The 57,671-nt window shown below is 40.6% G+C and carries 48 protein-coding genes and 2 tRNA genes (2 of these 50 running past the window's edge); 21 read left to right on the top strand and 29 right to left on the bottom strand.

The window, feature by feature from the left end; genetic code table 11:
• The 3 genes in view from ACSSVW_RS04115 to ACSSVW_RS04105 are tightly spaced (at most 58 nt apart) and all read left to right on the top strand, a layout consistent with a single transcriptional unit that may run on beyond the window.
• Positions 1-1,987, top strand: partial view of a glycoside hydrolase family 3 N-terminal domain-containing protein gene (locus tag ACSSVW_RS04115; RefSeq protein WP_454178901.1) — the 3' portion only. The gene continues 545 nt to the left of window position 1, outside the view; only the last 1,987 of its 2,532 coding nucleotides appear in the window; its start codon lies off the left edge, out of view; it ends in the stop codon at positions 1,985-1,987.
• A 58-nt stretch (positions 1,988-2,045) separates the two neighbouring features.
• Positions 2,046-3,101, top strand: a complete 1,056-nt coding sequence (locus tag ACSSVW_RS04110; RefSeq protein WP_227006816.1) for a sensor histidine kinase — start codon at positions 2,046-2,048, stop codon at positions 3,099-3,101.
• Complete coding sequence (locus tag ACSSVW_RS04105; protein ID WP_454178900.1) at positions 3,098-3,889, top strand: LytR/AlgR family response regulator transcription factor; 792 nt, start codon at positions 3,098-3,100, stop codon at positions 3,887-3,889. Before ACSSVW_RS04110 ends, ACSSVW_RS04105 begins: the two co-directional genes overlap by 4 nt.
• An 81-nt stretch (positions 3,890-3,970) precedes the next feature.
• On the opposite strand, the gene ACSSVW_RS04100 is transcribed toward ACSSVW_RS04105, so the two are convergent.
• The 15 genes from ACSSVW_RS04100 to ACSSVW_RS04030 all read right to left on the bottom strand — a co-directional run bounded on the left by ACSSVW_RS04100 (position 3,971) and on the right by ACSSVW_RS04030 (position 21,063).
• On the bottom strand, positions 3,971-4,615 hold the full coding sequence (locus tag ACSSVW_RS04100) for a LysE family translocator (RefSeq protein ID WP_454178899.1): 645 nt from the start codon (positions 4,613-4,615) through the stop codon (positions 3,971-3,973).
• Between the two features lie 32 nt (positions 4,616-4,647).
• Complete coding sequence (locus ACSSVW_RS04095; RefSeq protein ID WP_074989380.1) at positions 4,648-5,418, bottom strand: class I SAM-dependent methyltransferase; 771 nt, start codon at positions 5,416-5,418, stop codon at positions 4,648-4,650.
• A 191-nt stretch (positions 5,419-5,609) separates the two neighbouring features.
• The gene (locus tag ACSSVW_RS04090) at positions 5,610-5,951 is read right to left on the bottom strand and encodes a hypothetical protein (protein WP_454178898.1); all 342 of its coding nucleotides are present in this window, start codon (positions 5,949-5,951) and stop codon (positions 5,610-5,612) included.
• A 166-nt stretch (positions 5,952-6,117) separates the two neighbouring features.
• Positions 6,118-6,813, bottom strand: a complete 696-nt coding sequence (locus ACSSVW_RS04085) for a DUF4336 domain-containing protein (RefSeq protein WP_075593515.1) — start codon at positions 6,811-6,813, stop codon at positions 6,118-6,120.
• A 152-nt stretch (positions 6,814-6,965) separates the two neighbouring features.
• Positions 6,966-7,370, bottom strand: a complete 405-nt coding sequence (locus ACSSVW_RS04080) for a MerR family transcriptional regulator (protein ID WP_454178897.1) — start codon at positions 7,368-7,370, stop codon at positions 6,966-6,968.
• A gap of 110 nt (positions 7,371-7,480) precedes the next feature.
• On the bottom strand, positions 7,481-8,482 hold the full coding sequence (locus ACSSVW_RS04075; RefSeq protein ID WP_304635183.1) for a LacI family DNA-binding transcriptional regulator: 1,002 nt from the start codon (positions 8,480-8,482) through the stop codon (positions 7,481-7,483).
• Between the two features lie 34 nt (positions 8,483-8,516).
• The gene (locus ACSSVW_RS04070; protein WP_454178896.1) at positions 8,517-10,049 is read right to left on the bottom strand and encodes an MFS transporter; all 1,533 of its coding nucleotides are present in this window, start codon (positions 10,047-10,049) and stop codon (positions 8,517-8,519) included.
• 17 nt (positions 10,050-10,066) lie between these two features.
• On the bottom strand, positions 10,067-11,395 hold the full coding sequence (locus ACSSVW_RS04065) for a GH1 family beta-glucosidase (protein WP_421418336.1): 1,329 nt from the start codon (positions 11,393-11,395) through the stop codon (positions 10,067-10,069).
• Positions 11,396-11,751: 356 nt separating this feature from the next.
• Entirely contained in the window at positions 11,752-13,239 is a 1,488-nt protein-coding gene (locus tag ACSSVW_RS04060; protein WP_454178895.1) for a tryptophan halogenase family protein, read from the bottom strand.
• A 9-nt stretch (positions 13,240-13,248) separates the two neighbouring features.
• Positions 13,249-14,775, bottom strand: coding sequence for a tryptophan halogenase family protein (locus tag ACSSVW_RS04055; RefSeq protein ID WP_454178894.1), 1,527 nt, complete (start codon positions 14,773-14,775; stop codon positions 13,249-13,251).
• Positions 14,776-14,976: 201 nt separating this feature from the next.
• Positions 14,977-17,949 (bottom strand): TonB-dependent receptor, encoded by a 2,973-nt coding sequence (locus tag ACSSVW_RS04050; protein ID WP_075593519.1) that lies wholly within the window; start codon positions 17,947-17,949, stop codon positions 14,977-14,979.
• A gap of 468 nt (positions 17,950-18,417) precedes the next feature.
• Positions 18,418-18,494: transfer RNA gene (locus tag ACSSVW_RS04045), tRNA-Val, on the bottom strand.
• A 26-nt stretch (positions 18,495-18,520) separates the two neighbouring features.
• Positions 18,521-18,597 (bottom strand) — tRNA-Val (locus ACSSVW_RS04040).
• Between the two features lie 113 nt (positions 18,598-18,710).
• Positions 18,711-19,679, bottom strand: a complete 969-nt coding sequence (locus ACSSVW_RS04035; RefSeq protein ID WP_454178893.1) for a DUF3080 family protein — start codon at positions 19,677-19,679, stop codon at positions 18,711-18,713.
• Positions 19,680-19,707: 28 nt separating this feature from the next.
• Positions 19,708-21,063 (bottom strand): MATE family efflux transporter, encoded by a 1,356-nt coding sequence (locus ACSSVW_RS04030; RefSeq protein ID WP_065978464.1) that lies wholly within the window; start codon positions 21,061-21,063, stop codon positions 19,708-19,710.
• Positions 21,064-21,160: 97 nt separating this feature from the next.
• Between ACSSVW_RS04030 and ACSSVW_RS04025 the strand changes: the two genes are divergently transcribed.
• A complete protein-coding gene (locus tag ACSSVW_RS04025; RefSeq protein WP_180310864.1) occupies positions 21,161-21,790 on the top strand; it encodes a riboflavin synthase subunit alpha in 630 nt (209 codons plus the stop codon).
• Here ACSSVW_RS04025 and ACSSVW_RS04020 read toward each other — a convergent pair.
• Positions 21,787-21,990 (bottom strand): CPXCG motif-containing cysteine-rich protein, encoded by a 204-nt coding sequence (locus ACSSVW_RS04020; RefSeq protein WP_036968072.1) that lies wholly within the window; start codon positions 21,988-21,990, stop codon positions 21,787-21,789. The genes ACSSVW_RS04025 and ACSSVW_RS04020 overlap by 4 nt on opposite strands.
• Positions 21,991-22,202: 212 nt before the next feature.
• Entirely contained in the window at positions 22,203-23,063 is an 861-nt protein-coding gene (locus tag ACSSVW_RS04015; RefSeq protein WP_065978462.1) for a fructosamine kinase family protein, read from the bottom strand.
• Positions 23,064-23,174: 111 nt separating this feature from the next.
• Between ACSSVW_RS04015 and ACSSVW_RS04010 the strand changes: the two genes are divergently transcribed.
• A complete protein-coding gene (locus ACSSVW_RS04010; protein WP_036968078.1) occupies positions 23,175-23,870 on the top strand; it encodes a hypothetical protein in 696 nt (231 codons plus the stop codon).
• A gap of 47 nt (positions 23,871-23,917) precedes the next feature.
• On the opposite strand, the gene ACSSVW_RS04005 is transcribed toward ACSSVW_RS04010, so the two are convergent.
• Positions 23,918-24,280 (bottom strand): DUF3718 domain-containing protein, encoded by a 363-nt coding sequence (locus ACSSVW_RS04005; RefSeq protein WP_036968081.1) that lies wholly within the window; start codon positions 24,278-24,280, stop codon positions 23,918-23,920.
• 364 nt (positions 24,281-24,644) lie between these two features.
• Here ACSSVW_RS04005 and ACSSVW_RS04000 point away from each other — a divergent pair, with 364 nt between their 5' ends.
• The 3 genes from ACSSVW_RS04000 (at position 24,645) to ACSSVW_RS03990 (ending at position 28,165) form a co-directional block, all read left to right on the top strand.
• Entirely contained in the window at positions 24,645-25,430 is a 786-nt protein-coding gene (locus ACSSVW_RS04000) for a hypothetical protein (RefSeq protein WP_421418329.1), read from the top strand.
• A 114-nt stretch (positions 25,431-25,544) separates the two neighbouring features.
• Positions 25,545-26,927, top strand: a complete 1,383-nt coding sequence (locus tag ACSSVW_RS03995; RefSeq protein ID WP_036968087.1) for an amidohydrolase — start codon at positions 25,545-25,547, stop codon at positions 26,925-26,927.
• An 11-nt stretch (positions 26,928-26,938) separates the two neighbouring features.
• Positions 26,939-28,165: an amidohydrolase family protein gene (locus ACSSVW_RS03990; protein WP_454178892.1), complete on the top strand. Its 1,227-nt coding sequence runs from the start codon at positions 26,939-26,941 to the stop codon at positions 28,163-28,165.
• Between the two features lie 301 nt (positions 28,166-28,466).
• Here ACSSVW_RS03990 and ACSSVW_RS03985 read toward each other — a convergent pair whose 3' ends face one another.
• Both ACSSVW_RS03985 and cspD read right to left on the bottom strand, forming a co-directional pair.
• Positions 28,467-30,689 (bottom strand): NADP-dependent isocitrate dehydrogenase, encoded by a 2,223-nt coding sequence (locus ACSSVW_RS03985; protein WP_273008696.1) that lies wholly within the window; start codon positions 30,687-30,689, stop codon positions 28,467-28,469.
• Positions 30,690-31,249: 560 nt separating this feature from the next.
• Positions 31,250-31,465 (bottom strand): cold shock domain-containing protein CspD, encoded by a 216-nt coding sequence (cspD, locus tag ACSSVW_RS03980; RefSeq protein ID WP_036968098.1) that lies wholly within the window; start codon positions 31,463-31,465, stop codon positions 31,250-31,252.
• Between the two features lie 209 nt (positions 31,466-31,674).
• Between cspD and clpS the strand changes: the two genes are divergently transcribed.
• Both clpS and clpA read left to right on the top strand, forming a co-directional pair.
• Positions 31,675-31,983 carry an ATP-dependent Clp protease adapter ClpS gene (gene clpS, locus ACSSVW_RS03975; RefSeq protein WP_174403847.1) on the top strand — a complete coding sequence of 103 codons (309 nt, stop codon included), beginning with the start codon at positions 31,675-31,677 and terminating at the stop codon, positions 31,981-31,983.
• A gap of 70 nt (positions 31,984-32,053) precedes the next feature.
• Entirely contained in the window at positions 32,054-34,318 is a 2,265-nt protein-coding gene (gene clpA, locus ACSSVW_RS03970) for an ATP-dependent Clp protease ATP-binding subunit ClpA (RefSeq protein ID WP_036968105.1), read from the top strand.
• Positions 34,319-34,492: 174 nt separating this feature from the next.
• On the opposite strand, the gene infA is transcribed toward clpA, so the two are convergent.
• The 4 genes from infA to trxB form a co-directional block, all read right to left on the bottom strand.
• Positions 34,493-34,711 carry a translation initiation factor IF-1 gene (gene infA, locus ACSSVW_RS03965; protein ID WP_002962494.1) on the bottom strand — a complete coding sequence of 73 codons (219 nt, stop codon included), beginning with the start codon at positions 34,709-34,711 and terminating at the stop codon, positions 34,493-34,495.
• Between the two features lie 90 nt (positions 34,712-34,801).
• Positions 34,802-35,506 (bottom strand): arginyltransferase, encoded by a 705-nt coding sequence (locus tag ACSSVW_RS03960; protein WP_036968108.1) that lies wholly within the window; start codon positions 35,504-35,506, stop codon positions 34,802-34,804.
• Entirely contained in the window at positions 35,499-36,215 is a 717-nt protein-coding gene (aat, locus tag ACSSVW_RS03955; RefSeq protein WP_454178891.1) for a leucyl/phenylalanyl-tRNA--protein transferase, read from the bottom strand. The genes ACSSVW_RS03960 and aat overlap by 8 nt, the downstream gene beginning before the upstream one ends.
• Positions 36,216-36,320: 105 nt before the next feature.
• Complete coding sequence (gene trxB / locus ACSSVW_RS03950) at positions 36,321-37,271, bottom strand: thioredoxin-disulfide reductase (RefSeq protein WP_036968114.1); 951 nt, start codon at positions 37,269-37,271, stop codon at positions 36,321-36,323.
• Positions 37,272-37,559: 288 nt separating this feature from the next.
• Between trxB and pssA the strand changes: the two genes are divergently transcribed.
• A complete protein-coding gene (gene pssA / locus ACSSVW_RS03945) occupies positions 37,560-38,885 on the top strand; it encodes a CDP-diacylglycerol--serine O-phosphatidyltransferase (RefSeq protein WP_036968117.1) in 1,326 nt (441 codons plus the stop codon).
• Positions 38,886-38,970: 85 nt separating this feature from the next.
• On the opposite strand, the gene ald is transcribed toward pssA, so the two are convergent.
• The gene (gene ald, locus ACSSVW_RS03940) at positions 38,971-40,092 is read right to left on the bottom strand and encodes an alanine dehydrogenase (RefSeq protein ID WP_454178890.1); all 1,122 of its coding nucleotides are present in this window, start codon (positions 40,090-40,092) and stop codon (positions 38,971-38,973) included.
• A gap of 142 nt (positions 40,093-40,234) precedes the next feature.
• Here ald and lrp point away from each other — a divergent pair, with 142 nt between their 5' ends.
• From lrp to serS, 6 genes are all read left to right on the top strand, one after another.
• Positions 40,235-40,714, top strand: a complete 480-nt coding sequence (gene lrp / locus ACSSVW_RS03935) for a leucine-responsive transcriptional regulator Lrp (protein WP_036968123.1) — start codon at positions 40,235-40,237, stop codon at positions 40,712-40,714.
• A 141-nt stretch (positions 40,715-40,855) separates the two neighbouring features.
• Positions 40,856-43,348, top strand: coding sequence for a DNA translocase FtsK (locus ACSSVW_RS03930; RefSeq protein ID WP_036968127.1), 2,493 nt, complete (start codon positions 40,856-40,858; stop codon positions 43,346-43,348).
• On the top strand, positions 43,348-43,974 hold the full coding sequence (lolA, locus tag ACSSVW_RS03925; protein WP_454178889.1) for an outer membrane lipoprotein chaperone LolA: 627 nt from the start codon (positions 43,348-43,350) through the stop codon (positions 43,972-43,974). Before ACSSVW_RS03930 ends, lolA begins: the two co-directional genes overlap by 1 nt.
• A 3-nt stretch (positions 43,975-43,977) precedes the next feature.
• A complete protein-coding gene (locus ACSSVW_RS03920; protein WP_036968135.1) occupies positions 43,978-45,315 on the top strand; it encodes a replication-associated recombination protein A in 1,338 nt (445 codons plus the stop codon).
• Positions 45,308-45,694 carry a fluoride efflux transporter CrcB gene (crcB, locus tag ACSSVW_RS03915; RefSeq protein ID WP_074989576.1) on the top strand — a complete coding sequence of 129 codons (387 nt, stop codon included), beginning with the start codon at positions 45,308-45,310 and terminating at the stop codon, positions 45,692-45,694. Before ACSSVW_RS03920 ends, crcB begins: the two co-directional genes overlap by 8 nt.
• An 8-nt stretch (positions 45,695-45,702) precedes the next feature.
• A complete protein-coding gene (serS, locus tag ACSSVW_RS03910) occupies positions 45,703-47,007 on the top strand; it encodes a serine--tRNA ligase (RefSeq protein WP_036968138.1) in 1,305 nt (434 codons plus the stop codon).
• Positions 47,008-47,138: 131 nt separating this feature from the next.
• On the opposite strand, the gene ACSSVW_RS03905 is transcribed toward serS, so the two are convergent.
• Entirely contained in the window at positions 47,139-48,338 is a 1,200-nt protein-coding gene (locus ACSSVW_RS03905; RefSeq protein WP_421418323.1) for an Nramp family divalent metal transporter, read from the bottom strand.
• 1,123 nt (positions 48,339-49,461) lie between these two features.
• Here ACSSVW_RS03905 and ACSSVW_RS03900 point away from each other — a divergent pair.
• Positions 49,462-49,878 (top strand): MAPEG family protein, encoded by a 417-nt coding sequence (locus ACSSVW_RS03900; RefSeq protein ID WP_036968147.1) that lies wholly within the window; start codon positions 49,462-49,464, stop codon positions 49,876-49,878.
• Positions 49,879-49,993: 115 nt separating this feature from the next.
• Here ACSSVW_RS03900 and ACSSVW_RS03895 read toward each other — a convergent pair whose 3' ends face one another.
• Positions 49,994-51,841 carry an ABC transporter ATP-binding protein gene (locus ACSSVW_RS03895; protein ID WP_065979997.1) on the bottom strand — a complete coding sequence of 616 codons (1,848 nt, stop codon included), beginning with the start codon at positions 51,839-51,841 and terminating at the stop codon, positions 49,994-49,996.
• Positions 51,842-51,999: 158 nt separating this feature from the next.
• Between ACSSVW_RS03895 and ACSSVW_RS03890 the strand changes: the two genes are divergently transcribed.
• From ACSSVW_RS03890 to ACSSVW_RS03880, 3 genes are all read left to right on the top strand, one after another.
• The gene (locus ACSSVW_RS03890) at positions 52,000-52,827 is read left to right on the top strand and encodes an alpha/beta hydrolase (protein ID WP_180310860.1); all 828 of its coding nucleotides are present in this window, start codon (positions 52,000-52,002) and stop codon (positions 52,825-52,827) included.
• A 4-nt stretch (positions 52,828-52,831) separates the two neighbouring features.
• Positions 52,832-53,227 carry a VanZ family protein gene (locus ACSSVW_RS03885; protein WP_065979974.1) on the top strand — a complete coding sequence of 132 codons (396 nt, stop codon included), beginning with the start codon at positions 52,832-52,834 and terminating at the stop codon, positions 53,225-53,227.
• Between the two features lie 68 nt (positions 53,228-53,295).
• On the top strand, positions 53,296-54,204 hold the full coding sequence (locus ACSSVW_RS03880; RefSeq protein WP_421418318.1) for a diguanylate cyclase domain-containing protein: 909 nt from the start codon (positions 53,296-53,298) through the stop codon (positions 54,202-54,204).
• A 23-nt stretch (positions 54,205-54,227) separates the two neighbouring features.
• On the opposite strand, the gene ACSSVW_RS03875 is transcribed toward ACSSVW_RS03880, so the two are convergent.
• Both ACSSVW_RS03875 and ACSSVW_RS03870 read right to left on the bottom strand, forming a co-directional pair.
• A complete protein-coding gene (locus tag ACSSVW_RS03875; RefSeq protein ID WP_454178888.1) occupies positions 54,228-55,328 on the bottom strand; it encodes a tyrosine-protein phosphatase in 1,101 nt (366 codons plus the stop codon).
• Between the two features lie 66 nt (positions 55,329-55,394).
• A protein-coding gene (locus ACSSVW_RS03870) for a TonB-dependent receptor (protein ID WP_454178887.1) crosses the window boundary here: on the bottom strand, positions 55,395-57,671 show its 3' portion. It continues 213 nt past the right edge of the window; the window shows 2,277 of its 2,490 coding nt (coding positions 214-2,490); its start codon lies beyond the right edge, outside the window — the gene reads right to left on this strand; it ends in the stop codon at positions 55,395-55,397.

The following is a 57,671-nucleotide window of genomic DNA, read 5'->3' as shown; positions in this document are numbered from 1 at the left end:
ATGGAGCTTTGCACCAACCGTTGCTGTAGTAAGGGATGACCGTTGGGGGAGAACGTATGAAAGTTATTCTGAAAACCCAGATTTAGTAAAAGAATATGCTGCAGAGATGGTGATTGGTATCCAAGGAGAAATCGGCAACGACTTTTTGAAAAATACCAAGCGAATTGCAACAGCCAAACACTTTGTTGGTGACGGTGGTACAGAGCGCGGTATAGACCGTGGCAACACCATTATCGACGAGCAAGGATTAAAAGTGATTCATAGTCCGGGCTATTTTTCAGCCATTAATGAGGGTGTGCAATCGGTCATGGCCTCTTTTAATAGTTGGAATGGTCAACGCGTCCACGGTGATAAGTATTTATTAACAGAGGTACTGAAAAACCAAATGGGCTTTGATGGTTTCGTTGTTAGCGACTGGAATGCGCATAAATTTGTTGAAGGGTGCGATATTGAGCAATGTGCTGCTGCCATAAATGCGGGTGTTGATGTCATAATGGTGCCTGAACACTTTGAAGCTTTTTATCATAATACGGTTAAGCAAGTGAAAGAAGGTGTGATACCAGAGGCTAGAATAAATGATGCGGTTAGACGTTTTCTGAGAGCTAAAATTAGATGGGGAGTGTTTGCAAAAGGTAAACCTTCATTACGACCTGAGTCGCAACACCCTGAATGGTTAGGTGCTCAACCACATCGAGAGTTAGCTAGAGAGGCAGTGCGAAAATCTCTTGTACTACTTAAAAATAACAATAATGTACTGCCAATTAATGCTAAAAGTCGCGTTCTCGTTGCCGGAAACGGTGCTGACAATATTGCTAAGCAAGCTGGTGGATGGAGTGTCTCATGGCAGGGAACGGACAACACCAATGATGACTTCCCCAATGCAACCTCTATCTTTGCGGGTCTAAAATCACAAATTGAAAAGGCGGGTGGTGACGTTGAGTTTGCTGAATTTGGCGATTATTCTGTTAAGCCTGATGTCGCGATTGTCGTAATCGGTGAAGAACCTTATGCCGAATGGTTTGGTGACATTGAGTACCTAGAATATCAATATGAAACCAAAAAAGATTTAGCATTATTGAAGACGCTTAAGGCAAAAGGTATTCCAGTTGTTACTGTATTTTTAACGGGTCGTCCACTTTGGGTAAATAAAGAGCTGAATGCATCAGATGCTTTTGTGGCTGCGTGGTTACCGGGGTCAGAAGGTGAAGGTATTGCTGATATTTTATTAACCAATGAAAAAGGCGCTATTCAGTATGATTTCACAGGGAAATTGAGTTTTTCTTGGCCAAAATATGATGACCAATATTCGTTAAATATTGGCGACGAAAATTACCAACCATTATTTGAGTATGGTTATGGTTTAACATACGATGATACGGTTAACTTACCTGTGTTAACCGAAAAAACGACACCGAGGAAAGTGGCAAGTACAGATTCGAAAGCGTTGTTTGTAAGAAGTTTATCTGACAACTTAGTGTGGACTCTTCAAGCTGGCCAAACTGATAAAGTCATTACCAAAAATTCATCGGCTACAAGTACTGATGGTATGAGTTTGTTGATGCAATCGGTGAATTTATCTTATCAAGAAGATGCGCGACAATTTATTTGGCGTTCTGGAACAGATAAAGCGACATTTGCTTTAGCGTATCAAAAACCAGAAAAAATGAGTGAGATGTATCAGTCAGGTTATTTAACACTGAAGATGCGAATTAATAAGTCACCCGGTGAACATACTGATTTACAAGTTATGTGTTCTCAGAAACAGTGTTTACGGAAGGTTAGTTTTTCTTCATTTGATGCGATACTGAGTGATAAAAAATGGCATACCTTAGCAATACCGTTAAGCTGTAACGATAAGGGTACTGAGTCGAAAGCGATAACTGAGGTTTTGAAAGTTGAAGCAAACGAAGCGAGTATCGCCTTCGCAGACATTGGTTTAACGATTAAACCTAACAGTGATGCTGTAGTGGTAAAATGCAGTAATTAAATTTGGAGCAAAGCAGTGGGGTTGATAGCCCGACTGCTTTGCTTTTTGGATAAATGATTTGAATACATCGAACCCTCGTAGCCAGTTATTTTGGTTATTTCAAATTTGCGGTTGGCTAGTTTACGCGATTCTGACCGAACTCATGATCAAAGTTCCCAGTAATGAACCATGGGCTATTCACATCCCTCACCTGATAATTGATACGTGCTTTGGCTTTTTAATTACTCTTTTTCTAAGAAAGGTTTTCACCTATCTCAGTTTACTCGAATTTAAGTTAAAAGTAGCATTGCATATCGTGGTCGTTATCTCTGCAACCTTAATTTGGACCCAAATAAAGTGGGTCACTTTACAATGGTTCTATGGTAACTTTTGGCTGCCAATGAGCTGGTTTGATTTTGGTACTTGGACATCCGCCTCATTGACAATGTTGTCGACATGGACTGCCTTTTATTATGGTATTAAGATTTATTTAGATAACTTAGAACAAACACAAAAAGCGGCTGAGGCAACACATTTAGCAAAAGAGTCCCAGCTAAAAATGCTTCGTTACCAGCTTAATCCTCATTTTATGTTTAATAGTATCAATGCGATTTGTACATTAATCCTAAAAAAGGAAAGCTTAGAAGCCGTTAAAATGCTTGAAAAGTTATGTGATTTATTGCGACACAGTTTGTATACCGACCCGCTTGAAAAAGTCACAATTAAAGAAGAAATCGCTATTCTTCGTACTTATTTAGACATTGAGAAGTGTCGTTTTGCAGATAAACTATCTGTTAATATCTCAGTTGAAGAAGGGTGTAGTGAGCTACTTATTCCCTCTATGCTAATTCAGCCATTAGTTGAAAATGCACTCAAGCACGGTATGGCAGCTGATAAAACAATGGCTATAACAATCGTAATTGAAAAGAGTAAAAACACCCTAATAATAAAGGTTTCAGACACCGGCAAAGGCTTCACACATAATGAGAGTACTAAACGTGGAATAGGCTTGGCAAACTGCGAGCAACGTTTGAAATTAATTTATGGTAAAGCTCAGCGGATAGAAAAAGGCAATCATTCATCTGGTGGAGCTTGGGTATGTATGACATTGCCAATTAATGGTCTTATTAAATGATTCAGTTAAAAACGTTATTAGTTGACGACGAGTATAGTGCAATTGAAGGCCTACGTATTAGGTTAGAAGAATTTGCTGAGATTAACGTCATAGGCAGTGCAAGCAGTGTGGATGACGCAATTCAGTTTCTGAATGAACATGAAGTAGATTTAATTTTCTTAGATATTGAAATGCCATCAAAGTCTGGCTTTGAATTAATAAAACATTTTCAACCTGAAACCTGTCCTGCTGTTATTTTTGTCACTGCATTTCATCAACATGCAGTGCGGGCTTTTGAAGTCAGGGCAATTGATTACTTATTAAAACCAGTCAAACTCACTAGGCTAGCAGAGGCCATAGACAGAGTGGTTAATAATGTAAAGCTATACCAAAAAAGTGAATTAATAGAAGTACAACAAGAAATAGACAAAGCAGAAGAATCAACATTTGAAAAATCAGCGCAGTCAATTTATAAGTTTGACGATGAAAACTTGGTTATTAGAGATGCAAAAAGCCCAATTCAAATAATACCTTTTGCAGATATTCTATGGATTGATGCGGCGGGTGACTACATGTGTGTCCACACAGAAACGGAAACCTATGTAATGCGAGCCAGACTAAAAGAGCTTGAAAGCAATACCTTACCAGAGGCATTTTTGCGAATTCATAAATCGACGATCATCAATCTAGAGTATGTAAAACAGCTTGATCCCTTGCGTAACTCTGAGTACATGGCAACACTACACAACGGAAAAACACTAAAAGTAAGCCGTACTTATAGTAAACATCTAAAGGGCTTATTTAAATAATGACGTGATAATAGTTGCTGACACTGCGTATATTGCGAGTGGCAGCAACGATGATTAATACTTATCACATTACTGTTTTGACTATACTGATTTTACAATATTAAAACCAATCACACCGAGAACAGCACCTGTAACTTTATCTATAAAATAAGACGCTTTAACAAATTTTTCCCTGACTCTTTGTTTGGATAGCATGTAAATAATGGCAACATCCCATATAAAAACAATCAGGGTCATCCACACACCTAAAATCACCTTAAAGGTAATGCTAACCTCAGGAGTGAGCGCGACCGTAAACAAGCTCAGATAAAATAAGAGATTTTTTGGATTAAGAATACCTGAGAGGAATCCAGTCGCAAACTCTTTACAAAAGCAGGTGAACGAAAACGCAACCGAGCTGTGAGCTGCGATAACAACATTATTGTAAGCGCTCTTTGGTGCTTTCAACGCGTGAAAAGCGATATACATTAAAAACAGCCCTCCAATCACTTTAAGTGCGATCATTAAGCCAACAGACGTTGATAAAATTGCCCCCACACCAATCAAACATAACCCTATATAAACTGCATTTGCTATCGCAATTCCGAGGGCGACGCCAATAGCGTTCTTTTGGTTTCCTTTTAGAGCACTTTTCACTACCAGTACGAAATCGGGTCCTGGGCTGAGTAAAGCAAGGAAATGGGCTAGTGCCACAGAAATAAAAATACTCAGTAAACTTATATCCATATATACCTCTGTTAAAAATTATCTAGATTTAATTAGCGCTTACGGGCTTTGATTGAAAAAACCAATGGAACCTGTTGCCCGTTATGTAATAGTTGATAACCAGCGTGGGGAATATATTCTAGGCCATCAAAGCAATCATAAGGGCTGAAAGGGTATTCATCGTATGCTTCTATACTTAATCCCGCTTTTAGTAATGAGCTGATTACTTCACTTATTGAATGACTCCAACTGACTGTTTTGGATTTCGTGCCATCGCAGTTTTCGGTGTATGTTCCTTCCTCTTCAATATCAGGTGTTGATTTAGGAAAGTAACTGTAGCCATCAAAAAGTCCTTGAAAAGGATGAAATTCAATTAAGTAGAATTCACCACCAGCCTTCAAAGCATCGGCAATAACCTGTGCCCAGTTATCTAAATTTGGCAGCCAGCTAAGTACCCCATAAGACGTGAATACAATATCGTATTGTGTATCATTGAACTGACCGAACTGGTAAATATCACTTTCAATGAAATGCGCATTTAAAGCAAGAGAGTCTTTGAGTTTATTTGCCTGTTCGATAGCCGTTGATGATAAGTCAACGCCAGTTACATTAGCCCCCAACCTTGCCCAAGACAAAGTATCTTGGCCAAAGTGACATTGTAAATGCAGAAGTGACTTCCCTTTAACATCACCCAAAAGTGAAAGTTCTATGGGGTTTAGTGACGTTTGGCCTTCTATAAATGCGGGGAGATTGTAAAATTTTGATGCGATGTGCAATGGGGTCTTGTTGTTCCATGCCTCTTTATTAATTTTAATATAATCCATCATTATTCCGTTTAAATATATGCGAATATTTAGCGGGGCTCCCTCATAAGAGCAACGCTAAGCATAGAGTATAATAGCCTGTACTTTTTAATATAAGCCTTTAGTCACAGTGTGAACCCCGTTTTATAAAATCATTAAGCCAGTGTTGTTTTTGGGCATCGTCACATAATATGACTGAGCGTATTCTGCAGCTAGCTCTGCGGGTGTGTCCATTGTAAGAATGACTCTTGCAGTTTTCCCTTTGAGGAGTTGAGTCGCGAGTAAGTTGCTATTTTAAAATTTAAAAGTTGAGCCCGGTAAAAATGCGCGATCAAATAAGCCCAATGAAGAGATTTGCTAAATTTCTTTAAACATGGCGCAAGCGGTTGGTCATCATCATAACCACACATTAAATTTGGATCAAAATCCATTTCGGGTAGATTAACAATACGAATGTTCGCGGACTTGCGTGCTGCCTGTGCATATTTATCAGTAATACTCGATGAAAAGCTGTTCTTTTTAGGATTGCCATTTACTAATATAATATTTTTCACAATTACCTCTCATGGATAGAAAATAATTGTTATTTTAAAGTCTCCCCTGTGGTGGAGAGTCAATAGGCTTTCATTATAAAGAGTGTTTATTAGCAAATATTTATAATGTGAAATATTAATGTACTTGTATGGGGTCTTGGTAAAATTACATTACGGGTAGCTGCGGTTATTTATTTTTTACCAACCAGTTAAAAGATTGTCGCAAAAAGTCTGTTGCGTCTTTCTTAATTATTTCACCATGCGCCATAATTAGCATATCTGCCTCCCAGGCAAATATCTTTCTAATATGTTTACTCGCTTGTGTTTTATTAAACATAAAGCTTAAGCGCCAGTCTATCGGCGTTTTTCCCTTTGGCGCTAAAATACCTGCGCCTTTAGCCAGCCATTTTTGCCAAAAGTTAAAATCGTTACCCGAAAAGTTTTCAACCAAATCGGTGACTATTAGGGTGTTAGATTGCTTATGAAAGAAGACACATTCCTCCATTAATGCTGAACCGGTGAATAATATCTGTGCAATGTCGTGTGACCAAGGGTATGACGTTTCATTATTTAATGATGCGTTGAATGAAATGTCATTGCGTTTCTTTATAAGCTCTTGCGTGCCATAAACTTTAGCGTCGCTGTATGCATCTATCCATTGTGGTAAAAACAAGTGATGAAGGTGGTTAGGTGCAATTAAAAACGTTACTTTTCCTAAGCTATCTACTTGCTGCTGCAAAGCCTCTGTTAATTCGATAGGGCTGTGTACCCACAACTCATTATTAGAAAGCTTTATTATGGTCATACGCGTAGAAAAGGGTAAGCCTAAAAACGTGACACTTTTGCCATTAAAGATCCAAAGGTTTTTTGCTAAATTTTCCATGTCATTCCTTATAGTTAGAAATCACTTATAAACAACGCAGGCAAGGGCCTGAAAGAGTAGGCTACAAAGCGAATTTATCTATTCAAAAACATACCAATTCAAAAACTAACCGATTAGTAAACGGATAAGCAGTTTGTTTAAAATGATTTGATTTATTTCGTAATCGCGACCTTTTGTCCATCATACACTCTCACGTTAAGGGGAGAGTCAAGAGGTGTTTGCTGATTGATTATACTGATACATGAATCTATTTTGGCAATTTTTGCTGCGGTTGCGTTTATTTGCTCTGTTAGACGTTCTTTTAGTATCACTAAAAACTCACTAATTTCTGACCAGTTAGCCTTTGAATCCTTAAATTTAATTAATCCCTTAAGTTCAGACAATGTGACGCCTAGGGTTTTAGCTTCAGAAATTAGCTTTAATATTTCAACGTGATCGTCTGTGTAGACACGGTACTTTCCTTGTCTTAGAGGTACTGGTATGAGACCTTTTTCTTCATAAAATCGGATTGTTTTGACAGTTAATTGTGTCTTCTTTGATACTTCACCAATAAACACCAACATCTCCTTTATCATATTTAGATATTAGTTGAATGTAACAAGTAGAAACGAAGACGTTGTCAACGCTCTACTTATTTATATTAGATAATACTCTCAAGGGGTTACCGTTAATTTGACCTTGGCGTTGAGTCTCGCATCATAAGATTGGGCGAAAAGATATGTTCTATATCGGCACGATTTTGTTTATAAATATCTCTTAAAACTAAATTAGCGGCCATTTTCCCCATTTGTTCAACGGGATTGTCAATCGTCGTGAGAGTAGGGTACAAATAACTTGTAAAATGAACATTATCGAAGCCAACAATTGCGAGATCTTTAGGAAGTTCAAAATTATGTTCTCGCGCACATTTCATCACGCCCGACGCCATTTCGTCATTAGCACACACGATGGCAGTAAATTGCTTTTTGTTTTCAAAAAAATGCTTTAAACCATTGTATCCGCCCGTTTCCTTAAAATCGCCAACATACAGAGATTGCTCATCAAAATGGATATTGTATTCGTTTAGAGCCTTTTTATGCCCTGTCAGACGGTCCGCTGCATCTGGCTTAAACAAGGGCCCTGCTATGTAAGTTATATCGCGGTGCCCTAAGTCTAGTAGGTGCTTGGTTGCTAAATAGCCTCCCATGACATTATCAAGGCTTATGCAGTTTTCTTTCATTTGCTCAACATATCGGCTGATTAAGAAAATAGGGGTTTTTCCTTTATTTAGCTCAACTAAATAATCATCAGTAACAGCCTCAACATGGGCAATAATGGCGTCACAGTTTCGAGAGATCAAAAATTCTAAACCATTTTTTTCTTTGTCTTCTTCACTGTGCCCCGGCGTGATTATGACATGCTTACCTGCCGCTCTTAGTTGGGCTTCAATGGCAGACATCATTTCTCCAAAGAACGGACCGTCGAGCTCTGAGACTAACACGCCAACACTATTTGAACAGTTTGAAGCAAGAGAACGAGCAATAGAGTTAGGCTGATAGCCTAGCTGTTTCATTGCATCAAGCACTTTTTGTTTTGTTTTTTTACTTACATAGTCGTTTTCATTCAACACGCGAGAGACGGTTGAAAGAGAAACACCCGCAAGCTCAGAGACCTGATAAATAGTTGCCATAATGATAATTTAATAAATACCTTTGTAGATTAATTTACAGACTTGCACGTCTAATTGCCAAGTCTTCTGTAATTTTTTCTGTCATCTCAGTGGTTAATGGATATAAGAGCATGAGTGCGGCCGCTAAAAGTGCAAACGCTGCGGGTAACCAGCTCATAAGCAATTTCATACCTTCTAAAGATTGAGCGATTGTTGTTTCATCCATACCGTTATAGCCGTAGCCCGCGAGTACGACTAAAACAAGCGCACCGGCGAATCCACCGCCTGTCTTTTGCACAAATGTACCTGCAGAATAAATAAGGCCAGTAGCACGGCGGTTATTTTTCCACTCAGAATAATCAGCACTATCACCGAGCATCGAGAAAAACAGGGTAGGCATCATGGCTGCAAAGAATTCGGCACTACAACCAAGAGCAAAGATCAGCGGGATGTTGTCACTTGGTAGCCAGAAAAAGGCAATTGTAAACAGGGCGCTTAGAATTAATGAAAGAATAAATAAAGTGCGTTTTCCAAATATTTCAGCCAGCTTCGCCGTTAGTAAAGCCCCAAAGATAGAGACAACTAACAAGGCAATAAAATATTGTCCGGCCATCAGCTCATTACCCACATAATATTTAAAGTAATAGGCAATCACACCGTACTTTATGCCATTAAACATCATGGTTAAAAAGCCCATGCCTAATAATATAAGCCAAGGTTTATTGGTTAATAAGTCCACTATATCCTGCTGAGAGCCACTGAGTTTACTGTGATCTTGAGACAGCAATTTACGAATGACAATTGTCATTAAGCCCATTGTTACTGCAAAGAAAAGGCCTGAATAAAGTTCACGATAATAAAAAAACAACGTAGTTGCTAATAATGGAAGCACTATAAAAGGTAAGCTCTTACTTAAATCTAATAACTCATATTTTAATGAGGTCTGTTTTTTTAAAGCGGGTTGAACGCGCTCTTTCGTACTGGCAAAGGTGATCAGCATGAGTATTGTGAGTAAAGCAGCGAATAAATACATAGTGTATTGATAACCTTGCGCACTGTTTCCTTGGCCAAAGTAAGCAACTAAATCCGGTAAAAAACCCATCACTAATAGTCCACCAGTGAATGCTCCAGCAAAACGGAATCCAGAGAGTTTTGCCCGCTCTAGGTCATCCCCTGTCATGACTCCCATTAAAGCTGAATAAGGGACATTACTTACTGTGTAAGCTAATGTGAGTCCGATATAAGTAAAGTAGGCGTATATTAGTTTTGCGACTGGGCTAATGTTGGGGGTGGTAAAGCACAGTACCATGAATAACGCTAAAAAAGGCGTCGACCACAAAATCCAAGGACGAAATTTTCCTAGTCGCGTTTGCGTGCGGTCAGCTATCATTCCCATAATGATATCGGTGACACCATCGGATAAACGTACGACTAGAAAAAGGAGGGCAGCGGCAGACGCTGAAATACCAAACGTGTCAGTATAAAAAACGGCTAAGTAGGCTAATGCGCCACGCCACACTAAGTTGGCGCCCGCATCACCCATTGCGTAGCCTATTTTTTCATGTAAGGGCAGAGTGTTTTTTATCATTATTGGTATCTTTATTATTAGCGGTTTTTAATTAAGTGACTGTATGCGTTGCCACTGTCTTTAATAACACGTTGCTGGGTTACATAGTCGACATAAACAATACCGAAACGTTTTGAGTATCCTTCTGCCCATTCAAAATTATCCATTAAGCTCCATGCAAAATACCCCGAGACAGTAACACCTTGCTCCATTGCGTCGTTCACAGCATTTAAGTGGCTATTATAATAATCAATTCTATCTTGATCATGAACCTCTGAATTAATCATCTTGTCATCCATAGCTGCCCCATTTTCAGTAATAAAAACAGGAGGTAGCTGGTATTTTTCATGCAGCGATACTAATAATTCAGTGAGCGCTTTTGGGTATATCTCCCAGCCAATATCGGTCATTGGTGCTTGGTGAGGCATTTCTTCATAATAATCAGTTTCGCTCGCTTGATAGTGTAATCGCGTGTAAAAATTGACACCCAAAAAATCAAGTGGTTGAGCAATTGTTTCCATATCCCCTGGTAATATGTCAGGTTTATGAGCCTCAGGTAACTGCTCTATAATGTCAGGGTATGCTCCGGTCATTACCGGTTTCATGTACCATTGATTTATATAGTCATCAGCAAATGCTGTGGCAGCTAAATCGGCATCACTTTGAGTAACTGGGTAACAAGGGGTGAAGTTAAGTACAATTCCATTGAGCGCGTGTGGGCTATTTTTATTCAGGACCTTCATGGCTAATCCATGGGCAAGTAATAGGTGATGCGCTGCTTTTCGGCCAAATTCACGGCCTTTTATTCCAGGAGCATGAACACCAATTTCATAGCCTAAGTATGAACTACAGAAAGGTTCATTCAATGTCGCATATGAATAAACCTTATCACCAAATGCTTTACTTATTAAATCGACATAGCGTTCAAATTCAAAGGCGGTTTCTCGATTTAACCATCCTCCTTTGTCTTCCAAGTGTTGCGGTAAATCCCAATGGTAAAGCGTCACAAAGGCTTTTATATTGCGACGTGCTAACTCATCTAGTATATCGGTATAAAACTTTACACCATCATGATTTAAAGTGCCGTCTAAGGTTATGACTCGTGGCCAAGAAATTGAGAGGCGATAAGCATCCACTCCCAAAGAGTCAATGAGAGCAATATCTTCACGCCATTTTATGACATGTTCACACGCACGTTCACCATTCGAATTATCGGCGATTTTTCCTGGGGTTGCGCAAAAAGTGTCCCAGATGCAGGGGAGGCGCTTATCCGCAGAACCTTCAATTTGAAATGAAGCCGTAGCGACGCCATAGATAAAGTCTTTGCTAAGCATAGGTGAGTTTTTTGGTAACGTGAGCTGAGTCATTTAAAGAAACCTTTGGTGAACAATTGCAAGTTAAATGGTGACTAATTCTTTTCTACTGAAAGCGCTTCCATATTTAGGTTAGAGACTAATTTGGTTATGGTCAATAGTTTATTTTAATAACGGGTTTAATACGGTGTTTTTTGCATTTTAAAAAACAATAAAGCAAGTGTTACTGCTTGCTTTATAAAAGAAAAAACGATTAATAATTCCACATCTCTGCTGACACTCGCTGTAATAGTATGACCTTATAAAACGCGTATACTTACCAAACATATTTAACGAGGTATGAGTACTGACACAGCATACAGACTCTATGCGATATGAGCCTAAAAAGTGCGTGGCAATCAGTCAATACACTAATTGTTCTGTGAGCAATACTTACTTACAAACTCTTTATGGTTAGGCAATTGCGCAAGGCGATGTGCTATTTGCTGTTTAATACCGTGTAAAAACTGCATTAATTCTTGTTCACTCATTAAGCTGGCTACATGATGATATTGCTGTGGCTTTATTCCTTGACCAAGCATTACCTGCACCCATGAATCAACGCGAAATATGTCACCGTCATCTAAAAAAACGCGCCCTGTTTGTTTAAATAATGCAATTTTATGGCTGAGTGTTTGAGTGATCTCCATTGTTTTGCAATGACGCCAAAATTCACTATCGTCGCGGTCGGTTACCCTGTAGTGCAGCACGATAAAATCACGAATGCTCTCGAGTTCAGATTTTAATTGTTTGTTGTATTCATCAATTGCATGTTGGCTGATATGGGTGAACGGGAATAATCGTATAAAGCGGATTATACCGGTCATAATAAGGTGAATACTGGTTGACTCGAGAGGCTCTAAGAAGCCACTTGCGAGACCCAAAGCGAGGCAGTTTTTATTCCAGCCTTTTAGACGACGCCCCGTTTTAAATTTTATGACTTTTGGGTCTGTTAAAATCTCGCCACTAATATTGTTGAGTAATAGGTGTGTGGCATCCGCATCAGTCAAATAGCGACTGCAATACACTAAGCCATTACCTGTACGGTTTTGTAATGGTATTTGCCACTGCCAGCCCGATTGGTGCGCGATTGACCGTGTATACGGGAGAATTTCATCTGAGCCCGTTGTTTGTAAAGCGACAGCGCTATCACACGGTAATAAGTGTGACCAGTCTTCAAAGCCTGTATGCAAGGCTTGCTCTATAAGTAAGCCTTTAAAGCCAGTGCAATCAATAAAAAAATCCCCCGAAACGGTGGTGCCATTTTTTAACGTGACACTTTCAATGAAGCCATTCGTTGCAGATTTGTTGATGTGCTCTATCTTTCCTTCTATGCGTTTTACGCTGTGTTGTTCAGCAAAATCTCGTAAAAATAAAGCATAGCGATTGGCATCCAAATGAAAGGCATAGTTGATTGGGTTTTGCTTGTTGAAGCCAAATTTTCCGTGTTTTGCAGCCTGCAATTCGTAACAATAGTCGCCAAAATCATCTTTAACACCTTGATTTTGAGCATGTAACCAAAAGTGATGGAATTCGCCAGCCCAGCACTCTTTGCCTGTCATGCCAAACGAGTGAATATAGTCACTGTTTGGTTTGTGCCAATTTTCAAAACTGATCCCGAGTTTAAAAGTCGCCTGTGTTTGTGTCATGAAGCGCTGTTCATCTATACCCAGTAACTTATGAAAGGTGCGAATAGGGGGGATTGTTGCCTCGCCGACACCGACAGTCCCAATTTCATCAGATTCAATTAAAGTGATGGTTATTTCATTGCCTAATAATTTAGCTAACGCAGCTGCGGCCATCCAACCGGCGGTACCGCCCCCAGCAATAACGACATGTTTGGTAAAGTGATTTGTCATTCTTAACCCTTACTTAGCTAATAGTTGTTGGAGTAATAAGCGGTTGCTAGGTAAATTTTTTAAGTAGTGCCCAATCCGCTCTCGATTTAGCTTACACAGTTGCTGCGCAAATTCTTGCTGTTTTGTGCTCATATGAGCGGGTAAACGGGTGTGAAAACCCATGCCATAAAGCACATATTGATAACTAGCCGAAGGGAATACTTCTTCATTTTCAATTAAGTCAAACCGACTTGGCGGTTGATAACACCATAATTCGAGTAATTTCTGTAACGCGGTTGGAATTGTATTCGTTTGGCGGTTATCGAGCCAGTATGGGCTATCATTGCGTTTGCTAAGCACATAATGGAGTTTTAAGAACTCGATGACTTTTTGCCAGCGGTAGTTAAAGCGCTCATTAAAACGTGCGCTTAATAAAGTCATATGTTGGCGGTTTGACGGCATTTGCTCGCTTAGCATACTAATACTTAGCTCCACCATCGCTAAAGCTGACGCTTCCAAGGGCTCAATAAAGCCTTGTGACATACCAACAGCGACACAGTTTTTATGCCAAAACTCTTTTCTGTATCCTGGTGTAAAGCGCAGGGTCCGAGTATCAAGTTGCTCCGCTAGTTTGGAGCCAATAGATTGCTCTGCATAGTGTTTTAAGGTCTTTATTGCCGTTGCTTCGTCACAATATTTATCACTGAATGTGTATCCTATGCCGCGTCGAGTAGGTAATCCAATATCCCATATCCAGCCTGCTTGTTGCGCAGTGGATAACGTTGCTGACGCGATATTATCGTGTGGATCTTGATAGGGAAGGTGGGTCGTGACGGCGCAATTATTGAATAAAATGTGATTCTGATTTAAGTACTCTATTTGGTAGTGCTTTGCAATTAATAAGCCTGCACTACCTGAGCAATCAATAAATAAATCCCCAGAAATAGCTGCGTTACTGAGCGTATTTACGCTTTGAATATAGCCATGACTATCATTATTTGCATTCAGTACATCATCAACAATGTGTTTTACATTAAGCTTGTTAACACAATGATGCGCTAAAAAGTGAGCAAACTTATGTGCATCAAGGTGGTATCCATAATTTGTAACAGCTGCATAATCAGGTGTTTGGGCTTGCTTTGGGGCGAGAGCGGCCTGACAAACAAAGCTTTGCATGTTTACAGTGTCAGCGTATTTATGCGCAGGGGATAGGTATTGCCATGCCGCATGAATATCACATTCGGTATAGCCTTGAGGCACCATAAAAGGGTGATAGTAATTATCGCCTTCTAATTCTGTCTGCCAGTTAATAAATTTAGAACCTTGTTTAAACGAGGCGTCACAATGACGTAAAAAGTCAGTTTCTTTAATACCGATGCGTTGCAGTGTGTTTCGCATCGACGGCCATGTGCCTTCTCCAACCCCAGAGATCCCAATATTAACTGACTCGATTAACGTTATGTTTTTATCAGGGTGTTCGCTTGCCAGTAATCCCTCTGTTAACCAACCTGCGGCGCCACCACCCACGATGACTATGTTATTTATGTGTGTATTCATAGCATTACTTTAAATAATAAAAGCCGCTCCAAACAAGGAACGGCTTGCGGGCATAAAAAGGGTTCAGCTAAATATGCCTCTGACAACAAAGCTAATTCTCATTACCATGAGCAATAATTAACCAGCGGTCCACACTGAAACACGTACGGTGTTTGTGCATCAAGAGACTGGCTAAAAATGCATCACGATAAGAGATAGTATCTAGAAGTTATAGCGCATACCGACATTATAACGCGCGCCATTTTGTTCTAAATTCCATAACTGTGCTTTGTAGCGACCATGCTGGCGGCTATTTTGTTCTGTGATGTTAATCCCTTCTATAAAGAAAGACATTTTTTCACTGTAGTTATATGCCACATTAAAATCGACTTGATAATATTCTTCTGTGAATGCTGGTTCGTTAACATATCGTGCAGCACTGTTTAAGAACTTATCTCGCCAGTTATAGGCAATACGCGCTTGGAATTTATCATTTTCGTACATGGCTATGATATTTGCTGTATCACTTAAACCGACTAATGCAAATTGTGTTGTTGTGGGATCTGCTGCAACGTTAAAATCAATATCGCCATTTACAATGGTGTAGTTGGCTTGAACACCAAACCCAGAGTCACCGAAGAAGTGCTGAATCGCTAATTCATACCCGTCTATTTTGGCGTCTTTATTGTTGGTTGGCACTTGAGCTGTAAATTCCATTAACGGATCGTCACCATTAGGCAATATATCATATGCGGCTTCGAATTCTTCGTAGCTCATTGAGTCAAATTCAACCCCATTTTCCATTGCAGCCACCATTTGGAATAGGTTTGAATCTGTTATTGCAAGTCCTCTGGCTTGTAATTCAGCAATGGCCGCTTGTGCACGAGGGCCAGCTGAGACATCACGTAAGTCATAGTAGTTTTGTGTCATGGGTGTTAAACCAATAAAGTTGTCGACTTTTTTATTGTAATAACCAACAGATACATAACTAACATCACTGTAATACCATTCAACAGACACATCAAAATTGTCAGACTCAAGCGGGACTAACCCCGGGTTACCTGTTGATGCTGGTGCATTCGTTGTTCCCGGAATAAGTTTTGGACCTGTAGGTACGCCGACAGTCGCTGCAGAACTTAAATTATCATAAGTAGGGCGGGCGATCGTGGTGCTGTATGATGCTCTCACTTTTACATCATCAACCACGTTTATATCGAAATCGATACTCGGTAAAAAATGGTTGTAGTCAGAACTGAGAGAGTAATCTTGTTTATCTGTACCATAACGCACATTGAAGTCATTATTGCCTTCCCATGCAACAGCATTAGGTAAATCAATATTAGCAGTTGATGTGACATCTGTGGTTTCGTAACGCGCACCCACTAATAGGTTGAATGGCATATCACCTATTTCACCTTGATGTTTATATTGTACAAAGGCTGCTTTAATTTCTTCTTTTATTGTTCGGTTGGTCGCGAATGCACCGTCAGCAGCAAAGTTAAAACCGTACTGTTGTGCAGCCCAATAACCAATTTCAGATGCACTGCCAGTAAACCCTTGATCAAATGATCCTGAGGTATCGTAGTCATCAAATTCATTTAAAAAATTAGTCGGGTTTAAATAACCATCAGGAAGTTCCCCTGGGTTTTCGATACCCCAGTTACCCATTGTGTTTCGAGTAAGAGATTGTAATGAATGACTTTCCATTGAACGAGACTCAATGCCGAAGTCAATCACGCCCGTTTCTATTTCATATTTACCGAGTAATCGGAATTCATCGACCGTTGATTCTTGACGAGCAAAGTTACTATCAAGAATAGAAGTACCTACATCGCTTTGTTCCAAAGCACCACTGCAGTTTAGGTTAGTGCGCGAGCAATCATCAAAATTGATAACCATCGAAGGAAGATCGCGGCTAAAGTCAACTTGCTGGCCTGCAACTATATTGGCACCTAATCCCGCATTTACCCAGCTGCCGTAGGGGGCATCGGGTTCACTTGTTGCTTTTGAGCTATGTGCGTCAAAAACAAAGCTGAGTTGATCATTAAAAAAGTACTCAAGGTTTAGGCCGATAGAGTCATTTTTATTTACTTGATTTAACTCTTGTAGAGCCAAACCTATATCTCGAGTTGATAAATCACGACGCTCTTCTTGGTAATAAATAGGCGTTTTTACGGCATTATCGTCAAATATTAGGTGGGTTTTATAGTTATCCATCCATATTGACTGCTCTGCGCGTGCTTCATATAAGTCTTGTTGCGAATAGGTATAATCAAGTGTTGCTGTTAATGATTCGACGGGACTATATTGTAAAGTTAATTGAGCGTTCGTACGTGTTCTTTCGCGGTCCGCAATTGTATAGCGAAGATCAGATGGCATTGAATAATACTGGCCCATAGCAGGGGCGTTCTCAACAATAATGTCATCAGCTGCTTGTGGAATTGTTCCATCGTATGCTGTTGTTCGCCATTCGTTGACAAATGCACCCGTTGCAGAGCTATCACGTTTTTGCATACTCGCGGTGAGTGATGCGCCAAATTTGGCATCGGCATCAGTCCAACTAAAAATACCTGATATCTCTGGAGTGATATCATCAGCAACACGATTTGTTGTATCGTGCATTGCTTTTACACCCACGTTTGCAATTAAACCAGGGTTATCTAATGGGCGAGTTGTATTAATGTTGATTGCTGCACCAATTCCACCTGAAGCAATGCTTGCTTTACCTGTTTTATAAACTTCGACTGATTTAACACTTTCAGAGGCTAAGTTTGCAAAGTCATAAGCTCTTGAGTTAGGTGTTCCTCCTCCCGCTGGTAAGGAAGCTGCTGGCATAGTACGGCCATTGAGGGTAACCATATTATAATCAGGACCAAAACCACGCACAGTAACCTTCGAGCCTTCACCATTACTTCTATCAATTGATACACCCGTAATGCGTTGTAATGATTCTGCTAGATTCGTGTCTGGGAATTTACCAATATCTTCAGACGATATTGCATCCACAACACCGGAAGAGTAGCGTTTTAGTTGCGTTGATTCTTTTATACTACCTTTAAAACCAGTAACTTGAATAACTTCAATGTCGCTGTTGTGTTCAGTTTGTTCTGCGAAGGCCGGTAAACAGGTACTTGCACCTAAGAGCAAAGATAAGCTAGTTGCTAACTTTGTTCTTTTAAAGTTATGGCTTGACATTAGGTTTCCCTCGTTCTTTATCATTGTTATTCACGCAGCAAGTGCATGCTATTGTTGTCTAAATATGCCTTTTCATAAATATGGAAGCGCTACCATAAATAACGAAAAAGAAAACGCTTCTGAAAGCGCTTCCAGAAAAGGGTAGTGCTAATTTTCGTTTACGTCAACAGTTGATTTAAAAAATTGATTAAAAAATAACACAAGCCATTTACCGTTATTTATTAATTCGTTTTCATTATTACCGTTTACTTCATGTAGTAATTAAATAATAAATAAGTGCGGTAACTAACAGAGTCATTGCGATTTTTAATTATTCTACGACACGCTTAAAGCTTGCAGTATCTGGCGTGGGCTAGGAGCAGTGAGCGTGATATAACCAACAGTGCTAGGGGAGATATAATTAAGAGTGGGTGTGCTTTAAGCCACTGGGCTAATTATTTTTATGTAAAAATTTTGGAGAGAATTAATTGGTACGACCGAGTGGATTCGAACCACCGACCCCTACCATGTCAAGGTAGTGCTCTAACCAACTGAGCTACGGTCGTACAATAAAGAAATATCCAATAAATCGTGGTACAACCGAGTGGATTCGAACCACCGACCCCTACCATGTCAAGGTAGTGCTCTAACCAACTGAGCTACGGTTGTATTTTGATTTTAGCGGTTGTTTAATTGGCTAAACAACGGTGGCTAATATATAGCGACTGGTTTCTTGAATCAAGCTGCTTTAGCTATTTTTGTGTTAAGTGCTGTTTTTTTATTCATAATGGACTAATTTCACACTGCTTATAAAAGTTTTGCCACCAAGTAACGTGTTGTTTTGCTGAAAATTTAAGCTGTGTAAGAATGTTGCCTTCATGGCTGCTATCAACATAATGACCTAACGTTGGGTCTTGCCATATTTTTTCGTATAAAGGTAGCAGTGACTCGAGTTTACCCGTTAAGAATGATTGATAGGGTTGTAACTGCTCTAAATAAAACTTTTTAAAAATATTACTGAGCTTTTGTGCTTTCTGTTTATTTTTGTTAACAGGGCAGAGTGCGTCTATTTCATATTGCTGCAATAACGTTGTGAGTTGCTCATTATAATGAATTTGTGTTCTTACGGCAGACACTAATAAGGTGTTGTATTTAAACTTATTTAATACTTCTAACGCGTTTATAAGCGACGCTGTATCAATTTCACTAATGTCACCGGTTTTAATTTGTTCGTTTAACATCGCGAACATGCTCATAGCGTGCTCGGTTTCTGTGAAGCCTGCCGTGTGTTCATCTAAGTTAGATGACGTAAGTTGCCAAATAACTTTGAATTCTCTTTCGTTAGTTATCATTGCTTCAAAATACTGCGGGAGCGTTTGTTGTTTTTGCTCAGAAGCTTGGGCAATTTTTGTATACAGCGGATTGTCAGGCGATAGGGTATCTAAGCACTTTTCAGCGGCTTGAATAAATTCAATTTGATAGCTAAGCACACCCGCAGCAGTGGCTGTTTTACCTAATTGATTATTATGCTCTGCAATTAACGTTGCGAGTTCACATTGACGTAACTGCGCAAGTTCTAACATGCCAATGGTGTGAGCGCTGCCTGAAACGATATCAAAATGAACGGGCTCAATGCGCGCGGGTTTAGTGAGTTCAAATTCTTTAAATGCAAGAACATTATTGAGCCTTTCGGCATATGTTTTGTTTATATCACTGGCTGAGGGTGAGCAACCAAATAGTACAAGGCTCACAGCACACACTGTGAGCTTAAATAAAGACTTAGTTTTGCTGAAAAGGTGCATAGTTAAATCGCCTATGAACTGTGTACATCAACATGATGGCCGCAGCACTGAGGCCAACGATAATACCTATCCAAAACCCATGAGGCCCCATCGCTGGCACAATTAAATCTGTACGAGCAAGTACGAATCCAAGTGCAAAACCGATCAACCAATACGACACGAAGGTAATATAACCAATTGGGGCGGTATACTTTAAACCACGTAAAATTCCATTGGCAGAAACTTGTAATGCATCAGGTAATTGGTAAATACAGGCAAGTACCATGATTGATGAGGCAAGCGCTAAAACCTCAGGATTATCTGAGTACAGTTGGCTAATAATATCTCGCGCAAAGAAAGTCACACTCGCCAATAAAAAGGCAATAATAGCGGCTAAAATATAGCTTGTACTCACCGCACTTCTTAATTGTTTGAAATGCTGTTGTCCAAACAAATTACCAATACGAATACTAATAGCTATAGATAAACTCAACGGCATCATGAAAAGTAAAGTGGTTACACTCGCCGCTATTTGATGGCCTGCGACAGCAACAGCACCTAAATGTGCAATAAACAGCGGAATACAAGCAAACAGTGTCACTTCGAAAAATGTGGCCAGTGAAATAGGAATGCCGACTTTAGTGATTGCCCACATAGTGGCAGGCTGTGGTAACGAGAAATTCGCTAATAACGCCTTCGCATTAATTTTTTTATCAAAATGGCAGTATATCATTTGTGTGATAGCCATCGCCGTAAAGACTAACGCGGTTGCAATACCACAGCCTGCACCGCCATACGCATTAAAACCTAAATGACCGTGTATAAACACGTAGTTAGCAGGAATATTAACGGCTAAGCCAATTAAGCTTATGTAAAAAGCAGGTTTGGTCATGCCCATACCCTCAGTGATATTGCGATAAACACTAAAGAGTAAAAAGCCAAAAATGCCCCATTTTACAAAATGTATATACTGTTCAGCGAGCGTTGTAATCGCCGCTGTTGTATTTAAATGAGAGAGAATACTGTCAGCTAAAGTAGCAAGCCCTAAGCCAATGACACTAAGCACCAGCGCTAAATATAGGCCTTGTTGAAAATAATGGCTTATGCCGTGTTTGTCATTTGAGCCCGAAAACTGCGCAATAATTCCCGTCAGTGCAAGCAGGATACCTTGAAGCGCTAACATTAAGGGGTTCCAAATACCTGTTGCGATTGATAAAGCAGCCAGATCTGTTGCACTCACTTGTCCTGCCATTACGGTATCAACAACCGTCATTAATATCAGGGTCACTTGCGCCAAAAATACAGGGATGGCTAAAGAAATTAACCGTTTGGCTTCCCAACTACAAAAAGACATAAAATACACAACTAAAAAAACAGGTTGTCATTGTAATCTATTCAAAGATCAATAAAAATCGCAGATATGTATTTTGCGAATAAAAGAAGACGCCAAGATGTTTACTGGAATTATACAAACTCAAGCCATTGTCGAACACACAAAGCTCGAGGGTGGGGTACTAAGGTTAACCTTAAAAGTCGCTAATGAGTATGCGCAAAAACTGACTATGGGTGCCAGCATTGCAATTAATGGCTGTTGTTTGACTGTTGTCGAATTTAAAGCACTTCAGGACAGTGATTTTACACTTATTTATTTTGATGTGATTGATGAGACATTAAAGTTGACTAACCTTGGTCAATTGCAAAACGGACATTGGGCCAACTTTGAGCGCTCCGTAACGGTAGGCACTGAGCTTGGGGGGCATATTGTATCGGGCCATATTCACTGTATGGCAAACATAACGTCTATTATACATGAACAAAATAACTGCAAAATGCATCTTGCAATCGATCCAAAGTGGCAAAAATATGTATTGTACAAAGGGTTTGTCAGCGTAAATGGTGCAAGTTTAACTGTGGGTGAGGTTGATGAGCGTGGTTTTTGGTTACACCTCATACCTGAAACTCTCGCGATTACTAATTTAGATAAACAACGCGAAGGCAATCTACTCAATATTGAGGTTGACCAACAAACTTACACAATTATAAACACGGTTGAAAACTATTTGGCACGACAAGCAAATTAAAAAATTTGCTCGTCGTCACTGTCAACATGTAATTCTAATTTGTTGTGTGCGTAGTCAATGTGCATGTTTAAATGAATAGGGTTACAGCATGCGCTACATTCTTCGTAATAATCTTGGTCGCCTTCGCTGGCATCTAATGCCACGAATATATGATGTCCACAATGAGGGCAGGATATACGTTGAGAAAAGTTATCTTTCATCAGCTTTTACCTTAATCAGGCATGCCTGAATTCGTTAAATTGCAATCTTATAAAATCGTAATTGAATAGTGATGAACGCAAATTTAATAAGATTGATATAACTTACACACTAACCGCTAAACAAGCGGCTAGCACCTGTATATAAACGTGTTCTATCTACACTATAGTCCTGTTCTTGCGTTTATGACATTCGTTTTACAGCAATTTAAAGTTTATTTAAGCAGCAAATCAATTTGTTGTTTAGCTTCAGTCAGATAGTGTCCGGCAAAAATATTAGCGTGATTTAAAATAGGGTATAGCTGATAGATCAATTTACGCTGTTCATAGCCATTTTGCAGGGGGTATTGTTGATTGTATGCAGTATAAAAAGCATCAGGAAGCGGTGCAAAAAGTTCGCTCATAGCGATATCGCATTCCCGGTCACCATAATAGCAAGCAGGGTCATACAGACTAGGAACCGCTTGTATAAAGCCCATATTTCGTCGCCAAAAGTCACCATGCAGTAATGACGGTTCGACATTATGGCCGTGCAAGGTGTCTTTAATAAAAGCGATAAACATATCTTGATCAACGAGTTCAATGCCTTTTTCTTGCAAGAGTTGAAGTTGCCAACCAATCCGTTCTTCTGCAAAAAAAACATCCCATTTTTTGTGCCATCGGTTTGGCTGGACTGTGGGGCCTAAAAAGTTGTCGTGATCAAAACCAAACATGGCTTGCGTATGCTTTTGATGAAGTGTGGCTAAATGTTCGCCCATCGTATGCCAATTTGAGTGAGGAAGTTTGTCCAGTTCTAACCACTCTAAAACGATGAATGAAAATTCAATATTGCACCCTGTGGCAATGCAGTCGGGGATCATAAATAAGCTTTCTTGCGTTAAAAGCTTTAAATTAAAGGATTCGCACTCTAATCTTTCTAAATCACTTAAGTGAGCCACCTTGACAAAAAATCGGTGATTTTCATCGCGCAGTTCAAAGTATTTATCGCTGTTGGGCGATTGCAGTTGGCGTTTAAAGGTATGCTTAAAATCAAAGTGCATAGCTTGGCTTATCTGTTCATTCACTGAATTCCACATAATATCGCTCACCTTTTAACCATGTAGTTAAACTATGGCAAAAAGTCGGTGAATTAACAATCTCATAGCGTTAATATTATTAAATATTTTGCTGTGTGCGTGAGGATTTAAATGAATAAAAGTCTTGTTACTAATTTAGTGGCTTTGGCCTTCGTGTTAGTTGGATTTTTGTTTGATCAGGCAATTGTATTATCTGTGGGATTATTTGCTTTGTCTGGCGCTGTAACAAACTGGTTAGCGATACATATGCTGTTTGAAAAAGTGCCTTTCTTGTATGGCTCAGGTGTCATTACGCTAAAGTTTGAGTCGTTTAAAGCATCCATCAGACAGTTAGTCATGACGGAATTTTTCGCGGCAGAGAAAATAGATCAAGTGATGGCTCTTGCGAAACCTCAAATAGAATTAGAGCCTGTTATTGCTGAAGTAAACCTAAGCCCAGCCTATGACTCATTAATCGAAGTTATTGAGCAATCGCAATTTGGCAGTATGTTAGGAATGTTTGGTGGACGTGATGCCTTAGAGCCAATGCGTGAGCCGTTCATAAATAAAATGAAACAGGCCGTCATTGATATTTCTCACAGTGACGAATTTAAAACAATACTCGATGAAAAGCTGTTTGCAAACTCGCACATTGGTGGCTCGTTACATAACACGGTAGAAAGGTTAGTGGATGAGCGTTTAAACGAACTAACTCCCGTTATGGTAAAAGATATCATTCAAACAATGATTAAAGAACATTTAGGCTGGCTGGTTATTTGGGGTGGCGTGTTTGGTGGTGTATTTGGCTTAATTGCTGCGCTTTTATAAAAAGTGTGTAGCAGACCTATACAAGGTCTGCTACATCAAATCTGTCATTATTTAGAACCCGAAATTACGTAGACGGTGTTATCACTGACTTTAGCGATATCTTGAATACTTGTTTTTGTTTGTTGCTCTAAATTTAAGTAGCTTGCTGATTTATTAAAGCCATAGGTGCTGGCAAACTGTGCCGTAGACATATCATTGCACTGTAACTTGTCTGAGATGACGCGTTTGTTTAAGCGTAAATCACGCATTGTTTGAGCAAGGTTTATGGGTTTATTTGACACAATAGCCATACATGCTTGTGTCCCTGCAGAATTATCTGCAGCTACAAACTGTGCGGCGTTTGCATCTGTTGCTGCCATTGAAGAACCGACAATAAGTGCTGTACCAAATGCTAATGTTAATGTATTCATCTTTCTCTCCAGTTGTTTGTCCATGTGACATGAAAGTCGTGCAACCTCGCGTGGGATACTTCACAATTCCTATTTGCTATGCACCATTAAAGTATTACCCTAAATTCGATTGATTGCTGTTAATGAAAACGGACAAGATGTAAGCAAGTATGTAGATGTGTACCCCAATATATAACCGTTTGATTAGACATATTTTAAAGTATGAATTTTGACACAAATAACGAGAAAATAATTTCATTTTAGAGCAAACTGAGCAGGTTTAGAGAGCGTATTTTCTATTTGTTTTACGGTATTGCTACATTTACGTTTTAACTCTAATTTAAATGTTCACTATTAGACACTGAATAAAGTGTAAGGAGTTTAAGTGACCACAAAATTATCAGGCTATTATCAACAAGCCTATGCCTCACATTCTAAGCATTTTAATCAATGCTTTTATTGTGGTTGTGAGGCAACTGAGCGCGATTATTGCCCCCCTCTTCATATGATGCAAAGTATTATTGATTTAGGTGAAGACGCTGAATTTATTTCAATACCAGCGTGTTATGAATGTTTTGCGCTACTTCATAATGAGCGAGTGCTAACGATTGATGGCCGATTCACCAAAGTAAAAAAGAAAATAGCCAATAAATATGCCAAAGCGCTGCGAGTATTTCACATGTGGCACGAAAATGAGCTTGATGATATGAGTGATGAATTTGTTCATAGTATTAAAGCGGGAATGAAATTAGGCGAAGAAGCTGCACAGCGGCTTGATTTTCAGGGGTACAGTTATGCGACTGAAGATGCCCGCGTTACTATTCGCGAAAAACGCACTGAATTTGATGTGCAAGGTATAATCTTTTACGACTTTAAAGAGGCGCTAAATTACTGTATCAACGAGCTTAGCGTCGATAAAAGTGACTTTTATAAATTAGTCGTTGAAGATTATAACGGCGATTTTAATCGTGCCTTGAGTCAATATCGCCACCGTCATGAAAAAGTAACGGCAGCCACTGATGCCAATACTTTAATCAAAAGCTTTGCTAAACAACATAAACAAAACTCTGATTTCGTAACCCGTACCGTGACGCATTTTATTAATAAAGATCCTAGCCTCACGACCGAAGGTGCATTAGAGAAGCTCTATACGAATTACATTAAAAAATAAGTAACGGAAGAAATAACGTAATTCGTCTTACTTAAACGTCACTTACCTCGTTTGTTAGCATTGCTATTAACATTTGATTAAAGTTATATAATAAAAAAAAGGAGAAACAACAAAATGCATAAATTTGCACCATCCTTGATGGTTATTTCACTTGGTATCGCGCTTGCGGGTTGCCAAGATAATGGCCCACAAGATCCAAAAGTAACGATTGATAAAAACCCATACCCAAGTACTTATAAGCCACTGGCATCAACAAGTACTCTTATTACCAATGCAACGGTACTAACAGGCACCGGTGAGCGTTTAGACGAGGCTGATGTTTATTTTGTTGATGGTAAAGTACAACAAGTAGGCAAGGACTTATCTGTACAAGCAGATAACACCATTGATGCACAAGGCAAATGGGTCACGCCCGGTATCATCGATGTGCATTCGCATTTAGGCGCATACCCAACACCGTCTGTGGCATCGCATCAAGATGGTAACGAAATGACAAGCCCAGTGACTGCTGAAGTATGGGTTGAACACTCTATTTGGCCGCAAGACCCTGGTTTTAACCGTGCTCGTGAAGGCGGCATTACGTCATTACAAATTTTACCAGGCTCAGCAAATTTAATTGGTGGCCGTGGTGTTACTTTAAAAAATGTTCCTTCACATACAATGCAAGGTATGAAATTCCCTGATGCACCCTATGGTTTAAAAATGGCTTGTGGGGAAAATCCAAAACGTGTTTATGGAAGTAAAGGGGTATTACCTTCAACACGTATGGGTAATATGGCGGGCTACAGAACAGCATGGATTGATGCAACGGAATATAAGCGTCAGTGGGAAAAATATGACAGCGATTACGCGGCAGGTAAAAATCCTGAAATTCCTCACCGTGATATTAAGCTAGACACGCTAGCGGGTGTCCTTGATGGCGATATTCTTATTCATAACCATTGCTATAAAGCAGAAGAAATGGCGATGATGATCGACCTAGGCAAAGAATTTGGTTATCACTCAGGCACTTTCCACCACGGTATTGAAGCGTACAAGATTGCCGATTTACTCGCTGAAAACGGCAACTGTGCAGCACTGTGGCCAGATTGGTGGGGCTTTAAAATGGAAGCCTATGACATGGTTCAAGAAAACGTGGCTATTGTCGATGCGGTTAAAAACTCATGCGCGATTGTTCACTCAGATTCTGATACAACTATTCAACGCTTAAACCAAGAAGCAGGTAAAGTGATGTACCGTGCAAACGATGTTGGTTTTAATATTTCAGAACAACACGCTATTAAGTGGATCACAGCAAATGCTGCTAAATCACTGGGTATCGATGATAAAACAGGCTCACTTGAATCGGGTAAACAAGCCGATGTTGTTATCTGGAATCAAAACCCTTTTAGTGTGTACGCAAAAGCTGAGCAAGTATTTATTGATGGTGCCAAGGTATACGATCGTCATGATGAAAAATATCAAGCACAAAGCGATTTCATGCTTGGTCAACAGTAGGAGTAACATTGATGACAAAATTAACTAAAACATTTTCGCTCTCTTTAGTTGCTGCTGGTTTATTTTCGTCGGTAGCGAGCGCACAATCGATTGCAATTATTAATGCAACCATTCACACATCAACAGAACAAGGTGTATTAGAAGGTGCTAGTGTCGTTATTGACGAGGGAAAAATTGTTGCAATTAATCCAGAATCAATAAATGCAGACACCACTGTTGATGCTCAAGGTCAAATCGTGACCGCAGGTTTTATCGGTACGATGAACCAACTTGGCTTAGTTGAAGTAGGGGCTGTTGCGGGTTCTCGTGACGGCGGTGATGATAAAGCGAGTATTGATTTCGATCCTAGTCTTGCTTTTAACCCACGCAGTAGCTTAATTCCTTATGCTCGAAAAGGCGGGATTACTCAAGACGTAATCGTGCCAAATGGTGGTGAAAGTATTTTTGCAGGTCTTGCCTCTGTTGTTGATTTATCGGGTTCTTTCGATAGTGTAAATCAAAAACAAGTTGCCCTTGTGGTTCATTTAGGTGAAAAGAGTAAAGGCTCACGTGCAATGTCGATGAAAACACTGATCGACAAGCTTGAAGGGCACAAGTCAGCTAAAAAAGATGATAAAAAAGAACCCACCACAGAGCAAAAGATCCTTGATAAAGTACTCTCAGGTGAAATGCCACTGATTGCCAGTGTACAACGCGCGTCAGATATCTATGAATTAGTGAAATTAAAAGACACGTTTGGAATTAATTTAGTAATTCATGGTGGTGATGATGCCGTTGTTGTTGCAGATACTTTAGCAAAAGCTAATGTGCCGGTGATTATCAGTTCTATGGCAAATTTACCGGGTAGCTTTGATTCAATGCATGCTAACTTAGCCAATGCAGGCAAACTCGAAAAAGCCGGTGTTAAAGTGATTATTGGTGTTGCAGGGGATTCGAGTCACAATGTTTACCAGTTACGTTTTGATGCGGGCAACGCTGTGTCGTATGGTATGACACAACAAGGTGCATTGAATGCGGTGACCAGTAATATTGCGGATGTTTTTGGCTTGAACTCAGGAGCAATAGCAACAGGCAAACGTGCGAACTTAGTAATGTGGTCTAATGATCCATTTGAATTGAAATCACACGTAAGCAAAATGTGGATCAATGGTGAAGAGGTATCAACTGAAGCGCGTCAAGATAAATTGCGCGAACGTTACACAACCGAATCAGCGATGCCAAGAGCGTACACAAAGTAATTTGAATAAGAAAGGCCGCCTCTGCGGCCTTTTATACCAATTAGCTTAATTAACTGGTCTTTTTTTCACGCAATAAAACCCCGTTTATACCAAGGCAAAAATGTCGTTAGCTAGTTGTTCTCGGCAATTGCTCCTGCATTGCTCTATCTCCTGCATCCATGCTGTCGTAAATTAGACATTTTTAACGCAGGTAGCGACAGGTTTAATCACTCAAAATAATTAAGTCGTATTGCGGATTGGTATTATCGCATTCATAAAAAAAGCGCTCAATGAGCGCTTTTTTAACAGATTTCAATAACAATTAAACTAATTTAGCTAAAATGTCATTGAATGTTGTGCTTGGACGCATTGCTTTAAATGCCGCATCGTCATTTGGTTGGTAATAACCACCTACATCCATTGCTGAACCTTGTGCATCGTTCAACTCAGTAACGATTTGCTCTTTTTGTGATTCAAGGTCAGAAGCGATTTGCGTGAACTGTGCTTTTAACTCAGCGTCATCGTTTTGAGCAGCAAGTTCTTGTGCCCAGAATAATGCTAAGAAGAAGTGAGAACCACGGTTATCAATCTCTTTCACTTTACGTGAAGGTGATTTGTTTTCAGCAAGGAAAGTACCTGTTGCTTTATCTAGCGTATCAGCAAGTACTTGTGCTTTCTTATTACCAGTATTAACGCTTAAGTGCTCTAAAGAAGCCGCAAGTGCTAAAAACTCACCCAGAGAATCCCAACGTAAGTGGTTTTCTTTTTCGAATTGCTGTACATGCTTAGGAGCAGAACCACCCGCACCCGTTTCGAATAAACCACCACCGTTCATAAGTGGTACGATTGACAGCATTTTAGCGCTTGTACCTAGCTCAAGAATAGGGAATAAGTCAGTTAGGTAATCACGCAGTACGTTACCTGTTACAGAAATCGTATCTTTACCTTCTTTAATACGCTCAAGTGAGAACTTAGTCGCTTCAAGGGGTGCTAAAATACGGATATCTAAACCATCAGTATCGTGATGTGGTAAATACGCATTTACTTTTTTGATTAGCTCGGCATCGTGCGCACGATTTTCATCTAACCAGAATACAGCAGGTGTATTTGTTGCGCGAGCACGATTAACAGCAAGTTTAACCCAATCTTGAATTGGTGCATCTTTTACCTGACACATACGCCAGATGTCACCTTGCTCAACAGCGTGCTCAAGTAATGTTGTGCCGTTTGTATCTACCACGCGAACAGTACCTGCTGCTGATACTTCAAACGTTTTATCGTGTGAGCCGTATTCTTCCGCTTTTTGTGCCATAAGGCCTACGTTAGGTACGCTACCCATGGTTGTAGGATCGAATGCACCATTTTCTTTACAGAAATCAATAGTTGCTTGGTAAACACCAGAATAACAACGGTCTGGAATGACAAAACTTGTGTCTTGTAATTTACCTTCGCTGTTCCACATTTGACCGCTTGAACGGATTGCAGCAGGCATTGATGCATCAATGATCACATCGCTTGGTACGTGAAGATTAGTAATACCACGGTCTGAGTCAACCATCGCGATAGCAGGGTTGTTGTCATAAACAGCTTGGATATCGGCTTCGATTTCAGCTTTTTTAGCAGCATCTAGTTTTTCGATTTTAGCAAATACGTCACCAAAACCGTTATTCACATCAACATCTAACTCTTTGAAAAGGTCAGCGTGTTTGGTAAATACATCTTTAAAGAATACTTTTACTGCATGACCAAAGATGATTGGGTCAGATACCTTCATCATCGTTGCTTTCATGTGTAGTGAGAACAATACACCTTTTTCTTTAGCAGTCTGAATTTCTTTCGCTAAGAAATCTTGTAATTTTGCAACGCTTAGACGAGATGCGTCAATCACTTCGCCTGCTAGAAGCGGTGTGCTTGCTTTAAGTACTGTAACGTCGCCATTTTCTGCAACGTGCTCAATACGCACATCAGTCGCTTCTGCAACAGTCACTGATTGCTCAGAACCAAAGAAATCACCTTCTTCCATACTTGCAACATACGACTCAGAATCTTTGCTCCAAGCACCCATTGAATGTGGGTTATTACGAGCATACTCTTTTACAGAGCTAGGTGCACGACGGTCAGAGTTACCTTCACGAAGTACAGGGTTTACAGCACTGCCTTTGATTTTGTCGTAAGTCGCTTTAATTTTTTGCTCTTCATCAGTTTTTGGCTCTGATGGGTAGTCAGGTAGTGCGTAACCTTTTTCTTGTAGCTCTTTGATTACAGCGCGTAGCTGTGGAACCGACGCACTGATATTAGGAAGCTTGATAATATTTGCTTCAGGCGTTTTAGCCATTTGGCCTAGTTCAGCAAGTGCATCATCAATACGTTGCTCTTCTGTAAGGTACTCAGGGAAGTTAGCAATTACACGACCTGCTAATGAAATGTCGCGAGTTTCAACTTCAACACCTGCCGCGTTAGTATACGCCTGGATGATTGGTAACAATGAATACGTTGCCAGTGCTGGCGCTTCATCTGTTTTAGTGTAGATAATTTTTGATGTCATCATCATTCCTAGATAGTTGGCGTAATGTTTGGCAGTTACTGCAAGCAGCCACCCTTAATTAGCCATATTCAACAATGCAATTATATTGCTATCAAATAATACCAACTCGCCATAACATTTGCTTTATTCGAGAATAAACCGCACCTAACAGCATTGCAGCGCTTATTTAGAATCACTAAATAACGACTTTTGCTGAGTTATCGGCAAGATTTTCCTCAATATCGCTCATTTAATTAACTGAATTGGTATCATAGCAATCAGTCTGTTAGCTGTTGCAACTTAATACGGGGTATCAAAATAACCACAGCTGACAGACTGTAAAATTCTTATAGCCTAAACAGGCATAAAATGAAATTAGCCATAAGCCTTAGGTCAAAATGACGAAAAAGCTAAATTTAAGCAACAAGAGTGTAACAAGCTTGGCTCTAAAGGGCTAATAACAATTAAACAATTGGGATGAAGAAAAGGAATTTCAAGGATAAATATGAGATATATTAGTGGGAAGAGAGTAAGCGAGGAACTTAACAAGGTCGCTCGCTTGATACTCGAATAGGTAATACCTAAGAAATTTCATCGTTAGGCGCAATATTCGTTGCGTGTAACCCTTTTGGACCTTGTTGCAATTCGAATGTTACATCTTGACCAGCTTTAAGTGTTTTATAACCGTCCATTACAATCGTTGAGTAATGAGCGAATATATCAGTCTCGCTACCGTCTTCTACGATGAAACCAAAACCTTTGGCATTGTTGAACCATTTGACTTTACCACAAGCCATACTTCTACATCCTTCTATAAGTTGACTAATTTAGTTATTCTAAACCGTGTAATTTGCTAGACTGACTAAGGTTTAATCAATCTATAATTGACTGTAGTTTATTTAGGCAGTCAGTCAAGTGTTTTGAACTATTTTTTAACAATTTATTTATTTTTTTATTCAAGTTTGCTTGAGTTCTAAAGACAAGACTATATTTAATTATGAGTGGTATGAAAGATTCTGGTGTTATTGAAACGGTTCGCGATAGTGAAAAGCAAAAACTGCAACCACCGCGAAAATATAAGGTCATTTTAAATAATGATGATTACACGCCAATGGACTTTGTGATAGAAGTACTAATGACGTTTTTTAATATGGATAGCGATAGAGCAACAGATGTGATGCTTCAAGTTCATCATAATGGCAAAGCAATATGCGGCATTTATAGCGCCGATGTTGCTTACACCAAAGTTGAGCAAGTTAATCGTTACGCACGAGACAACGAGCATCCACTGCTATGTAGTTGTGAGCAGGAATAAATACCAAGGTAGGGTGAACATTTAGCCCATCACAACGGTATATAAATATTATCTCAGTAAGGGGTTGCCAATGCTAAACAAAGACTTAGAACTAACCTTGAATGCGGCGTTTCGCGAAGCAAGAACGCGCCGACATGAATTTATGACCGTCGAGCATCTTTTACTCGCGCTGCTCGATAACCCTTCTGCTGGAGAAGCGCTTAACGCCTGTGGTGTAGATATGAGCGCGTTAAAAGTTGAGTTATCAGATTTTATCGACGAAACAACGCCGGTTATTCCTGACTTAGAAGAAGACAGAGAAACACAGCCTACATTGGGTTTTCAACGAGTGCTTCAACGCGCGGTGTTTCATGTGCAATCGTCAGGTAAAAATGAAGTAACAGGCGTAAATGTACTTGTGGCTATTTTCTCTGAACAAGAAAGCCAAGCTGTTTATTTACTTAAAAAAGCGGATGTAAATCGTTTAGACATCGTTAACTTCATTTCGCATGGTATTTCGAAAGCCGATGATGATATCGGTGGCGATGACCATGATGATATTCATGAAGAAGTACAAGAGGTGCAAGGCGAAGAGCCGACTAAACTTGAAAACTTTACAACAAACCTCAATCAGCAAGCGATTGAAGGAAATATCGATCCGCTTGTTGGCCGTGATAATGAAGTCGAGCGTACGGTACAAGTATTATGCCGTCGTAAGAAAAATAATCCATTGTTGGTTGGTGAAGCAGGGGTAGGTAAAACAGCCATTGCTGAAGGCCTTGCTTATCGTATTGTGAAAAACGAAGTGCCTGATGTAATAGCCGATGCGGTTGTTTATTCACTTGATATGGGGGCATTATTAGCCGGTACAAAATACCGCGGCGACTTTGAAAAACGTTTTAAATCGTTACTAAAAGAGCTGCAAGCTAAACCGCATTCAATTTTATTTATCGATGAGATACATACCATTATTGGTGCGGGTGCTGCGTCTGGTGGTGTAATGGATGCGTCTAACTTAATTAAGCCGTTACTTTCAAGTGGTAAATTACGTTGTATGGGCTCGACCACTTACAACGAGTATAAAAATATTTTTGAGAAAGACCGTGCTCTGGTACGTCGTTTCCAAAAAATTGATGTACTTGAGCCAAGTGTGGCTGATACAACGAAAATCCTCAATGGCTTAAAAGAGCGTTACGAAGAGCATCATGGTATTCGTTACACGCAAAAAGCCCTTAAGGCAGCTGCTGAGCTGAGCGCAAAATACATTAATGAGCGTCATTTACCTGACAAAGCGATTGATGTGATTGACGAAGCAGGTGCAAATCAGCGCCTACAACCGATATCAAAACGCAAAAAAACCATTGGTGTAGCTGATATCGAGTTAATTGTGTCAAAAATGGCGCGTATACCACAGCAAAGCGTTTCTTCAAGTGATAAAGAAACATTGAAGAACCTTGATCGTAACTTGAAGATGCTTGTATTTGGTCAAGATCAATCAATTGATGCATTAACATCGGCTATTCGTTTATCTCGCTCTGGACTCGCAAATGAAGATAAACCTGTGGGGTCGTTCTTATTTGCAGGCCCAACGGGTGTTGGTAAAACAGAGGTCACTAAGCAGTTAGCTAAGTGCATGGGGGTTGAGTTTATTCGCTTTGATATGTCTGAATACGTTGAACGTCACGCAGTAAGCCGTTTGATTGGTGCGCCTCCAGGCTATGTTGGCTTTGAGCAAGGTGGTTTATTAACCGAAGCCGTTATCAAAAACCCGCACGCGGTGGTGTTGCTTGATGAAATTGAAAAAGCGCATCCAGATATCTACAACATTTTATTACAAGTGATGGATCACGGCACCTTAACGGATAATAACGGCCGTAAAGCCGACTTTAGAAATGTGGTAGTGGTAATGACAACCAACGCCGGTGTACAAGAGACTGTGCGTAAATCGATAGGCTTTACAGAGCAAGATCATTCTCACGATGCCATGACTGAGATTAACAAGGTCTTTTCACCTGAATTTAGAAACCGCTTAGATAACATTATTTGGTTTAATCACCTTGAAAAAGACGTTATTTTGCAGGTTGTTGATAAATTCATTGTTGAGCTTCAAGCTCAGCTAGATAAGAAGTCTGTTAATCTTGAACTGACATCTAAAGCTCGTGAATGGTTGGCTGATAAAGGTTACGACAAAGCAATGGGCGCACGGCCAATGGCGCGTGTGATTCAAGACGAGCTTAAAAAGCCGTTGGCCAATGAAATTCTATTTGGAGAGTTGGCCGCGGGTGGTTCAGTAAAAGTGTCGGTTAAGGACAAGAAAATTCACTTTGAATATGAAACAAACCTCGAAACAGCGTAAGGTTTAAAAGGCAGAAAACAAAAAGCCCAGCTAATGCTGGGCTTTTTGTTTATTAAATGGAATTGAAACTAGGGTAGTTTGAACACCATTTAATAAACGCTTTTAGCTCTTTGTAATAAACACACCTGCCCATTCAAAGCAGCAAAAAGCTAAATCTCTCGTTATCGCACTAACTTAGCGAGCACGGAATACGATGCGACCTTTCGATAAATCGTAAGGAGTCATTTCTACGGTTACTTTGTCGCCAGTTAAGATGCGGATATAGTTTTTGCGCATTTTTCCAGAGATATGAGCCACAACTACGTGACCATTTTCTAGCTCAACTCGGAACATTGTATTTGGTAAAGTATCAAGGACCGTACCTTGCATTTCGATTACGTCTTCTTTCGCCATGTTTAGCGTAACACCTCTTTAATAGTTAAACGCTGCAGATTTTGCCGAAAATACAGCAATAAGTAAAGCTACAGGGCTCAAATTTGTAAATTAAATCGCCAACCAGTGATCGCCAAGATGCTTTTCTGCGGGCAAAAATTGGGTTTTGTATTTCATTTTGTCACATTCGTCGATTTGATAGCCCAAATAGACAAATTGTTTTGCTTGTTGTTTAGCAAACTTAATTTGCTGCATGATCATGATACTACCAATGCTGTACTTCTCATAATCGGGATCAAAAAATGTGTAAATTGCGGAAACTGCATTGTGCATGCAGTCGGTGACTGCTACAGCAACGAGCTTGTCACCTTCTCGCAGTTCAATAAATGTCACAGGCAACCATTGGCAAAATAAAAAGCTTTCATATTGGTTCTGATCAGGCGGAAACATAGAGCCATCTTGATGTCGTTGCGTAATGTACTTGCAATAAAGAGGGTAATATTCTGCGCGTTCATATTCACTGTAACTAACCGTAAAAAGTTTGTCTGCTTTGTTTAGTTTACGTTTTTGTGATTTAGAAGGCGTAAATTGTTGCGCTAAGACACGCACTGAATTACAGGCGTTACAAACAGGGCAGTGAGGACGATATATTTGGTCACCACTGCGCCTAAACCCTAATGCTAACAATTGTTCAAATTTATCAGGGCAATAGCAACTTGGGTCCAATATAACGAGGAGCTGCTCTTGGCGATCCGGTAAATAACTGCAATCAAATTGCTGGCTCAAACCAAGCCTAGCGGGTAAATGCTCAGTCATAAATATTTATCAACTCTTGTGGTTGCCACATGTCTGCTGTGGGAACATAGTTTTTTGCTAACTTAAGTCTAGTTAAAAATTCACTACGTGGGATAACTTTTGCACCTAAAGTTAGCAAATAAGGGTTCTCTAGCTGACAATCAATAAAATGAGCATCGTGTTTCTTTAGCCAGTTAACGAGTGCCCACATCGCCAGTTTTGAGCCGTTTGATACTTGGTGAAACATCGACTCTCCACAAAATACGCCATGTTGCATGATGCCATAGAGACCTGCGACTAACTCATTGTCATGCCAAATCTCGACACTGTGTGCAAGACCTTGTTGATGGGCTTGAATGTAAGCATCCATCATTTGCTCAGTGATCCACGTACCTTCTGCGTCTAAGCGTTGTTCACGGCAAGCTGAAATCACGTGAGAAAAAGCATGATTAATCGTGACGCGAAACGCAGAGCGCTTTAAATATTTTTTTAAGCTACGACTAACATGAAACTCGTCAAGTTCAATGATGCCTCGCAGGCTAGGTGACCACCACATAATCGGCTCATAATCACTAAACCAAGGGAATATACCGGATTGATAGGCGTTCTTTAAGCGCGCAACAGATAACCCACCGCCAATTGCTAAAAGGCCATCAGGCTCGTCAAGGGCATGCTCAGGGTTGGGGAAATCAACACCTGATTCAGGAAGTTGATAAATTTGCTTTGTCATTGCAGCAGATTCATTATTATTTTTGATAATTTTAGCAAAATTTTTGCCTAAAAAAAGGGGCTGTATAGCCCCTTGGTATTTTAAAAAGGTGTTTTAAATCGCTGGTTACAGATTGTCTAGGAAGCGCTCTGCATCAAGTGCTGCCATACAGCCTGTACCGGCTGATGTGATGGCTTGGCGATAAATATGGTCACATACATCACCCGCAGCAAAAACACCCGGTACGCTTGTTTGTGTTGCGTTACCGTTTAAGCCAGATTCAACCACTAAGTAGCCATCTTTCATTTCAAGCTGACCTGCAAACATATCCGTGTTTGGCTTATGACCAATCGCAATGAATACACCGGCAAGATCTAAATTCTCAGTCTCATCAGAATCCGTGGCTTTAATGCGAATACCGGTTACACCCATTTCATCACCTAATACTTCGTCTAGGGTACGGTTATAGTGTAAAACAACATTACCATTTTCAGCTTTTTCTTTAAGGCGGTCTGCTAAGATTTTTTCACTGCGGAAGCTATCACGGCGATGAACCACGTGAACTTCTGCTGCAATATTTGATAAATATAACGCTTCTTCAACAGCCGTATTACCACCGCCTACAACAGCAACCTTTTGGCCACGATAAAAGAAACCATCGCACGTTGCACAGGCTGAAACACCACGACCTTGGAAGTTTGTTTCAGACTCTAAGCCTAAGTATTTAGCTGATGCGCCTGTTGCGATAATAAGTGCATCACACGTATACGTACCAGAATCACCTGTTAGAGTGAAAGGACGCTTAGATACATCTACTTTGTTAATGTGGTCGAACACAATTTCAGTTTCAAAACGTTCAGCGTGTTCTTTCATACGTTCCATTAATGCTGGGCCTGTTAGGCCGTGAGCATCACCCGGCCAGTTTTCAACTTCAGTTGTCGTTGTTAATTGACCACCTTGTTGAATACCCGTGATAAGAACAGGGTTAAGGTTTGCACGTGCAGCATATACAGCAGCAGTGTAGCCAGCAGGGCCAGAACCTAAAATTAGTAATTTACAGTGTTTTGCGTCACTCATGGTTTTTCCTAAAAACGTTTTGATACGATGTCTATGCGCCCGATTCTAAGAAAAACAAGGCGGAAGTAAACAAAAGGGCGGATTATTTTTTTAAGTAAATCGCGAAGCTGTCAAATAATCCTTACTTAATAAAATTTAAATGCCTCTTTTTGCTTATAAAACGAGCTAATAGTGAAGTATTAGCGTAGCAAAGTGCGTTAATTCATGACCAAGCAATATTTTTTTGGTATGTTTTAGCTAATTTTGATATTAGCTTAGACTTTAGGCTAGATAAACGAACAGGCAATTATGGTATTTTGGCAGGAAAAGCCCGCATTTGGGCTGACTACAGAAGACGTCCAAGTCTTAACCAATGCGAGAGAGTATCGCACTGAACTATTGCGTCTAATTCGTTCGGCGACGAAAAGAATTTATATTACTGCTTTATATTTACAAGACGATGAAGCGGGTCAAGAGGTTTTAACAGCCTTACATGAGGCGTCTTTAGCGAATCCTGAGTTGGAAGTAAACGTGTTAGTAGACTTTCATCGTGCTCAACGGGGCTTAATTGGTGCTGCCAAGTCTGATGGCAATGCCAGCATGTATTGTGATTTCCAAGAAAAGTATCAGTCAAACGTTAAAGTGTATGGTGTACCCGTAAAAGCGAAAGAGCTTTTTGGGGTATTACATTTAAAAGGCTTCGTAATTGACGACACCTTACTTTACAGCGGTGCGAGCTTAAATAATGTTTATTTACAACAGGATGATCGTTATCGTCTTGACCGTTATTTTTTAGTTCACCAAGCAGGCTTGTGTAATTCGGTCATCGAATTTATTAACACACATTTATTGAGCTCTGCAGCTGTTCCACGCATTGATACGCGCCCGTTAACTCAATTCAATGATATCAAAGTTGCTCAAAAGCAATTAATGAGAGATCTAAAATCAGCAAGTTATGACAGTGCGGCTGAGGCAAGTGCAGGTGAGTTAGGGGTGCGTTTGTTTTTGGGTTTAGGTCGGCGTAGCAATAAGCTAAACCGCTTAATCAAATCATTATTTGATACAACAGAGCACGAACTCATTCTTTACACGCCGTATTTTAATTTCCCTGCACCGTTGATGCGCTCGTTACGTCGCCTTTTAAAACAAGGTAAAAACGTGACCATTGTGGTGGGAGATAAAACAGCAAACGACTTTTACTTACCGCCATCTGAGCCGTTTAGTAAAATTGGTGCGCTGCCATATTTATACGAAACCATTTTGTATAAATTTTTAAAATCGCAAAAGCGTCATATCGCCAATGGTAACCTTAACGTTTATCTGTGGAAACACGAGAGCAACTCATTCCATTTAAAAGGGATTTGCTCTGACAAGCGTTTGCATCTGTTAAGCGGGCATAATTTAAATCCGCGTGCATGGGGGCTTGATATTGAAAATGGTATTTTAATTGACGATCCGCAGCAGCATATACTAAAGCAAATAGAGCAAGAAAAGCAGGCGATATTAACTCATTGCCGACGCTTATCAGGCCCGCAAGATTTAGAAACGATGGATGACTACCCAGCGCCTGTAAAAAAATTACTGGGTCAGGCCAAACGTGTGAAAGTTGATTTTATAATCAAACGATTTATCTAACTATCAACCAGATAAACAGAGTCTTGTGTTTTTTGAGACGAAAAAAAAGCAGCGATATCGCTGCTTTTTTGTTTCACAATGCTAATTAAGCATTTTCAACTGCTGTACGTGGGTCAACATATTCCATGTTGAATGCTTCAGCTACTTCTTTGTAAGTAACTTGGCCTTTAATCACGTTTAAGCCTTTTAAGAAGTGTGCATCGTCAAGAAGCGCTTTCTTATAGCCTTTGTTAGCAAGGTTGATGATAAACGGTAATGTTGCGTTATTAAGTGCGAACGTAGAAGTACGTGGAACAGCACCTGGCATGTTTGCAACACAGTAGTGAACAACGTCATCAACAATGTAAGTAGGATCAGCGTGTGTCGTCGCTTTTGAAGTCGCGATACAACCACCTTGGTCGATTGCAACGTCAACGATTGCAGAACCAGGCTTCATTGCTTTAATGTGTTCAGCTGTCACTAATTTAGGCGCTGCAGCACCTGGGATTAGTACGCCACCGATCACAAGGTCAGCTTCTAGTACGTGTTTCTCTAGCGCATCAGCGGTTGAGTAAATCGCTTTCACTTTGTTACCAAACTGAGCGTCTAGTGCACGTAATACATCGATGTTACGGTCTAAAACAACCACATCTGCACCTAGGCCAACTGCCATTTGTGCTGCACTACGACCAACCATGCCGCCGCCGATAACAACAACTTTAGCTGGCTCAACACCTGGTACACCACCAAGTAACATACCACGGCCATGGTTCGACTTTTCTAGCGCTTGTGCACCAGCTTGGATTGACATACGACCAGCAACTTCACTCATCGGTGCTAGAAGTGGTAAACCGCCACGAGCGTCTGTTACTGTTTCGTAAGCGATACAGATTGCGCCACTTTTAACAAGGTCTTCAGTTTGTGGAAGATCGGGTGCTAGGTGAAGGTAAGTAAATAGAATTTGGTCTTCGCGTAACATTGTACGCTCAACCGCTTGTGGCTCTTTTACTTTTACGATCATTTCAGCTTTAGCAAAAACGTCAGCTGGGGTAGGTAAAATTTCAGCGCCTGCTGCAATATAATCTTCGTTAGTGAAGCCAATGCCCATACCTGCATCAGTTTCAACGAACACTTGGTGGCCATGGTTTACTAGTTCACGAACACTCGCAGGAACCATACCTACACGGTATTCATGGTTTTTAATTTCTTTTGGTACACCAATAATCATAGTTTTTCGCCTTAATAGAACGGGATAAAATTTTCGACTATTATATTCATGACATGGCAGTGTGTCTCACCTTTTTTAAGTTCATTTGCAGTGATATAATCTAAAAAATATATTTTAACAGTGTAAAACTCTGGTTTAGCGTATGCATCAATTACTTGACAGAATAGACCGAAAAATTTTAATGGAATTACAGCTTGATGGAAGGCTCTCTAACGTAGAGTTAGCAAGGCGTGTAGGCTTAAGTGCGACCCCGTGTTTAGAGCGTGTAAAGAAGCTAGAAAGAGAAGGCTACATACTCGGGTACAAAGCAGTTGTTGATCCTGCAAAATTGGGTCAGGGGTTGTCGGTGTACGTTGAGGTCACGATTACGAAAACCTCACCTGATGTATTTGAAGAATTTAATGCGGCGGTAAAAAAGCACGATGAAATAATTGAGTGTCACCTCGTTTCGGGAAATTTCGACTTTTTATTAAAGACCCGCGTTAATGACATGTCAGAATACCGTAACGTACTGGGTGATATCTTACTTAAGTTACCTAATGTAAGTGAGAGCCGTACCTACGTCGTGATGGAAGAAGTAAAAGGTGAACAAGGGGTGATTATTCGTCCTTATATTGCATAAACTGTTAAAATAAACAAAGAGTAACAAAAACTTGTTCATTATCAGTCCATCATGGTTAAGATAAAGTGCAACAAACGGCATTTCCTGCTAAGGTATTTCACTGCTAATCGATGAGTAAAGAATAATAAGGAATAGGGAGCTATGCGCCTAAATGGTGTTCAAAGACTGTTAGAAACTGGGCTAATTATCAGCACCTTTGCTGCAGTATTTATTTTATGTGCATTAATCAGTTTTGATCCTGCCGACCCATCATGGTCGCAAACCGGTGAATTTGTTAATGTAAAGAATATTACCGGCACAGCAGGTGCGTGGATAGCAGATATCTTATTGCTTACATTTGGCTGGCTTGCCTATTTGGTGCCGGCGGCTATTCAGTTATTTGGTTACTTATTATTTAAGCAGCCCCATCGCATATTCCAACTTGATTACACCACGCTGGCTTTAAGAATCATTGGTTTTGCTTTATTTATTACCTCTGCAACCGCGATTAGCAGCATCAATTTTGACGATATTTATAATTTTTCATCGGGCGGGGTAGTAGGGGATGTTATTGCCTCGGCGATGATGCCGACTTTTAATTTCACTGGCACATCTATTTTATTACTGTGTTTCTTTTTCGCAGGCTTAACGCTTTTAACGGGTGTGTCATGGGTGCAATTTGTTGACTTCTTAGGTGATTGGGTAATGCGTGCCTTTTATTTTACACGCAAGCACTTGTCGGCCTGGCTTCAACGCGAAAAAGACGCAAATAAAGCTGTTCTTTCATCAGAACCCGATGCGAATTTTGTCGAGCCTGATAGTGAGCCTTCAATTGGTTTTACCGAACCCGATGTAAACCAACCTGCTCAAGAAAAAGCGGCTGCAAAACCAGCTAAAAAAACAGAGTCTGAATTTAATGGTTTTGATGAACTTGACGATATTTTAGATCAAGAAATCGGTTTTAGTGCGCTTGATGATGAATCGTTTGACACTGTATCAGCTCTCAATGCGCTTGATCAAAGCCCCGTTGTTGAACCTGAAAAGCCAACGACAACGGTTGTCTCTCCTGCACGCCCAATGCCAAAGGCAAAGCCTGCGTATCAGCCACCTCCTACTGCAAAAGAAAAATTTGAGGCCTTATTAGAAGAGCAACCGCCAGCAACCCCGTTACCGTCGCTTGAGCTGTTAGACCGCCCAGATAAAGCGAAGAACCCATTATCGCAAGAAGAGCTTGATGGCATTTCACGTTTAGTTGAAACTAAATTGCTTGATTTTAATATTCAAGCCACGGTTGTCGGCGTATACCCAGGCCCTGTTGTTACGCGTTTTGAACTCGATTTAGCACCGGGTATTAAAGTGGCGAAAATCACCGGTCTTGCAAAAGATTTAGCGCGCTCGCTGTCTGCTGTCAGTGTGCGTGTTGTTGAGGTTATTCCGGGTAAAACCTATGTAGGTATTGAGTTGCCGAATAAACACCGCGAAATCGTGCGTTTAAGCGAAGTAATCAATGCCCCTAAGTTTGAGTCAAACCCATCACCATTAACCATGGTATTAGGAAAAGATATTGCCGGTGAGCCTGTGTGTGCTGACCTGGGTAAAATGCCTCATTTACTTGTCGCTGGTACCACTGGTTCAGGTAAGTCAGTGGGCGTTAATGTAATGATATTAAGCTTACTGTACAAATCAGGGCCTGATGACGTACGTATGATTATGATAGACCCTAAAATGCTTGAACTTTCTGTGTACGAAGGTATTCCGCATTTATTGTGTGAAGTGGTCACAGACATGAAAGAAGCGGCTAATGCACTGCGTTGGTGTGTGGGGGAAATGGAGCGTCGTTATAAGCTTATGTCGGCACTGGGTGTGCGTAACTTAAAAGGTTACAACCAAAAAGTATTGGATGCGAAAGAGGCCGGTCAACCGATCCTTGATCCACTTTTTAAAGACACTGACGGCATGGCTGATGGCCCTGAAGAGCTGGGTAAACTGCCTAGTATTGTCGTGGTGATTGATGAATTTGCTGACATGATGATGATTGTCGGTAAAAAAGTAGAAGAGCTAATTGCACGTATTGCACAAAAAGCCCGTGCAGCAGGTATTCACTTAGTGCTTGCAACACAGCGCCCGTCGGTTGATGTTATAACGGGTTTAATTAAAGCGAATATTCCAACGCGTATGGCGTTCCAAGTATCAAGTAAGATTGACTCGCGCACCATTTTAGACCAACAAGGTGCTGAAAACTTACTGGGTATGGGTGATATGCTTTACTTACCGCCTGGCACCAGCGTGCCTGTGCGTGTTCACGGTGCATTTGTTGATGATCATGAAGTTCATGCCGTGGTCGACGATTGGAAGAAACGGGGCAAGCCAAATTACATTGATGAAATTTTAAATGGTGATGCCACAGAAGAAATTTTACTACCAGGAGAAACCAGTGAAGACGGTGATGAAGAGTCAGATCCGCTTTACGATGAAGCAGTATCATTTGTGATAGAAACCGGCAAAGTGTCGGTATCGAGTGTACAACGTAAGCTTCGCGTTGGTTATAACCGCGCAGCACGTTTAGTGGAACAAATGGAAACGTCAGGCATTGTCAGTGCGCCAGGTCATAATGGTGCCCGAGAAGTATTAGTGCCCAATGGTGGAGCAAATTAATGAAAAAAATTACAGTGTTAACCCTAATAGTAGGGTGTTTATTAAGCGGTCAGAGTCGTGCTGACGACAGCCAAGCATTGCAACAGCAACTTGGCGCAATTAACAGTTTTAAAGCGCAATTTATACAAAAAGTAACCGATGCACAGGGCGAAGCCATTATGCAAGGTGAGGGCAATATTGCGCTCCAGCAACCTATGATGATTCGCTGGCAACAGCAAAGCCCAGATGAAACGTTATTTGTTTCTAACGGCGAAAAAACCTATTATTTTGATAGCTTCGCTGAGCAAGTTACCATAATGAATACCCATAGTCTGATAGATTCAACCCCGTTTGTGCTACTTACATCAAAAGACCCTGAGCAGTGGGCTAAATACCAAGTATTGGCCACCGATACAGGCTTTAGTGTTACACCAAATAAAGGCATAGAAAGCCAAGTTGAGCAACTTGATATTGCATTCAGTGATGATAAACAGGCTTTATCTTCATTGACCGTGATGGATACCTCGGGTCAGCAATCGTTATTTACCTTTAAAAATGCTCAGGTTAATCAACCATTGGCTACGACGACCTTTGAATTTATCATTCCTGAAGGTGTTGAAGTTGATGATCAAAGCCAAGGTGAATAGGGCTTGAGTAATCTAGGATTTAATTTTGGTCCTGATGTGCGCCCACTTGCGGCGCGCATGCGACCTGAAACATTGAATGACTACATTGGTCAGCAACATCTTTTAAGCCCTGATAAACCGCTATACCAAGCAATTTTAGCTGGGCGCTGCCACAGCCTGATTTTGTGGGGCCCGCCGGGGGTTGGCAAAACCACTCTTGCGCAAATTATTGCTAATCATGCAGATGCAAGTCTTATTCAAATGTCTGCTGTCACCGCTGGCGTAAAAGACATCCGTGAAGCGGTCAATGAAGCCAAAGCTAACCTTGCTGGGCGAGGTCAGCGTACGTTATTATTTGTCGACGAAGTACACCGTTTTAATAAATCACAACAAGATGCCTTCTTGCCTCACATAGAAGACGGCACGTTTATTTTTGTTGGCGCCACCACAGAGAATCCTTCGTTTGCACTCAATAACGCCATACTTTCACGGGCACGTGTTTATGTACTTAAAGCGTTAGAGCAAACCGATTTACACAATGTGATTGAGCGCGCATTACGTGATGATGTAGAGCTAAGTGAAAAAAACATCGTCATTGCCGATAACGCGAAGCAGGCACTTTGCCAAGCCAGCGACGGTGATGCCCGTAAAGTACTCAATTTACTTGAACAAGCCGTTGATTTAACCACTGAAAAACAAGGTAATTACCTAATTGATCAGCATGTTTTAAGTCAAGTGCTGCCAACGCATTTAGCGAAATATGACAAAGGGGGCGATGAGTTTTACGATCTAATCTCTGCGTTTCATAAGTCTGTACGAGGCAGCTCACCCGATGGTGCTTTATATTGGTATTGCCGTATTTTAGCGGGGGGTGGCGACCCGTTATATGTTGCAAGACGTTTATTAGCCATCGCGACAGAAGATATCGGCAATGCAGACCCTCGCGCTATGGAAGTTGCACTCAATGCATGGGATATTTATCAGCGAGTGGGGCCAAGTGAAGGTGAACGTGCCATAGCGCAAGCCACGCTCTATTTAGCCAGTGCGCCTAAGAGCAATGCTGTGTATATGGCTTTTAATCAGGCCAAGCACGATGCGCAAAATGAACCTAGTTACCCTGTACCAGAGCACCTGCGTAATGCACCTACCAGCCTAATGAAAGATTTGGGCTATGGTGCTGAGTATCGTTATGCGCATAACGAAGAAGGCGCATTTGCCGCAGGCGAAAAATATTTTCCTGAAGCTATTAGCGATAGGCAGTATTACTTTCCTACGGATCGCGGGCTTGAGCAAAAAATAAAACAAAAGCTGGATTATTTAACGCAGCGAAATGAGCAAAGTGATATTAAACGTTATGAATAGTTTAAAACTTTACATGATGATTGCATTGGGTGGCGCATCAGGCGCTTGCTTACGCTATTTTCTTAGCGAAACAATGCTAAAACTGCTGGGTAGGGGATTCCCTTTTGGCACGTTGACAGTTAATATTCTTGGTTCATTGTTAATGGGCATTTTATACGGCTTGATTGAAAAAGAAATAATCGCTGTTAGCCCTGCTAAGACCTTAATTGGTATTGGCTTTTTAGGTGCATTGACCACCTTTTCAACATTCTCAATGGATTCGTTGTTGCTGTTGCAACAAGGTCACTTTTTTAAAATGGCCCTCAATATCACCTTAAACGTGGTGGTGTGTATATTTATGGCTTGGCTGGGCCTTCAGCTGGTAATGCAAAAAGGTTAAAAACTAACATGTTAGATTCTAAATATTTACGTCAAGATATTGAACAAGCGGCTGCGCGTTTAGCAACACGCGGCTTTGAACTTGATATCGATGCAGTGACTGCACTTGAAGAAAAACGCAAAACATTACAAGTAAAAACGCAAGAACTTCAAAGCGAACGTAACGCAAGTTCCAAAGCTATCGGCCAAGCTAAAGCCAAAGGCGAGCACGATAAAGCACAAGCTTTGCTTGATTCGGTCAGTACCCTTGGGGATGAACTAGACAGCGTAAAAGCAGAACAAGACGCAGTGCTTGAAGAGCTTAAGCAAATTGCCCTTGCCATTCCAAACTTACCAGATGAGTCAGTCCCTGTTGGTGAAGATGAAGAGCAAAACGTTGAAATATCAACGTGGGGTACACCAAAATCATTTGACTTTGAAGTAAAAGATCACGTTGATGTAGGTCAAGACGTAAAGGGTCTTGATTTTGAAATGGGCGTGAAGATCAGTGGTGCACGTTTTACTGTGATGCGTGGCCAAGTTGCGCGTATGCACCGTGCATTAACTCAATTCATGCTTGATACGCACACCGATAAAAACGGTTACACAGAAATGTACGTACCTTACCTTGTTAATAGCGCAAGTTTGTACGGTACAAGCCAACTGCCTAAGTTCGCAGGTGATTTATTCCACACGTTAGGTTTAGTGGATGACGAAGGTCAACAACAACCTGGTTTTAGCTTAATTCCAACAGCTGAAGTACCCCTTACGAACTGTGCCCGCGATGAAATTTATGACGAAAGTGACTTGCCAATTCGTTTAACCGCGCATACGCCATGTTTCCGCAGTGAGGCCGGCAGCTATGGTCGTGATACACGTGGTCTTATCCGTCAGCACCAATTCGACAAAGTTGAATTAGTACAGCTAGTAAAACCAGAAGACTCAATGCAAGCGCTAGAAGAGCTAACAGGTCACGCAGAGCAAATCTTACAAGCATTAGAACTTCCTTACCGTAAAGTGATTCTTTGTACCGGCGATATGGGCTTTGGTGCCGCGAAAACTTACGATTTAGAAGTATGGTTACCTGCACAAAATACCTACCGTGAAATTTCATCGTGTTCAAACATGGTTGATTTCCAAGCACGTCGCATGCAAGCGCGTTTCCGTCGTCAAGGTGAGAAAAAACCAGAACTACTGCATACACTTAATGGTTCAGGTTTGGCTGTAGGTCGTACATTGGTTGCCATTTTAGAAAACTATCAACAAGCTGACGGCTCAATTGTTGTGCCAGAGGTATTGCGCCCATACATGGGAGGCTTAGAGGTTATTAAATAAGTTTTATTAGCCTAATAAGTTAAAAATGCCGCATAGGGAAACCATGCGGCTTTTGATTAAGTAATATTGCGCTGGTATAGACGACTAATCTGTTATAAATGGCTTTTATTTTACCATTTCGCACTATCACTCTAGAAAATCAAACTGAATAATTTATAAATACTTAAACTAAAAATGAGTAACAAGACAGGGAAAACAACAACATTAACAAAAACAGAGTTAGTGTATTCTCCCATAATTGATTTTTGATTCACCAACCAAACAAGGTAGCAAGTCACAATCGGCAGGAGTAAGCCATTGGCTGCTTGTGCAAAGATGATCACCGCAACAGGGTCAAGTCCGAGAGACGCCACAACCGCACCAAACGCTAAGATAATAATTGCCACACCTTTAAAGCGTGTATTACTCATTTTTGTTGACCAACCCAACATACCACACACGGCATATGCACCCGCTAAAGGGGCCGTTATTGCACTGGTGAGGCCCGCAGCACATAAGCCAATAGCAAAAAAGTAGTGGGCCATTCCACCCAACAAAGGCTCTAGTTGTACGGCCATATTGGCTGCAGAAATTTTACCCGCATCGGTGCCATAAAATGCCACGGAAGCTGTTGATAAAATTGCTAAGGTAATAATACCGCCTAGGGTTATTGAGATACTGGTATCTACATTCGTTTCTTTAATAACCTTTTCAATATCTTTATTTTTGTCATGTTTTTGGGCAAGAACGCCTGAATGTAAAAACAGATTATAAGGAACAATGGTGGTGCCGATTAAGGCTAATACCGTGGTAATGGAGTTTTCAGGTAAACTTGGTATAAAGCCCTTTAAAACGAGAGTTAAGGGCGGCGCAGCCATTATTAATGTCGAAATAAAGACCAAGCTCATCAGCACAACTAAAACGATCAATGCACCTTCAATTACTTTATGCTTTCCGGTATACAACAGCACGGCACTTAAAATTGCAATCAAAGGTGTCCAAATCAAAGGGTTAAACGAGGGCAATATTTCTTGTAAACCCAGGCTTGCTCCAGAGAGGTTGCCTGCTTCATAGGCTGCACTGCCAATCCCTATTGCGCTGATCACCAAAAACGCGGCTAATAACTTAAACACAGGCGTTTTGATGGTTGTCCTCAGTGCAGTTGCTAAGTCTTGTCCCGTTGTAACACCGAGTCTAGCAGCCATAGATTGCAGCAAAATAGTGGCGATAACTGAAAATAAGAGTGTCCAAATTAAAGCAAAACCAAAGTTTGCCCCTGCAACGCTTGCGGTGGTAATGGTGCCTGGGCCTATAAAGGCAGCAGTGACAAGAAGTCCGGGTCCTAAACGCATGTAAAACCTTTTTATTATTAGAATAGTGAATTTTAGCTAATCAACTCATCGCTAGGCAGCAAAGCCACCGTGTGAGAAGTGCTGTCTGTAAATGCTCACGATATAATGTGTGGTTCTGAGGGTAAAGTAAAAACGGTGAGATTTGAGGGGGCAAAACGAAAACTACTTCAAAAGTGCAAGTAAATTGATAGTTAGCATACTTAATTACAATTATTTGATTGAATTTATTTACTCTTTTTAGTGTTTTAACGTTCTTAAATCAATATAGTAAAAATGAGCACAATAAAAAATATTCTTGTTTATTTTGCGACGCTGTTTGCGGTATTACGTCATACACACATTCATTTAGCGTAGTGAGTTAAATGGCAGTGAACGTTGAGTGAGTTAACTTTATCAAAGCGTGTTCAGCGCATTCCCTGGTCATGTTAATTACGCACAATCATTTGGTTTTGCAACTAAAGAACAGAACTTTAATGTCACCAACAACACATTGTAAACTGGGTTCAATCTCTAATGAATGCAAAGCAACAGTGATTGCCCGAGTTGCAGCACAAGCAAAGCTTACGGTGCACTACTAATATCGGACTTTTCAATTCAGTGACCGCTGACAAGCGTATAATAGTATATAGCGCATCCGCTTGGTGACATAGGCAGCAAGTAGCCAGCCTGTTGGTCATTCATTACAGCAGCAAAGCGCGCTCGGCCCGCGGTGGTACATCGCAGGAGCTGGGGCATTTTATCGACAACAAATGATATGTCTGATTTTACTTTATTTAGCTCTTCGAGAAAGCAAAATACTCTTTAAACAGTCTTGATAAGAATGTTCGCGCCTTGAATAAATGAAACAGCGGGTTATCAGTGTTTTTATGGCAATGCTAGGGTACTTTATGTTTTAGGGTACTTTATATTTTAGGGCATAAGGTTGGGCACTTAATGAAGTGGTCGCGGGAAATAAGCGTATATTGCATGTGGCACACACATTGTAAAATTTATACACAGTCCGTACTAATTATGCAGCTTTAAGATTTAAAAAAATTAATCTCATTAAAAATCAGTGGGTTAATTTGGTTGGCTTTTTGCAAGGTTAAAAGAATTCGTCTTATTTTAACAAAAGGAATTAACAATGCCTGAATTAACCTTGTCTGCTTATTTTGCTGTCTATGTTTACTTAATCATGCTTATTGTTCAATGGGGTGTGGCTGCGGTTGTTAAGGCAAAACAACCCGGTGCCGTACCTGGTAAGTTTAACGCATCTTTGGGTCATGAAAGCTTTGTATTTCGTGCGCATCGCACGTTTATGAATAGTTTAGAAAATAGCCCGTTGTTTTTAGGTGCGGTATTTTTAGGTTTTTTTCTAAATGTGAATAGTAATGTATTCGCTCTGTGTATCTGGGTGTATGTGATAGCAAGGATTATTCACATGCTGCTGTATTACGCTATTGCAACAGAAAAGAACCCAAGCCCGCGCAGCTATTTCTTTTTGATTGCAGCGATTGCCAATATAGCCCTCGTTGTATTAATAGGGTTACGTTTAGTGTAGTGGTCATCATTTTTTAAGCCTAACGTGCTTTGTTTTTAAACCACATTAGCGAAAAAAAGAGGCATTGAATGAATTATCAATGCCTCTGCGATTAAGCGTTTAAATACGCGATTTACTACTCAACACCTATAAAACCACCGGTTTGATGAGACCATAAGGCAGCATAAATACCGCCTTGCGCTATCAATTGTTCATGACTGCCTTGTTCAACAACACCGCCTTCATCCAGCACGATGAGTCTGTCCATTTGCGCAATGGTTGATAAGCGATGGGCAATTGCGATGACCGTTTTACCCGTCATTAAATCATCAAGGCTGGTTTGTATAGCGGCTTCGACCTCGGAGTCAAGCGCACTGGTTGCTTCGTCCAAAATGAGAATGGGTGCATCTTTGAGTAGTACGCGTGCAATGGCGATTCGCTGGCGCTGTCCCCCAGATAGTTTGACACCTCGTTCACCCACTTGAGCAGCAAACCCTTTATTGCCTTTGCTGTCTTCTAAATCTTCGATAAACTCAAGCGCTTTTGCTTGTTTTGCTGCGGCTAACATTTCATCTTCTGTTGCATCAGGTCTACCATATAAGATGTTATCTTTTACAGAGCGATGCAGTAGTGATGTGTCTTGCGTCACCATTGCGATGTGTTTACGTAAGCTCTCTTGGCTTACCGTAGCAATATTTTGGTTATCAATGGTGATATTTCCGGAATCAACATCGTAAAAGCGAAGAAGCAAATTAACCAACGTTGATTTACCGGCACCTGAGCGGCCAACTAGGCCAATTTTCTCACCTGCTTTAATGTTTAAATTTAAACCATTAATAACGGGGCCTCGGTGCGTTTCATTTGCTGCTTTACCATAATTAAACTGCACGTTTTCAAAGCTGATTGCACCTTTCGATACCGCAAGCGTTGACGCGTTGGGTTGATCGTCAACCTCGATAGGCGTCGATAAAGTCTTCATACCATCGGCAACCGTGCCAATGTTTTCAAATAGGCTGCTAATTTCCCACATGATCCACTGTGCCATCCCGTTTAATCGCAATGAAAGACTGACAGCAATAGCGATTGCACCAACAGAAATAGCGCTAATCGACCACAGGTATAAAGATAAGGCAGCAATACTAAAGACCAGTAAATAATTTAAGGTATTGATAGAAAAGTTAAGGCTCGTCACTAAACGCATTTGCTTATAAACAGGTTGTAAAAACACATCCATGCTGTCTTTGGCGTATTGCTCTTCTCGCTGAGTATAAGAGAACAATTTGATTGTTGAAATGTTGGTGTAACTATCGACTACACGGCCTGTCATTTCTGAGCGTGCATCAGCTTGAGAGCTGGCAACACGCTTTAGCTTAGGAACAAAGTACAGTTGAATGGCGGCATATAATAGTAACCAAACTAATAGTGGGATCATTAAACGCCAGTCAGATTCTGCGACTAAAAATACCATCGCGCCAAAATACACCACAATGTACATCAAAACATCGAGCAGCTTCATCACGGCCTCGCGAACTGCAAGAGAGGTTTGCATTACTTTAGTCGCAATACGGCCCGCAAACTCATTTTGATAAAAACTGATACTTTGGCGAAGTAAGTAGCGGTGAGCTAACCAACGTATAGACATTGGGTAGTTACCTAGGAGTGCTTGGTGTAAAACCGCAGAGTGAAAAAACACCACAATAGGCAACACAACAAGCAGTATCACAGCCATTCTGATCAACTCAGATTTTTGCTCAACAAATAAAGTCTCTGGTGTGTATTGGCCTAGCCAGTCAACTAACTGACCCATGTAACTAAAAAGAGAAACCTCTAAAATAGCTAATGCAGCTGCACTTAATGACATAAAGAATAATGACAGCTCCATGCCTCGCGTATAATGGCGGCAAAAAGCAAACAAACTATTGGGCGGCTGAGAAGGCTTTTCTTTAGGAAATGGATTGGTCATCCGTTCAAATATACGATACATAAGCGACGCTTTTATAAAATTAAGTAGTGGTACTATATCATTGAGCTGGCTTTTTAGCAGAGCATTTATGATAAAAATAACGTTTAAAATACAACATTTATTCATGTATTTACATGTATTTAAATTAATGAAAACATAGCAGGAAAAAGGACGCCATCATGAAAAAATTACTCTGTGCATTGTCGCTATTAGTGTGTTTGCCTGTCAGTGCGTATCAGCTCGAAACCGTTACGTTTAAAGGTCAAAAAACAGCGATTGAAAAGCCGCTGACTGTCATTCTACCGCAGGGTTACAATTCGTCTGTACGTTATAACGTGGTGTACGTATTGCACGGCTTTAGCGGAAACCATACCGATTGGTCAAACCTGACAGAGATAGAAAGATTAGCAGATCACTATAACGTCATTATCGTCAATCCGGATGGTAACTATGGTTCGTGGTATGTTGATTCTGAAGTTGATAACGCATCTCAATACGAAACATACATTGCAGATGATGTCGTTAATTTTATTGATAATACATATGCAACGAATGCCAGTAAATCAGGCAGAGCAATAACAGGCTTGTCGATGGGAGGCTTTGGTGCATTACATATTGCAATTAATAACCCTGAACGGTTTGCTGCGGTATCGGGTATCTCAGCTGGGGTTGATGTAAGGCCGTTTTCGGCAGAATTTGACTTAGCAAATGTGCTGGGCAGTTATGCACAAAATAAAGCCCGCTGGGATGATATTGCCATAATAAACAACCTTCATAAAATAGCTGCCGGCAATACGGCTTGGAAAAAAGGCGACGACAGTTTAGCGATTATGCTCGATATAGGGGTTGATGACTTTTTTATTGAACAGAATCGTGCATTACACCACGCTATGCTCGCAATGCGAATCCGCCATGACTATATTGAGCGTGCTGGGAAACATGACTGGCATTATTGGCGTCGAGTGATCCCTTATCAGTTTTTATTCTTAACATCTCATATGGAGTAATAACATGTTACAACGCGCACTGGTCGTTTTAGCTGCTGCTTTTTTTATTTTTATCGGCTGGGTAATTTACCTCGCTAATACGGGTCAAAAAGCGGTGTTTTTTGATCTCGTTGCTGCCATTCCTTACGGTGATAAAGTAGGCCATTTTTGCCTGTTTGGGTTACTTACTTTGTTTATTAATCTTGCCTTTAAATTTAAAACGTTTGTTGTGGCCGGGTACACTATCTATTATGCCGCAGCAATCGTGACAACGTTCGTGGTGTTAGAGGAGTTGAGTCAATACTTTGTTGAAACTCGGACGTTAGATTTTATTGATTTAGTCGCTGATTTTATGGGCATTGCTTTTTTTAGTGGCATTTCTGTTTGGTTATCTAAGCGCTTATACCCGAACAAAAATTAATTTTTAGTGGTTTAGTGACTTGCCTTGTTTCGGCTATACTCAGAGTAGGGGTTGCTTAGAAGTCGCTTATGAATACAAAAACATCTGAATATTTGCCTGATATTGTTGAGCTTTTACTAGACGCTGTGTGTGTTGTAGATGTTAAAGGTTGCTTACTTTTTACAAATCCTGCCTTCGAAACTATTTTTGGTTATTCACCTGGCGAAGCAATTAATAGACAAATGCTCGATTTTGTTTACCCCGAAGACAGAGCAAAAACCATACACGCAATTAACCAAATAATGAACAACAATCAGCATCCACGGTTTGAAAATCGCTGGGTAAGAAAAGATGGCCGGATCGTGCATGTTTTGTGGTCAGTGTATTGGTCACAAGAGAAGCAAGTCAGAGTCGCCATTGCGTATGACATAACAGAGCAAAAAAACCTCGAACAAAAGCTTATCTATTTAGCAGGGCATGACCCACTCACTGACTTACCAAACAGAAGCTTTTTAATAAACCAACTTGAAGAATCACTGTCAATCGCTAATACGCTTTCGTCGGTGCTTGGGGTGTTGTTTATTGATATAGATGGGTTTAAGCAAGTTAATGATATTCATGGTCATGCAGCAGGTGATAAATTATTAAAAACCATCGCGATGCGAATTCGTCATGTGCTTAAAAAAAATGACAGTGTAGGTCGCTTAGGGGGTGATGAGTTCGTTGTCATTTTAAACAGTATTAAGAACAAGCAAGACATTCTTATGTTGGTCGACACGTTAAAGAAAGAGATAGCAAAGCCACTTGAATTTAACGATGCCGAGCTTGCTTACTCCCCTAGTATGGGGGCCGTAATGTTTCCTGAATATTATGGTGATGCAGAGTATTTGATTCAATGTGCTGATAAAGCCATGTACCGTGCCAAGCATTCGGGGGGGAATCAAGTTGTGTTTTATAACGATGATATAAAGTTACCCGGCGCTCAAAACACAGGGTAACTTTAGAGTGAACACTACGTTATTTACAGTAAGTATTTAGCGCGCAAAATTTGAATATCTTCATCGCTTACGTCTAATTCAGTTTTAATATAATTAAGTACGCTACCATGCTGCTTTTCCATGCTTTGAATTGCAGACTCAAGTAAAGGTTGAGTTACTCCTTTAAGTGGCATCGCCACATCTTTTGGTAGACGGGCAAAAAACTGCATCATTGCTGCATATTTGGGATCCATTTTACCGGTGTCTTTTGCAAGCATATTTTCAAAGTCGAGATAGTCGTTTGATGCTAGGTAGTCGTTCATAATTGTCTGTTGATCGACTCCTAACACGGTCAAAATCAGTGCTGCACTGATCCCAGTTCGGTCTTTTCCTGCAGTACAATGAAACAATAAACCACCGTCTTTATTGACTAAACGGTCGAACATTTGCGTGTAGTTCTGTTTTTGATCTTCAACAATGCGTGGGTACATTTGTACCATGATATTTTCAAGCTTTTCACGGCTTAAGTTAGGGTCGCGAAGTACTTTGCCGATTTGCCCCATATCAAAGTCCATTTCGTAGTCACGGTCAATGATTTCTACTTTATCAGCAGCCCACACTGTTACTTCTGAATCACGTTCTGAATTAGCACGAAAATCAACTAGAGTATCGATATTTAAGCTATTGATAAGCGTATAATCATTGTTTGTTAGCCCTGCTAAAACCCCAGAACGATAAATTTTACCCCATTTTACAGTGCGACCATCTTGTGTTTTATAGCCGCCTAAGTCGCGGAAGTTACGGCCGCCTTCAAGTGGAATTAGTCGAGTTGTGGTCATAATTGCTTCACCATTTTCTGGTTTTACAAAAAAGTAGTAACGCTGATGCTCATCGCTCGGTAGCCAATCAAATACATTGGTAGAAATATCATCAGCAATTATTGTTGCTTTACTTAAATCTGGCGTCGTTGATACCAGCACATCAACAGGTGCAGGGATATCTTGCTGCCAACTAATTTGATAGTTCTCATTATTAAAATTAGTCTGCGCAGATTCAATAGCGACTTTGGGCTCAGTTGTCGTACACGCTGCAAGCGTTGATGATACTAAAGCAGCAATGGCAATTTTTTTAAACACTGTTTTCATAGTTATTCCTAGGCTATTACTCAGCTCAGAGCTATTAAACTCTGAGCTGTAAAGTTAAAAAGTAGGTTAGAAGTTGATGCGTACACCCGCCATATAACGGCGACCATAGCGTTCAATTTGGTTAGGGGTTGCTTCTGTGCCGATGTAACGTACGTCAATTTCATCGGTAAGGTTGTTGATGTTGGCGTAAAAGCTCACACCTGCGTCATACACAGGCTCTGCTAATGTATAACTGAGTGATAAGTCTAAACGGGTTTGTGCAGCCCAGTATTCACCCATGCTGTCGTTTTCTGTGGTAGATAACCAGTCATCACGATACTGATAATTTAAACGCGCAGAGAATAGGTCGTTTTCGTAGTAAACGGAGCTGTTGAAAATCATGTCTGATGTGCCCGGTAAACTAAAGCTATTACCTGAAAGCGTGGTAAATTCACTCTCTAATAATGTTAGATTGGCAGAAAAGCCAAAACCATCCCAACTAGGCGAGATAAAGTCACTCGCTTGGCCGATAAAGTTAAGCTCGATACCTTGGAAATGACCTTCGTCACCATTTACAAAACCAGTGTATTTCCATTGTTCACCGGCAAACTCACTGATGTAGTTACCTGCATCAATATAGGTAGTATCCGCATAAATCACATCATCAATGTGTCGGTAAAAAGCACCCAATGCAACAAGACTTGCATCGCCTGCATACCACTCTAATGATATATCAGCGCCATATGAAGACTCAGCGTCTAAGAATGGGTTGCCACCCGATATGGTTTGCTCTGTGGTATCAATCGACGCTGATGCACGCCATTCATTGTAAGTAGGCCGGCTCATACCCGTTGAAAGTGCAGCTCTGAATTTAACGTCATCATGTAAGTCAACGTTTAAATTCACGCTCGGCAATACTTCAGTAAAGGTATCTGAATGTTCACCCTCTGGTCCACTGCTCGTGAAGTCTGTACTTTCAATACGCACACCACTGACCACTGAGCCCCATTTGAATTGGTTGGTAACCATGGCATACGCTGTGGTGATTTTTTCATCGATATTTATTTTGCTGGCGTTATCAGGTGTGACCGTAAGCCCACCTGATGCGCTTTCTAAATCTGCTCGAAGCTGTTTATTGTTGTAGTAAGTGCCGTTAATACTGTTTGTGAAATCAGTATGCCACGCTTTATCAGTAACATAGTCGCTTGGATTAATGCCATTAAGTGATGCCATGCCACCATTTGTGCCAAAACCTTGTGCTTCACGCTGGTCATGACCGACCCCCATTTTAAAGGTGTTATTAAGCCCTGCGAAAGCAAAGTCAGTTTCTGCATCTAGTTTAAATTGCAGGCTATCAATCGATAATGAACTACCGTAAACCAACAACATTTCATAGCCATAGTCTATATCATTAAGTGAAGTGCCTGGTGCAAGCGTGACAAGTGGGTCGTTTATATCTGATACATCATAACTTGCAATCGCAGCGCCATATAAGCTGTATGGCAGGGGTAAAAACACATCGTTTTCTGTTTTAGTGAAGTTTGTACGTGCCTCTAAAAACCAATCACCTAACTGTAAATCAGCGCCTAGGGTATTGGACCATGTCGAGTTTTCATACAAACCATACTCTAATGAGCGGCTTACCAATGCAAGGCCGGTACCTGTCTCACCCGAAACTAAGTTGCTGCCTGAAGTTTCTGCACCGCCTGCAAAGTCAAAAACATACTGGTTGCGCTCTTCGTGATCTTGGAACTTGCTGTAAAGAGTACTGAAGAAAAAACGGTTCATTGAATCACTTGGACGATATTCTAATCGGCCACCATAGGCTTCATCTTCACGTTTTACTTTATAACTTCGCATATCAAGTTCGTTAACAAGTAGCTCTCCATCCATGTATTCTAAGTCGAACTCGCGGTTATCCGTGATTTGTTCACGGCTGTTTTGTGATGCGAACAAGCTAATGCCTACATTTTCGTTAGACCATGAAGTACGAACTGAGAACTTACTAATATCACCATCCCCTAATGCTTGATTACCTAAACCTACATCAGTGGCGAGTGAGAAACCTTCGACATCAAAGGGGTTAAAGGTTTCGATATTAATAAAACCAGCAATCGATTCACCAGGCATATCAGGCATAATCGCTTTATTTGCTGATAAACGACTGGTAATAACAGAAGGGAAGCTGTCAAAACGTGGAATACGGCCATTCTCAGCGCCAGGAATGGTTATGCCATCAATAGCAATTGTGGTGTAACGAAATGGCGCACCGCGGAAGTTAATATATCGTGCTTGGCCTTGATCCCGTTCAATAGCGAGACCAGGAACGCGCCCTAATGAATCTGCTAAGTTTTGATCAGGAAA

It is taken from the genome of Pseudoalteromonas sp. MBR-15, assembly GCF_053628915.1.
The sequence above is the reverse complement of the archived record's forward strand: the minus strand, read 5'-3'. Positions and strand labels throughout refer to the sequence as shown.

Bases quoted from the DNA above. Each gene is read 5' to 3' on its own strand.
- ACSSVW_RS04105 (WP_454178900.1), top strand. From the start codon at position 3,098: ATGATTCAGTTAAAAACGTTATTAGTTGACGACGAGTATAGTGCAATT.
- ACSSVW_RS04100 (WP_454178899.1), bottom strand. From the start codon at position 4,615: ATGGATATAAGTTTACTGAGTATTTTTATTTCTGTGGCACTAGCCCAT.
- ACSSVW_RS04095 (WP_074989380.1), bottom strand. From the start codon at position 5,418: ATGGATTATATTAAAATTAATAAAGAGGCATGGAACAACAAGACCCCA.
- ACSSVW_RS04085 (WP_075593515.1), bottom strand. From the start codon at position 6,813: ATGGAAAATTTAGCAAAAAACCTTTGGATCTTTAATGGCAAAAGTGTC.
- ACSSVW_RS04075 (WP_304635183.1), bottom strand. From the start codon at position 8,482: ATGGCAACTATTTATCAGGTCTCTGAGCTTGCGGGTGTTTCTCTTTCA.
- ACSSVW_RS04070 (WP_454178896.1), bottom strand. From the start codon at position 10,049: ATGATAAAAAACACTCTGCCCTTACATGAAAAAATAGGCTACGCAATG.
- ACSSVW_RS04065 (WP_421418336.1), bottom strand. From the start codon at position 11,395: ATGACTCAGCTCACGTTACCAAAAAACTCACCTATGCTTAGCAAAGAC.
- ACSSVW_RS04060 (WP_454178895.1), bottom strand. From the start codon at position 13,239: ATGACAAATCACTTTACCAAACATGTCGTTATTGCTGGGGGCGGTACC.
- ACSSVW_RS04055 (WP_454178894.1), bottom strand. From the start codon at position 14,775: ATGAATACACACATAAATAACATAGTCATCGTGGGTGGTGGCGCCGCA.
- ACSSVW_RS04050 (WP_075593519.1), bottom strand. From the start codon at position 17,949: ATGTCAAGCCATAACTTTAAAAGAACAAAGTTAGCAACTAGCTTATCT.
- ACSSVW_RS04030 (WP_065978464.1), bottom strand. From the start codon at position 21,063: ATGTCTTTTTGTAGTTGGGAAGCCAAACGGTTAATTTCTTTAGCCATC.
- ACSSVW_RS04025 (WP_180310864.1), top strand. From the start codon at position 21,161: ATGTTTACTGGAATTATACAAACTCAAGCCATTGTCGAACACACAAAG.
- ACSSVW_RS04020 (WP_036968072.1), bottom strand. From the start codon at position 21,990: ATGAAAGATAACTTTTCTCAACGTATATCCTGCCCTCATTGTGGACAT.
- ACSSVW_RS04015 (WP_065978462.1), bottom strand. From the start codon at position 23,063: ATGTGGAATTCAGTGAATGAACAGATAAGCCAAGCTATGCACTTTGAT.
- ACSSVW_RS04010 (WP_036968078.1), top strand. From the start codon at position 23,175: ATGAATAAAAGTCTTGTTACTAATTTAGTGGCTTTGGCCTTCGTGTTA.
- ACSSVW_RS04005 (WP_036968081.1), bottom strand. From the start codon at position 24,280: ATGAATACATTAACATTAGCATTTGGTACAGCACTTATTGTCGGTTCT.
- ACSSVW_RS03995 (WP_036968087.1), top strand. From the start codon at position 25,545: ATGCATAAATTTGCACCATCCTTGATGGTTATTTCACTTGGTATCGCG.
- ACSSVW_RS03990 (WP_454178892.1), top strand. From the start codon at position 26,939: ATGACAAAATTAACTAAAACATTTTCGCTCTCTTTAGTTGCTGCTGGT.
- ACSSVW_RS03985 (WP_273008696.1), bottom strand. From the start codon at position 30,689: ATGACATCAAAAATTATCTACACTAAAACAGATGAAGCGCCAGCACTG.
- cspD (WP_036968098.1), bottom strand. From the start codon at position 31,465: ATGGCTTGTGGTAAAGTCAAATGGTTCAACAATGCCAAAGGTTTTGGT.
- clpS (WP_174403847.1), top strand. From the start codon at position 31,675: ATGAAAGATTCTGGTGTTATTGAAACGGTTCGCGATAGTGAAAAGCAA.
- clpA (WP_036968105.1), top strand. From the start codon at position 32,054: ATGCTAAACAAAGACTTAGAACTAACCTTGAATGCGGCGTTTCGCGAA.
- infA (WP_002962494.1), bottom strand. From the start codon at position 34,711: ATGGCGAAAGAAGACGTAATCGAAATGCAAGGTACGGTCCTTGATACT.
- ACSSVW_RS03960 (WP_036968108.1), bottom strand. From the start codon at position 35,506: ATGACTGAGCATTTACCCGCTAGGCTTGGTTTGAGCCAGCAATTTGAT.
- aat (WP_454178891.1), bottom strand. From the start codon at position 36,215: ATGACAAAGCAAATTTATCAACTTCCTGAATCAGGTGTTGATTTCCCC.
- trxB (WP_036968114.1), bottom strand. From the start codon at position 37,271: ATGAGTGACGCAAAACACTGTAAATTACTAATTTTAGGTTCTGGCCCT.
- pssA (WP_036968117.1), top strand. From the start codon at position 37,560: ATGGTATTTTGGCAGGAAAAGCCCGCATTTGGGCTGACTACAGAAGAC.
- ald (WP_454178890.1), bottom strand. From the start codon at position 40,092: ATGATTATTGGTGTACCAAAAGAAATTAAAAACCATGAATACCGTGTA.
- lrp (WP_036968123.1), top strand. From the start codon at position 40,235: ATGCATCAATTACTTGACAGAATAGACCGAAAAATTTTAATGGAATTA.
- ACSSVW_RS03930 (WP_036968127.1), top strand. From the start codon at position 40,856: ATGCGCCTAAATGGTGTTCAAAGACTGTTAGAAACTGGGCTAATTATC.
- lolA (WP_454178889.1), top strand. From the start codon at position 43,348: ATGAAAAAAATTACAGTGTTAACCCTAATAGTAGGGTGTTTATTAAGC.
- crcB (WP_074989576.1), top strand. From the start codon at position 45,308: ATGAATAGTTTAAAACTTTACATGATGATTGCATTGGGTGGCGCATCA.
- serS (WP_036968138.1), top strand. From the start codon at position 45,703: ATGTTAGATTCTAAATATTTACGTCAAGATATTGAACAAGCGGCTGCG.
- ACSSVW_RS03905 (WP_421418323.1), bottom strand. From the start codon at position 48,338: ATGCGTTTAGGACCCGGACTTCTTGTCACTGCTGCCTTTATAGGCCCA.
- ACSSVW_RS03900 (WP_036968147.1), top strand. From the start codon at position 49,462: ATGCCTGAATTAACCTTGTCTGCTTATTTTGCTGTCTATGTTTACTTA.
- ACSSVW_RS03895 (WP_065979997.1), bottom strand. From the start codon at position 51,841: ATGTATCGTATATTTGAACGGATGACCAATCCATTTCCTAAAGAAAAG.
- ACSSVW_RS03890 (WP_180310860.1), top strand. From the start codon at position 52,000: ATGAAAAAATTACTCTGTGCATTGTCGCTATTAGTGTGTTTGCCTGTC.
- ACSSVW_RS03885 (WP_065979974.1), top strand. From the start codon at position 52,832: ATGTTACAACGCGCACTGGTCGTTTTAGCTGCTGCTTTTTTTATTTTT.
- ACSSVW_RS03880 (WP_421418318.1), top strand. From the start codon at position 53,296: ATGAATACAAAAACATCTGAATATTTGCCTGATATTGTTGAGCTTTTA.
- ACSSVW_RS03875 (WP_454178888.1), bottom strand. From the start codon at position 55,328: ATGAAAACAGTGTTTAAAAAAATTGCCATTGCTGCTTTAGTATCATCA.